At 70.0% G+C, this 40,371-nt stretch carries 39 protein-coding genes and 1 tRNA gene (1 of these 40 only partly in view); 15 read left to right on the top strand and 25 right to left on the bottom strand.

The genetic code is table 11. From position 1 onward, the window contains the following. Positions 1-159 precede the first annotated feature (159 nt). The gene (mfd, locus tag QBE02_RS16195; RefSeq protein ID WP_431844574.1) at positions 160-3,777 is read right to left on the bottom strand and encodes a transcription-repair coupling factor; all 3,618 of its coding nucleotides are present in this window, start codon (positions 3,775-3,777) and stop codon (positions 160-162) included. Positions 3,778-3,828: 51 nt separating this feature from the next. Here mfd and QBE02_RS16190 point away from each other — a divergent pair, with 51 nt between their 5' ends. Both QBE02_RS16190 and QBE02_RS16185 read left to right on the top strand, forming a co-directional pair. Continuing rightward, positions 3,829-4,314, top strand: coding sequence for a hypothetical protein (locus tag QBE02_RS16190; protein WP_279366618.1), 486 nt, complete (start codon positions 3,829-3,831; stop codon positions 4,312-4,314). Between the two features lie 135 nt (positions 4,315-4,449). Beyond that, positions 4,450-4,956, top strand: a complete 507-nt coding sequence (locus QBE02_RS16185) for a hypothetical protein (protein WP_279366617.1) — start codon at positions 4,450-4,452, stop codon at positions 4,954-4,956. 194 nt (positions 4,957-5,150) lie between these two features. Here QBE02_RS16185 and pth read toward each other — a convergent pair whose 3' ends face one another. Together pth and QBE02_RS16175 are read right to left on the bottom strand one after the other, a co-directional pair. Further along, positions 5,151-5,735 carry an aminoacyl-tRNA hydrolase gene (gene pth / locus QBE02_RS16180; protein WP_279366616.1) on the bottom strand — a complete coding sequence of 195 codons (585 nt, stop codon included), beginning with the start codon at positions 5,733-5,735 and terminating at the stop codon, positions 5,151-5,153. Positions 5,736-5,884: 149 nt separating this feature from the next. After that, the gene (locus tag QBE02_RS16175) at positions 5,885-6,523 is read right to left on the bottom strand and encodes a 50S ribosomal protein L25/general stress protein Ctc (RefSeq protein WP_279366615.1); all 639 of its coding nucleotides are present in this window, start codon (positions 6,521-6,523) and stop codon (positions 5,885-5,887) included. 293 nt (positions 6,524-6,816) lie between these two features. Between QBE02_RS16175 and QBE02_RS16170 the strand changes: the two genes are divergently transcribed. Continuing rightward, complete coding sequence (locus QBE02_RS16170; RefSeq protein WP_256335604.1) at positions 6,817-6,942, top strand: hypothetical protein; 126 nt, start codon at positions 6,817-6,819, stop codon at positions 6,940-6,942. 13 nt (positions 6,943-6,955) lie between these two features. On the opposite strand, the gene QBE02_RS16165 is transcribed toward QBE02_RS16170, so the two are convergent. After that, entirely contained in the window at positions 6,956-7,666 is a 711-nt protein-coding gene (locus tag QBE02_RS16165; RefSeq protein ID WP_279366614.1) for a FadR/GntR family transcriptional regulator, read from the bottom strand. 126 nt (positions 7,667-7,792) lie between these two features. Between QBE02_RS16165 and QBE02_RS16160 the strand changes: the two genes are divergently transcribed. The 6 genes from QBE02_RS16160 (at position 7,793) to QBE02_RS16135 (ending at position 14,258) form a co-directional block, all read left to right on the top strand. After that, on the top strand, positions 7,793-9,196 hold the full coding sequence (locus tag QBE02_RS16160; RefSeq protein WP_279366613.1) for a GntP family permease: 1,404 nt from the start codon (positions 7,793-7,795) through the stop codon (positions 9,194-9,196). A 20-nt stretch (positions 9,197-9,216) separates the two neighbouring features. Beyond that, a complete protein-coding gene (locus QBE02_RS16155; protein WP_279366612.1) occupies positions 9,217-9,732 on the top strand; it encodes a gluconokinase in 516 nt (171 codons plus the stop codon). A gap of 87 nt (positions 9,733-9,819) precedes the next feature. Then, on the top strand, positions 9,820-11,415 hold the full coding sequence (gene gndA, locus QBE02_RS16150) for an NADP-dependent phosphogluconate dehydrogenase (protein ID WP_279366611.1): 1,596 nt from the start codon (positions 9,820-9,822) through the stop codon (positions 11,413-11,415). Positions 11,416-11,431: 16 nt separating this feature from the next. Further along, positions 11,432-11,899, top strand: a complete 468-nt coding sequence (locus tag QBE02_RS16145; RefSeq protein WP_279366609.1) for a VanZ family protein — start codon at positions 11,432-11,434, stop codon at positions 11,897-11,899. Positions 11,900-11,904: 5 nt separating this feature from the next. Further along, the gene (locus QBE02_RS16140; protein WP_056228637.1) at positions 11,905-12,639 is read left to right on the top strand and encodes a response regulator transcription factor; all 735 of its coding nucleotides are present in this window, start codon (positions 11,905-11,907) and stop codon (positions 12,637-12,639) included. A gap of 155 nt (positions 12,640-12,794) precedes the next feature. Then, on the top strand, positions 12,795-14,258 hold the full coding sequence (locus QBE02_RS16135; RefSeq protein WP_279366608.1) for a sensor histidine kinase: 1,464 nt from the start codon (positions 12,795-12,797) through the stop codon (positions 14,256-14,258). 19 nt (positions 14,259-14,277) lie between these two features. Here QBE02_RS16135 and QBE02_RS16130 read toward each other — a convergent pair whose 3' ends face one another. From QBE02_RS16130 to QBE02_RS16095, 8 genes are all read right to left on the bottom strand, one after another. Then, a complete protein-coding gene (locus QBE02_RS16130) occupies positions 14,278-14,439 on the bottom strand; it encodes a hypothetical protein (RefSeq protein WP_279366607.1) in 162 nt (53 codons plus the stop codon). Then, a complete protein-coding gene (locus tag QBE02_RS16125; RefSeq protein WP_279366606.1) occupies positions 14,436-14,921 on the bottom strand; it encodes a hypothetical protein in 486 nt (161 codons plus the stop codon). The genes QBE02_RS16130 and QBE02_RS16125 overlap by 4 nt, the downstream gene beginning before the upstream one ends. 54 nt (positions 14,922-14,975) lie before the next feature. Further along, positions 14,976-16,529, bottom strand: a complete 1,554-nt coding sequence (locus tag QBE02_RS16120) for an FAD-dependent oxidoreductase (protein WP_279366605.1) — start codon at positions 16,527-16,529, stop codon at positions 14,976-14,978. Positions 16,530-16,578: 49 nt separating this feature from the next. Next, complete coding sequence (locus QBE02_RS16115; protein WP_279366604.1) at positions 16,579-17,457, bottom strand: FAD:protein FMN transferase; 879 nt, start codon at positions 17,455-17,457, stop codon at positions 16,579-16,581. A gap of 5 nt (positions 17,458-17,462) precedes the next feature. Further along, positions 17,463-17,960 (bottom strand): FMN-binding protein, encoded by a 498-nt coding sequence (locus tag QBE02_RS16110; protein WP_279366603.1) that lies wholly within the window; start codon positions 17,958-17,960, stop codon positions 17,463-17,465. A gap of 207 nt (positions 17,961-18,167) precedes the next feature. After that, entirely contained in the window at positions 18,168-19,202 is a 1,035-nt protein-coding gene (locus tag QBE02_RS16105; RefSeq protein ID WP_056228656.1) for a ribose-phosphate diphosphokinase, read from the bottom strand. Further along, a complete protein-coding gene (glmU, locus tag QBE02_RS16100) occupies positions 19,192-20,640 on the bottom strand; it encodes a bifunctional UDP-N-acetylglucosamine diphosphorylase/glucosamine-1-phosphate N-acetyltransferase GlmU (RefSeq protein ID WP_279366602.1) in 1,449 nt (482 codons plus the stop codon). Before glmU ends, QBE02_RS16105 begins: the two co-directional genes overlap by 11 nt. A 1-nt stretch (position 20,641) precedes the next feature. Then, positions 20,642-20,713, bottom strand: a tRNA-Gln gene (locus tag QBE02_RS16095). A 148-nt stretch (positions 20,714-20,861) separates the two neighbouring features. Between QBE02_RS16095 and QBE02_RS16090 the strand changes: the two genes are divergently transcribed. Beyond that, the gene (locus QBE02_RS16090; RefSeq protein WP_056229771.1) at positions 20,862-21,314 is read left to right on the top strand and encodes a MarR family winged helix-turn-helix transcriptional regulator; all 453 of its coding nucleotides are present in this window, start codon (positions 20,862-20,864) and stop codon (positions 21,312-21,314) included. Continuing rightward, positions 21,311-21,823, top strand: a complete 513-nt coding sequence (locus QBE02_RS16085; protein ID WP_279366601.1) for a hypothetical protein — start codon at positions 21,311-21,313, stop codon at positions 21,821-21,823. Before QBE02_RS16090 ends, QBE02_RS16085 begins: the two co-directional genes overlap by 4 nt. A gap of 47 nt (positions 21,824-21,870) precedes the next feature. Here the strand turns inward: QBE02_RS16085 and QBE02_RS16080 are convergent, their stop codons facing one another. Continuing rightward, positions 21,871-22,608, bottom strand: coding sequence for a hypothetical protein (locus tag QBE02_RS16080; RefSeq protein WP_279366600.1), 738 nt, complete (start codon positions 22,606-22,608; stop codon positions 21,871-21,873). Positions 22,609-22,762: 154 nt separating this feature from the next. Here QBE02_RS16080 and QBE02_RS16075 point away from each other — a divergent pair, with 154 nt between their 5' ends. Beyond that, positions 22,763-24,430 carry a PHP domain-containing protein gene (locus tag QBE02_RS16075; RefSeq protein ID WP_279366599.1) on the top strand — a complete coding sequence of 556 codons (1,668 nt, stop codon included), beginning with the start codon at positions 22,763-22,765 and terminating at the stop codon, positions 24,428-24,430. A 67-nt stretch (positions 24,431-24,497) separates the two neighbouring features. On the opposite strand, the gene QBE02_RS16070 is transcribed toward QBE02_RS16075, so the two are convergent. The 7 genes from QBE02_RS16070 to QBE02_RS16040 form a co-directional block, all read right to left on the bottom strand. Then, entirely contained in the window at positions 24,498-26,291 is a 1,794-nt protein-coding gene (locus QBE02_RS16070) for an ABC-F family ATP-binding cassette domain-containing protein (protein WP_279366598.1), read from the bottom strand. Positions 26,292-26,517: 226 nt separating this feature from the next. Next, the gene (locus QBE02_RS16065; RefSeq protein WP_279366597.1) at positions 26,518-27,435 is read right to left on the bottom strand and encodes an ABC transporter substrate-binding protein; all 918 of its coding nucleotides are present in this window, start codon (positions 27,433-27,435) and stop codon (positions 26,518-26,520) included. A gap of 38 nt (positions 27,436-27,473) precedes the next feature. Beyond that, positions 27,474-28,235 carry an ABC transporter permease gene (locus QBE02_RS16060; RefSeq protein WP_279366596.1) on the bottom strand — a complete coding sequence of 254 codons (762 nt, stop codon included), beginning with the start codon at positions 28,233-28,235 and terminating at the stop codon, positions 27,474-27,476. Next, positions 28,232-28,912, bottom strand: coding sequence for an ABC transporter permease (locus QBE02_RS16055; protein ID WP_144786120.1), 681 nt, complete (start codon positions 28,910-28,912; stop codon positions 28,232-28,234). The genes QBE02_RS16060 and QBE02_RS16055 overlap by 4 nt, the downstream gene beginning before the upstream one ends. Beyond that, positions 28,909-29,733: an ABC transporter ATP-binding protein gene (locus QBE02_RS16050; RefSeq protein WP_279366595.1), complete on the bottom strand. Its 825-nt coding sequence runs from the start codon at positions 29,731-29,733 to the stop codon at positions 28,909-28,911. The genes QBE02_RS16055 and QBE02_RS16050 overlap by 4 nt, the downstream gene beginning before the upstream one ends. Positions 29,734-29,747: 14 nt before the next feature. Next, positions 29,748-30,050 (bottom strand): DUF427 domain-containing protein, encoded by a 303-nt coding sequence (locus tag QBE02_RS16045; RefSeq protein ID WP_056228689.1) that lies wholly within the window; start codon positions 30,048-30,050, stop codon positions 29,748-29,750. Between the two features lie 135 nt (positions 30,051-30,185). After that, positions 30,186-31,118 (bottom strand): 4-(cytidine 5'-diphospho)-2-C-methyl-D-erythritol kinase, encoded by a 933-nt coding sequence (locus QBE02_RS16040; protein ID WP_279366594.1) that lies wholly within the window; start codon positions 31,116-31,118, stop codon positions 30,186-30,188. Between the two features lie 241 nt (positions 31,119-31,359). Here QBE02_RS16040 and QBE02_RS16035 point away from each other — a divergent pair, with 241 nt between their 5' ends. Then, the gene (locus QBE02_RS16035) at positions 31,360-32,940 is read left to right on the top strand and encodes a stealth family protein (protein WP_279366593.1); all 1,581 of its coding nucleotides are present in this window, start codon (positions 31,360-31,362) and stop codon (positions 32,938-32,940) included. Here the strand turns inward: QBE02_RS16035 and QBE02_RS16030 are convergent. Both QBE02_RS16030 and rsmA read right to left on the bottom strand, forming a co-directional pair. After that, a complete protein-coding gene (locus QBE02_RS16030; protein ID WP_279366592.1) occupies positions 32,891-33,826 on the bottom strand; it encodes a phosphodiesterase in 936 nt (311 codons plus the stop codon). The two genes, QBE02_RS16035 and QBE02_RS16030, sit on opposite strands and share 50 nt — an antisense overlap. Positions 33,827-34,115: 289 nt before the next feature. Next, positions 34,116-34,958, bottom strand: coding sequence for a 16S rRNA (adenine(1518)-N(6)/adenine(1519)-N(6))-dimethyltransferase RsmA (gene rsmA / locus QBE02_RS16025; RefSeq protein WP_279366591.1), 843 nt, complete (start codon positions 34,956-34,958; stop codon positions 34,116-34,118). A gap of 67 nt (positions 34,959-35,025) precedes the next feature. Between rsmA and QBE02_RS16020 the strand changes: the two genes are divergently transcribed. Then, positions 35,026-36,486, top strand: coding sequence for a sugar porter family MFS transporter (locus tag QBE02_RS16020; RefSeq protein ID WP_279366590.1), 1,461 nt, complete (start codon positions 35,026-35,028; stop codon positions 36,484-36,486). Between the two features lie 98 nt (positions 36,487-36,584). On the opposite strand, the gene QBE02_RS16015 is transcribed toward QBE02_RS16020, so the two are convergent. From QBE02_RS16015 to rsmI, 3 genes are all read right to left on the bottom strand, one after another. Next, positions 36,585-37,577 (bottom strand): TatD family hydrolase, encoded by a 993-nt coding sequence (locus QBE02_RS16015; RefSeq protein ID WP_431844601.1) that lies wholly within the window; start codon positions 37,575-37,577, stop codon positions 36,585-36,587. Between the two features lie 5 nt (positions 37,578-37,582). Beyond that, positions 37,583-39,157 (bottom strand): methionine--tRNA ligase, encoded by a 1,575-nt coding sequence (metG, locus tag QBE02_RS16010; protein ID WP_279366588.1) that lies wholly within the window; start codon positions 39,155-39,157, stop codon positions 37,583-37,585. Positions 39,158-39,303: 146 nt separating this feature from the next. Next, positions 39,304-40,122: a 16S rRNA (cytidine(1402)-2'-O)-methyltransferase gene (gene rsmI, locus QBE02_RS16005; protein WP_279366587.1), complete on the bottom strand. Its 819-nt coding sequence runs from the start codon at positions 40,120-40,122 to the stop codon at positions 39,304-39,306. A 23-nt stretch (positions 40,123-40,145) separates the two neighbouring features. Between rsmI and QBE02_RS16000 the strand changes: the two genes are divergently transcribed. After that, positions 40,146-40,371, top strand: the start of a protein-coding gene (locus QBE02_RS16000; protein WP_279366586.1) for a dolichyl-phosphate-mannose--protein mannosyltransferase. 1,346 nt of this gene lie beyond the right edge of the window; the window shows 226 of its 1,572 coding nt (coding positions 1-226); its start codon is at positions 40,146-40,148; the stop codon falls past the right edge of the window.

The following is a 40,371-nucleotide window of genomic DNA, read 5'->3' as shown; positions in this document are numbered from 1 at the left end:
GGTAAAACATTACGTCGGGACGCCGGATCGGTCGAATCGTCGCTTCACCCCGGGCGTGTCGTCGACCCTGAAGCGCGTAATCACGCGGATCTACGACGAAGGCCCGACCGAGGGGTGTCGGTCGGGCCTGATCGTCTGCGCTCCGGGAGGGAGCGGTCGTCACGCGTTCGCGGTCTCGGCGTTCTCTGAGACGGGCAACGGCCACAGCGCGTCGAGAAGCTGGCGCACCCATGCAATGAGGTTCGCATCGTCCGCATCCTGAGGGAGCGGGACCACCATGGCGTCCCCGCCGGCGACGAGCTTCGCCTTCGGGTACAGCCGCTGCAGACGCACCCGCATCGAGTCCGGAAGGTTCGCAGGGGCGATGCGCAGGTTGGAACCCATCGCGACGACATCGGCCAGGCCGGCCTGAGCGGCCCGGCGACGCAGGCGCGCCACGGCGATGAGTCCCTCGACTTCGGCCGGCGGCTCTCCGTATCGATCACGAAGCTCCTCGACCACGAGGTCGATCGCATCGCTCTTCGCCGTCGCGGAAGCCGCGGCCGACAGCTTCTGGTACGCCTCGAGACGCAGACGCTCGCTGTCGATGTAGAACTCCGGCAATCGAGCATCGACGGGGAGCTCGAGGCGGAGTTCGGTGGGACCGTCGACGTCTTCGCCACGGAACGTGGAAACGGCTTCGCCGATCATGCGCAGGTACAGGTCGAAACCGACACCCGCGATGTGTCCGGCCTGCTCGGCGCCGAGGAGGTTTCCGGCGCCACGCAGTTCGAGGTCTTTGAGCGCCACCTGCATGCCCGAGCCGAGGTCGTTGTTCACGGCGATCGTCTCGAGCCGGTCGGCCGCGGTCTCGGACAACGGCTTCATCTCGTCGTAGAGGAAATACGCGTACGCGCGGTCGCGCCCACGCCCCACGCGTCCGCGGAGCTGATGCAGCTGCGACAGCCCGTACTTGTCGGCGCGGTCGATGATGATCGTGTTGGCGTTCGAGATGTCGAGCCCGGTCTCGATGATCGTGGTCGAGACCAGCACATCGGCACGACGCTCCCAGAAGTCATCGACGACCTGCTCGAGGGCGTGCTCCCCCATCTGCCCGTGGGCCACGACGATCCGGGCCTCGGGCACCAGTTCAGCGAGGTGCGCGGCGACGCGCTGGATGGACGAGACCCTGTTGTGCACGTAGAAGATCTGGCCCTCGCGGAGCAACTCCCGGCGGATCGCGGCGGCGATCTGCTTGTCGTTGCGGGGGCCCACGTACGACAGGATCGGATGCCGATCCTCCGGCGGGGTCGCGAGGGTCGACATCTCGCGGATCCCCGTGACCGCCATCTCGAGGGTGCGCGGGATCGGGGTGGCGCTCATCGCCAGGATGTCGACGTTGGTCTTGAGCTTCTTCAGCTGGTCTTTGTGCTCGACGCCGAACCGCTGCTCCTCGTCGATGATCATCAGCCCGAGGTCTTTGAAGATGACCTTCTCGGTCAGGATGCGATGGGTTCCGATGACCATGTCGACCGTGCCGTCGGTGAGGCCGGCCAGGGTGGCCTTCACCTCTTTGTCGGTCTGGAATCGCGACAGCGGCCGGACCGTGACGGGAAAGCCCGCGAAACGCTCGGCGAAGGTCTCAAGATGCTGCTTGACCAGCAGCGTGGTGGGAACCAGCATCGCGACCTGCTTGCCGTCCTGGATGGCCTTGAACGCCGCCCGCACCGCGACCTCGGTCTTGCCGAACCCGACGTCGCCCGAGAGCAGTCGATCCATCGGGATCGGCTTCTCCATGTCGGCTTTGATCTCGTCGATCGTCTGCAGTTGATCGAGGGTCTCGGCGAAGGGGAAGGCCTCTTCGAGCTCGCGCTGCCACGGGGTGTCGGGACCGAACGCGTACCCCTTCGACGCCATGCGTGCCGAGTACAGCTTCACCAGCTCGACCGCGATGTCGCGGACGGCCTTGCGGGCTCGACCCTTCGCCGCCGCCCAGTCGCTTCCGCCCATCTTCGACAGGGTCGGCGCTTCGCCGCCCACGTACTTCGACAGCAGGTCGAGCTGATCGGTGGGGACGAACAGCTTGTCGCCCGGGTAACCGCGCTTGGCCGGCGCGTACTCGAGGACGAGGTACTCCTTCGTGGTCTTCACCGCGTTGCGACCGCCGCTGGACACCTCGCGCTGCGTGAGCTCGAGGAACTTGCCGATGCCGTGGGTCGCATGCACGACGACGTCGCCGGGCTTGAGCTGCAGCGGGTCGACCACGTTGCGTCGACGCGAGGCGAGCTTTTTGACGCCGCGGTTGTCGCCGCTGACCGAGCGGCCGTAGAACTCGGTCTCGGTGATGACGGCGAACTTCGCCTCGGTCAGCTGGAAGCCCCGCTCGAGGGGCGCGCAGACGACATGGGCGACTCCGGCCTCGGGCGCCGACCTCACATCGTCGACGCGGCGGGCGGCGATCCCGCGCTCGGAGAGGACGTCTCGGGCGCGATCCACCATGCCGGGGCCGGATGCCGTGACCACGACCGACCACCCGTCGCGCAGAAGCTCGCCGACGTGAGCAGTCGCACCCTCGACGTTCCCCTGGAACGACGGCACCGGATCGGCCTTGATGCGATGAGCGGAGTCATCGCCGACGACGAGCCCCTCGTCTTCGGCATCCGCCGCTCCCGAGTCGAAAGCGCTGAACTGCCACCAGACTCCGCCTCGACCGCTGGCCTTCTCGTGCAGATCGTCAAGGGTGACGAAGTCACCGGATCCCAGATCAACCGGGGTGTCCGCCCCCGCCGTCGCCGCCGACCACGCCGCCTCGAGGAACTCGCGGTTGGTGTCGCCGAGCGTGGTGGCACGAGCAAGCGAACGCTCGGGATCGACGAGCGCCACCGCGCTCGCACCGGGGAGGTAGTCGACCAGGCTGATGAGGTCGTCCACCAGGACGGGGATGAGCGATTCCATGCCCTCGGCGGGAATCCCCTCGGCCATCTTCTCGAGCAACTGACGCAGCCCGGGATAGCCGTCGCGCAGTTCGGCTGCGCGTGCACGTACCTCGGCGGTGAGCAGAAGCTCGCGGCTGGGCACGAGCGTCACCGTGGGCACCTCACCGGGCAGCGAGCGCTGGTCGGCGACGGAGAAGGCGCGGATCTGGTCGACCTCGTCGCCGAAGAACTCGACACGGTACGGGTGATCCGCCACCGGGGGGAAGACGTCGAGGATGCCGCCGCGCACCGCGAACTCCCCGCGGCGCGAGACCATGTCGACGCGGTGGTACGCGAGCTCGACGAGGCGCGTCGTCACGACTTCGAGCTCGAGCCCGCGCCCCCCGATCGAGAGTTCGACCGGTTCGACGTCGCCCAGACCGGGGGCCAGCGGCTGGAGGGCGCTGCGCACCGACGCGGTCACCACGAGCGGCGCGGTGCGGTCCCACGCGGCGATCCGACGCAGGATGTCGAGACGGCGACCGACGGTCTCGGGACTGGGGCTGAGGCGCTCGTGGGGCAGCGTCTCCCAGGCCGGGAAGTGGAGGACCTGCGCGCCGGGCAGAACGGCCTCGAGAGCCGGGCCGAGGGACTCGGCACGTCGACCGGTGGGCGCGATCACCAGCACCGCGCCGGGTTCACCCGCGGCACGGCGACGCTCGACGAGGCCCGCGATGACGGGGGCGTCGAGGCCGTCGACGAGGGAGAGCGACAGGTCGGAGGAGGCCGCCGAAGCGGCTTCACGGTACGACTCAGCCTGCTCGAGGGCGCGAACGATCCCGGGAACTGTCACTCGAAAGAGTCTACGCGGGGGCTCCGACATCGGGCCGGGGTGGACAACGCGCCCGGGTGCCACCTCTCGTAGGCTTGCCGCATGACGACGCCGAGCGCCCCGAACGGTCCGGTCTTCGCCGCCCCTCACGCGGCACCGCCCGTCGGGACGCTCCTCACTCCCCCGCCGCCCACCCGTCGAGGTCGCCCCCTGGGCACCTGGGCGCTCGCGCTCTCCGTGGTCGCGGCCGTCCTGGCCCCGGCCATCGGCGGCTTCGCGGCGTTCCGTTCGGCGCGCGGTGCGGCCCCCGGGCTGACCACGATGTCGTCGAGCAGCTTCAACTGGCGCGTGCTCTCCCCCGTGCGCGAGCTGGTGCTGCTGGGCGAGGTCGCGTTCTGGACGGGGACGGCGATCGGCATCACGGCCCTCGTGCTGGGAATCGTCGCCATCGTCCGGCGGTCGGGGCGCGGTGCCGGGATCGCGGGACTCGTCCTCTCGGTGCTGGGCCCGATCTTCTTCGGTGTGCTGACCGCCGTCGCGATCGTCGCGGGGCTGGCCACCGTGCCCGCAGGCGGTGCGCCCGTCTGACCCCACCCCGGGCCGGCTGCGGGCGCAGATACCGCGCCACGCGGACGGGCGTCCAGCCCCACGCCCCGGCGCGGGACGCTTCTTAGACTCCGGGAACGGGCGGTCCACGCCCACCGACGACCAGAGGAGCATCTCGTGAGCACGACACCCCCGCCCCCCGAGCCGTACCAACAGCCCGTCACGCGCGGCGACTCCTCCGGCACCGCCCCGTCTGCACAGGGCGCTCCCGCCGCACCCGCCTACGTCCCGCCCACCACCAGCAAGCCGAAGGGCCCGAAGAAGCTCGGACTGGTCGCCTTCGTCGTCTCGCTCGTCGCGGTCGTCGGCGGCTCGATCATCGCCTTCATCGCCGGGATGCAGAGCGCGAGCCTCGCCCCGTACGCCGACGGCGGCCAGCAGATGGAACCGAACACGCTTCCCCCGGAGGTCCAGCAGGCGGCCATCGTCTTCGGCATCCTGACCATCGTCGCCTTCGTCGTGTACGCCGTTTTCGGACTCTGGGGGTTCATCCAGGGCATCGTGGCCGCGGTGAAGAACCGCGGTCGCGGATGGGCGATCGGCGCGATCGCCCTGTCGCTTCTCGGGGGCATCGTGGTCGGCAGCACGCTGGCCGCGGGCGCCGCGATCGGCGTCTCCGCGTGACGTGACGATCGGCACGACCATCGGCCCCGGTTCCTCGTTACCGGGGCCGATCGTCGTTTCCGGCGCTCTCTTCCCCGGACGGCGCGGGAGCGCGCGGGACTGCGCCCGGGGACGCGACGGGTGATCCGTTCACCGGCTGGAGGGAAGGCGGGGGTCACGGCACGCAGGCGCTCGGCCAGCTGCCGTACCGCGCGTCAGGCGCGCGGGGCGTGGAAGCGCTGCTGGGCGGCGACCAATCCCTCGTCGACCAGGAGTTCCACGGCGTCCGCGGCATCCGAGACGAGGATCGGGAGCGTCTGACGCTCGGCCGAACTGAACGGATCGAGCACCCAATCGGCGGGATCCTGGCGCCCGACCGGACGACCGATGCCCACGCGAACGCGGGGGAACTCCGGCGTACCGAGGGCCTTCGCGATGTCGCGCACCCCGTTGTGCCCGCCGTGACCGCCCCCGGTCTTGAGCTTGATGGTGTCGTAGGGGATGTCGAGCTCGTCGTGGACGACGACGATGCGCTCGGGCGCGGTGCCGTAGAAGCGCGCGAGCCCGGCCGCCGGCCCCCCGGACACGTTCATGAAGCTGTTCGGCTTCGCCAGGACGAGCTTGTCCGCTCCCGGGCGCAGCCACGTCTCGACCACCCGCGCGTTGGCCTTGTGGGCGCGGAAGGCCTCGCGGCGGCGGGCGGCGAGCTCGTCGACGACCATCTGACCGATGTTGTGCCGAGTCGCCTCGTAGCGGGGGCCCGGGTTGCCGAGACCCACGATGAGCCAGGTGTCTGCCATGGCATCCATCCTTCCGGGTCCGCGTGCGGACCGTGCGCGACGACGCGGTCGTCAGGTGACGGGACCCCGCGCGCCATCCGCGCGGAGAAACGAACGAGGGGACGCGAAAACGCGCCCCCTCGTAGTCGGACCGTGGAACGGCCCTGGAATTACTTGTCGTCGCCCTCTTCGGCCGACTCGGCCTCTTCGGACTGCTCCTCGGCGACCTCCGCATCGGCCTCGGCGATCTCTTCGTCGGCGGCGATGGTGTCGAGCGGCACCGAGACACCCACGACGAGCGTCTCGGGCTCGGTGACGAGGGTGGCGCCCGTGGGCAGGGTCAGGTCGGCAGCGGTGATCTGCGTGCCGTCCTCGGCGCCCTCGACCGAGACCTCGATGTTCTGGGGGATGTGGGTGGCCTCGACCTCGAGCGACACGGAGGTCGCGTCGAGCATGGCGACGGTGCCCGAGAAGGGCTCACCGGTGATGACGACGGGAACGTCGACCTGGACCTTCTCGCCCTTCTTCACGACGATGAGGTCGATGTGCTCGATGATCTGACGCACGGGGTCCTTCTGCACGTCCTTGACGAGGACGAGCTGGCCCTTGCCCGCGATGTCGAGATCGAGCAGCGCGTTGGCACGACGGATGAGCAGCGCGACCTGGTGGCCGGGGAGCGCCACGTGCTGGGGCTCGGTGCCGTGACCGTAGATGACGGCCGGGATCTTGCCCGCGGCGCGGAGGCGACGGGCGAAGCCCTTGCCGAAGTTCTCGCGGAGTTCCGCGACGACCTTGTTGTCTTCCGACATGATGTTCTCCTCGCGGGCTCGTGTCCCGCAGCTTGTGAGCGGACATGGTCCGCACCTGTGTGGTCTGGATTCGACTCGAACGCGAGCGCGTGAGGAAAGCCGGGAGCCTGCATCACTGCGTCGATTACGGACGCCTGCGCACCGTGCGGCACGCGAAGCGGCATCCCTCGCCGAAGTTCCCCGGAAGTCTACCAGCGCGAGAGGGAGAACCACGACCCGACCTCGGACGGCGGCGGGAGCGTGCGCCGAGCGACGGTAGGATCGAACGGCCACAACCCACCCGGAGGATCATCATGGACAGCGGCTTCTTCTCTCACGTCGTGCTCTGGGTCATCGGCGGCATCGCCGCGTTCGGCCTGATCGGCACCGTCGGCGCGCTCTTCACCATGGGCCGCAACGCGAACTACAAGAAGCACTGACGCCGCAGCGTCGTCAGGCGTCTTCGGACGCATCCCTCATGGCGTCGTCGGCTTCGCGGACGATCAGCCGCATGGCCTCGGCCGCATCGTCGGCCCGCCCCGCCGCGATCGCGAAGGCCACGTCCTGGTGCCACCGCACAGCGTGCGGATTGGCGTCGTGGGGCATCAGCTCGTGCAGCGTCCGTCCCACCAGGACGGATTCCACGACCGACCCCAGAGCCGCGAGCATCGAATTCCCGGATGCCGCGAGCAGAGTGCGGTGGAAGGCGATGTCGGCCGCGAGGTAGTCGCCCCCGTCGGCGTCGCGCTCGGTGCGAGCCATCTCGATCACCGCGGCGATCAGCTCCTGACGCTGCGCCGGCGTGGCGTGCGTCGCCGCCGCCCGTGCCGCGAGGGGCTCGATCGCGCCGCGCAGTTCGCTCAGCTCCCGCAGCTGGGCATCGCGACCGGGGCCGGCAAGACGCCACGCGATGATCTCGGGGGCGTACACGTTCCAGTCGGTCGACGGTCGTACCTCGACGCCGGTCTTGCGTCGAACGTGAACGAGACCGAGTGACTGCAGCACGCGGACGGCCTCACGACCCGCTCCACGCGACGACCCCTCGGACAGATCGCCGGTGACCAGGCGAGACCCCGGCTCGAGCTCACCCCGCACGATCGCCGCGCCGAGGCGGTCGACGAGGGCGTCGTGCAGCGACGCCACGGCGGGACGGTCCATCGTCATCCATCGATGATGCCAGACGATATCGATCACCGAATCGAAATTTGTCGTGCAGAAGTCGACATCCTGTGATTTTATGTACGACAAATACTCACGGCACTGCCGCCGACCGCCGGAACAAGGACGCTCATGGCCCTCACCTCCCTCCCCGCACCCCTCGTGCTCGCCGCCGCGGAAGGCGGCCCCGCCGCCCCCGCGGGCCAGCTCATCACCGCCGCGCTCATCGGCGTGGCCCTGATCGTCGTGCTCATCACGTGGGGCAAACTGCACCCCTTCCTCGCGTTGACCATCGGAGCGCTCACCACCGGCGTGGTCGCCGGGATGGCCGTTCCGGTCACCGTCACCAGCTTCACGGGCGGGTTCGGCTCGACCATGGGCGGCGTCGGCATCCTGGTCGCCCTCGGCGCCATCTACGGCAAGCTCCTCGCCGACTCCGGTGGCGCCGACCGCATCGTCGACACCCTCGTCGCCCGGGCGACTCCGCGCAGCCTCCCCTGGGTGATGGGTTTGATCGGCGCCATCATCGGACTGCCGATGTTCTTCGAGGTGGGACTCGTCCTGCTCGTGCCGGTGATCATCCTGGTCGCCCGTCGCTCCGGCGTCGCACTGATGAAGATCGCGATCCCCACCCTCGCCGGGCTCTCGGCGATGCACGGCCTCGTGCCGCCCCACCCCGGCCCGCTGGCGGCGATCGACGCCCTCGGCGCCAACCTCGGCCTGACCCTGGCGTTCGGCGTGATCGTCGCGATCCCCGCCGTGATCATCGCCGGGCCCCTGTTCGCGACGATCGCCGCGCGCTGGGCTCCCGTCCCCGTGCCGGAGCTGTTCCTCTCGGCCGAGGAGAAGGGCGATGAGCCCGCCCGTCGCCCCTCGTTCGCCGCGACGCTCGCGAGCATCCTGCTTCCGGTCGCCCTGATGCTGCTCAAGGCCGTCGCCGACATCGCCGCTCCGGGCTCGACCGACCTGTGGAAGGTCGTCATCGACTTCCTCGGCATGCCGATCATCGCACTGCTGCTCGCCGTGCTCGTCGGCTTCGTGGTGCTCGGGCGCGGCGCCGGCTTCGACCGAGCCCGCCTCACCGGGGTCGTCGGCTCGTCGCTCGGCCCGATCGCCGGCATCCTGCTCATCGTCGGCGCGGGCGGCGGCTTCAAGCAGGTGCTCGTCGACACCGGCATCGGCAAGGTCATCGCCGACATGGTCGCCGGCTCCAGCGTGTCGGTCCTCCTGCTCGCCTGGCTGGTCGCCGTCGTGATCCGCGTCGCCACCGGATCGGCGACCGTCGCCACGATCACCGCCGCCGGCATCCTCCAGCCGCTCACCGAGACCCTCGACGCCCCGATGACCGCGCTGCTGGTACTCGCGATCGGCGCGGGATCGGTCTTCCTCAGTCACGTCAACGACGCCGGGTTCTGGCTCATCAAGGAGTACTTCGGCCTCAACATCCCCCAGACCCTGAAAACATGGAGCGTGCTGGAGTGCGTGATCTCGGTCACGGGCCTGGCCGGCGTCCTCGCGATCAGCGTGTTCGTCTGATGGGAACGGAATAGAGCATCATGGCATCCCACCCCGTCCTGGTCTTCATGGGCCCCGCCGGCACCGGCAAGTCCACCGTCGCCGGCATGCTCGCCGGTCGTCTCGGCTGGGACTTCCAAGAGGGCGACGACCTGCATCCGGCCGAGAACGTCGCGAAGATGGCCTCCGGTCAAGCGCTGAACGATGACGACCGCTGGCCCTGGCTCGACCGGGTCGCGGGATGGATCGACGGGCAGATCGCCGCCGGGCGACCCGGGATCGTCACGTGCTCCGCGCTCAAGCGGAGCTACCGGGACGTGCTGCGGCGCGACGACGTGACCTTCGTCCTGCTGATGGGCGACCCGAAGCTCGTGCTCGAGCGCCTGCTGCGCCGCCAGGGGCACTACATGCCGCCCTCGCTGCTCACCTCGCAGTTCGAGACCCTCGAGATGCCGGATGCCGATGAGCAGGCGATCCGCGTCGACCTCGACCTCACGCCGCAGGAGCAGGTGCAGCGGGTCGTCGACCGCCTTCAGCTCCCCCATACCCCGTCCTGAAACACACGCGGGCCGAGCCGATAAAGTGGCGGAGGCGGCCCGCGTGAGCCCGCCCACCCTTCCTCGCACCTGAACACGGAGCAACGAATGACGTCGACCCCCTCCCCGACCGGACCCTCGAGCGACCAGGATCAGGCCCCGCACACGGCCGCACAGGTGCACGAGGGTGCACCCGGCATCGAAGAGGTGGATCGTCCCACCGCCGAGGCCGACTCCCGCCCCGAAGGCGAGGGCGACGGTCGCGCCAACATCGGCGTCGTGGGCCTCGCGGTCATGGGCTCGAACCTCGCCCGCAACCTCGCGAGCCGCGAGGGCAACACGGTCGCGATCTTCAACCGCAGCAAGGACAAGACCGAGCACGTGCTCGAGCAGCACCCCGAGGCGAACTTCGTCGCCTCGTTCTCGTACGAGGACTTCGCCGCGTCGCTGTCGAAGCCGCGCACCGCGATCATCATGGTCAAGGCCGGTCGCCCCACCGACTTCGTCATCGACGAGCTCGTCAAGGTCTTCGAGCCCGGCGACATCATCGTCGACGGCGGCAACGCCCTGTTCACCGACACCATCCGCCGCGAGAAGGCCGTGCGCGACACCGGCATCAACTTCGTCGGCATGGGCGTCTCGGGCGGCGAAGAGGGCGCGCTGCGCGGCCCCTCGATCATGCCCGGCGGTTCCGACGAAGCCTGGTCCACGCTCGGGCCGATCCTGAAGTCGATCGCCGCGGTCGCCGAGGGCGAGCCCTGCGTCACGCACGTGGGCCACGACGGCGCCGGCCACTTCGTCAAGATGGTGCACAACGGCATCGAGTACGCCGACATGCAGCTCATCGCCGAGGCCTATGACCTCATCCGCCGCGCCACGGGCAAGAGCCCGGCCGAGATCGCCGACGTGTTCGCCGAGTGGAACCGCGGCGAGCTCGAGTCGTACCTCATCGAGATCACCGCCGAGGTGCTGCGCCAGACCGACGCCGACACGGGCAAGCCGCTCGTCGACGTGATCCTCGACCAGGCCGGCGCCAAGGGCACCGGCGCGTGGACCGTGCAGACCGCCCTCGACCTGGGCGTGCCGGTGTCGGGCATCGCCGAGGCCACCTTCGCGCGGTCGCTGTCGAGCCACCCCGAGCAGCGCTCGGTCTCGCGCGAGCTCCCCGGCCCCTCGGGCACCGAGGTGCTGTCGGGAGAGGACGCCGACGCGTTCATCGAGCAGGTGCGCCTGGCGCTGTACGCCTCGAAGATCGTCGCGTACTCGCAGGGCTTCGACGAGATCCGCGCCGGCGCCGCGCAGTACGACTGGAGCATCGACTTGGGCGCCGTGTCGAAGATCTGGCGCGGCGGCTGCATCATCCGCGCGCAGTTCCTCAACCGCATCGCCGAGGCGTACGACGCCGAAGCCGAGCTGCCGGTGCTGCTGACCGCTCCATACTTCGTCGAGGCGCTCGGCCGCGCCCAGGACGCATGGCGCCACATCGTGTCACTGTCGGCGGCCAGTGGCATCCCGGCCCCGGCCTTCAGCTCGTCGCTGGCGTACTACGACGGCCTGCGCGCCGAGCGTCTGCCCGCCGCCCTCATCCAGGGCCAGCGCGACTTCTTCGGTGCGCACACCTACCGTCGCATCGACAAGGAGGGCACCTTCCACACCCTCTGGTCGGGCGACCGCACCGAGATCGAAGCCGAAGACACCCACTGATCCCGAGGGATCGACGGTGACGAAGCGGCGACGGGCATGGCTCGTCGCCGCTTCGTGCGTCTACGCCGTCGCGGTGTGGTGGATGACGCTGCGCCCCTCGATATACGACGCCGAGGTGGGCGGCATCCTGGGTCGTCTGCTCGACGCGCTCCGGCAGTCCCCCGCGACGGCGTGGATCACCTTCGACGTCGTCGAATCCCTGTCGAACGTCGTCATGTTCGTGCCGCTGGGTCTGCTCGTGATCGCGTGGCGGGGGCGCTGGTGGCACGGCATCCTGCTCGGCCTGACCGTGAGTTGCGCGATCGAGATCACCCAACTGCTCTTCTTGCCGACGCGTGTGGCCGACGTCGGCGACGTGGCGGCCAACACTCTCGGAGCGACGATCGGGGTGCTCGTGGCGCGCGTTCTCAGCAGCCGGATCTCGCGTTCCCAGGATTCCCATAAGGCTCGCCATAGAAAGCTCATAGATACGAGAGCACAATGAGTTCTATGACCGCGACCGCCGCCGCCCCCACCTTCACCCGCCCCGACGGAAGTGCCCTCCGCGTCCTCGTCGTGGACGACGAGCAGATGCTCACCGACCTGCTGTCGATGGCGCTGCGCATGGAGGGCTGGGACGTCAAGACCGCCGGATCGGGCTTCGACGCCCTGCAGTCCGCGCGCGATTTCGAGCCGGATGCCATGGTGCTCGACATCATGATGCCCGACCTCGACGGCATGGCCGTCCTCCAGCGCCTGCGCCACTCGGGCAACGACGTGCCCGTGCTCTTCCTCACCGCGAAAGATGCCGTGGCCGATCGCGTCGCGGGTCTGACCGCCGGCGGCGACGACTACGTCACCAAGCCGTTCAGCCTCGAAGAGGTCGTCGCGCGTCTGCGGGGGCTCATGCGTCGCGCCGGCACGGCCTTGACGCGCGACTCGGAGCCGATCCTCCGCGTCGGCGACCTCTCGCTGAACGAGGACAGCCACGAGGTCATCCGCGGCGGCAAGGAGATCGAGCTCACCGCCACCGAGTTCGAACTGCTGCGCTTCCTCATGCGCAACCAGCGCCGCGTGGTGTCGAAGGCGCAGATCCTCGATCGCGTGTGGAACTACGACTTCGGCGGTCGGTCCAGCGTCGTCGAGCTCTACATCTCGTACCTGCGGAAGAAGATCGACGCCGGGAACGACCCGCTCATCCACACCGTGCGCGGCGTGGGCTACATGATCAAAGCCCCTCAGTGAGTACCCCGCCGCGACCAGCTCCCCCTGTTCCCCCCGCGGAGGTCTGGGAGACCGACGCCCCCGACGCCGATTCCGAACAGGAGTCCACCCCCAGACCTAAGAAGGAGCCTCTGTCGCTGAGGCTCCGTCGCCCCTGGACTCTCCAGGCGCGCTTGATGACCGCCGTCATCGGCATGGTCGCCTTCATCCTCGTGATGATCGGGATCTCGACCAGCGCCATCCTCACTCAGGTGCTCTACGTCAACCTCGGCGCCCAGGTCGACGAGGCGGCCGCGTCCATCCAACCGCGTGCCGCCTTCCAGAGTTCGGCGGAACAGGTTCTCGAGTCGGGGTTCTTCGACTCCGGCACCCTGCTCGTCATGAACTCGCGCGGCACGGGCATCACGGGCGCCGTGGTCGGTGACAACGGAGCGCGCGCGCTCACCACCGACGACCTCGGCCGGATCGCCGACAGCCTGCAGGCCGCAGCCGCCGACCCGAACGCCCAGACCGTCGACCTGCCGAACCTCGGCGAGTACCTCGTCCGCCCGTTCCAGACGCCCGGCAGCGACAGCATCTTCTTGGTCGGTCTCCCCCTCTCGAGCGTCACCAGCACCATCGGCGCGATCCTGACCACCGTCGCCCTGGTCACCACGGGCGGCCTGCTGCTCCTCGCCGTCATCATCGCGATCGTCATCCGGCTGGGACTCCGGCCGCTGCGCGCCGTCGCCGAGACGGCCACCCGCGTGGCGTCGCTGCGCATGGATCAGGGCGACGTCTCGATCACCGAGCGCGTGCCCGCCGATCAGGTCGACGACCACACCGAGATCGGTCAGGTCGGCACGGCCCTGAACACCCTTCTCGACCGCGTCGACGCCTCCCTCAGCGCCCGCCAGCGCAACGAAGAGCTGATGCGCCGGTTCGTCGCCGACGCCAGCCACGAACTGCGTACGCCCCTGGCATCCATTCGCGGCTTCTCGGAGCTGTCGCTGCGCGCCATGCGTCAGGCGCAGGACGACGAGAGTCGCCAGCGCATCTCTCTGGCCGTCGAGACCACCGAGCAGTCGCTCGAGCGCATCCAGGCGCAGTCCCTGCGCATGACTACGCTCGTGGAGGATCTGCTTCTGCTCGCGCGCCTCGACGAGGGGCAGGAGCTCGTCTACGGTTCGGTCGACCTCACGCGACTGGCGGTCGAGGCCGTCGGAGATGCGCGCCCCGCCGGCCCCGACCATTCGTGGACGATCGACGTGCCCGACACCCCCGTCGAGCTCGCCGGAGACGCCGCACGCCTGCACCAGGTCGTGGCGAACCTGCTCGCCAACGCCCGCACGCACACGCCCGCGGGCAGCGAGGTCGACGTGTCGGTGGCGCACGAGGGCGCCGAGGCCGTGCTCCGGGTGCACGACAACGGTCCCGGCATCGATCCCTCGGTCGCCTCGCAGCTCTTCGAGCGGTTCGCCCGCGCCGATCGCTCGCGCGACCGCAAGACCGGCGGTACCGGCCTGGGCCTGTCGATCGCGCGGGCGATCGTCGACGCCCACCGCGGAACGATCTCGGTCACGAGCACTCCCGGCGACACGACCTTCGAGGTGCGCCTCCCGGCGAAGCCCGCGGATCCGGTAATCGCGGACACGGTCTGAGACCACGGGATGCCGCAGGTCAGGCGCACCGCGATCTGACCGCCGTCCGCGCCGCCTCGAGGTCGGGACCGGGCGCGACCTCGATGTCGGGCGCGCGGGGGCCGTCGTAGACGGTACCGGTGCGGTCGACGTCGTTCGCCACCGTCGCGAGCACCGCGACGGCCCTCCGAGCGCGCTTCACCCCCAGAGCGGCCGCACGCTCGCTGCGAGAGCGCTCATCGCTCCCCCGTCGAGGATGACCCGCGACTCGGGAACGCCGAACGCGGGCCACTGGACGACGAGTTCGAGCGGACCCTCCGGGGGTAGCGGGTGCAGCCAGAGCTGGCTGCGCATGGTGTAGCGGTGGTCGTCCCCGCTGCCGCTCCCGCCGTTCACCCGCACGGAGGCGCCGCCGTCCACGCCGTCAGCCGGGGCCCCGAAGCGGTCCTCAGCGAAGAGCCGCGTGCCGTCGCCGAGCACGAGGCCCCAGCGCAGCCGCTCGGGCGTCAGCGGCGCCCTTCCCCAGTGCTCGGCGAACATTCCGTGCATCTCGCGCCAGCCGCGTTCGTCGGCCGTCCCGCGCCGCAGGTGCCGCTCGGTAAGAAGTTCGACGCCGTCGGAGAAGATCCGCACGCCCGTCAGCGCGATGACGAGGTTCTCGCCCCGCGCGATGACCTCCGACACGGCGACTCCATGCCCCCACTCTTCCCGCTCGGGCCCCACACCGCCACCGTGGTGTCAGTACCCCGCGAACGCGTCGGTCGTCAGCGACTTCGCCTTGCCCAGGGCGGGCGCGAGCGCCGAGATCAGTCGCGGCGGGCCCGAGACGTACGCGGCACGCTGTGCGATGTCGGGGACGGTCCGCAGGAGCGCCTCGGCATCCACTCGATCCGGTCCGGCCCACACCCAGCGCTGGGGCAGATCGCGCGGCTCGTCGCGCGAGAAGACGATCACGGGGATCCCCGCGGCGGCGATCTCGTCGCGGAAGGCGAGCTCGGACGCCTCGGACACCACGTACACGAGAACGATGTCGCGGTCCTGGTTCGTCGCCACGAGGTGGCGCAGCTGCGAGACGAACGGGGTCACGCCGATGCCGGCGGCGACCAGGAGGACGGGCGAGGTCGGCCGCGAGGGGAGGACGAAGTCGCCCCAGACGCCCGTGACGGCGAGGGTCGAGCCCGGCTCGACGGCCGCCAGCGCGCGCTTGTACGACGACTGCGAGCCGTCCTTGAACGCGATCCGCACCTCGGGCAGGTCCTCCGGGGCCGAGACGATCGAGAATTCGCGGCGCGTGCCCCGGGCGTCGGGGCGACGGTGCGGCACGTCCAGTTCGAGGTACTGCCCGGGGTGGAACGAGAAGGGCCGGGCGGCCCGGAACGAGAGTTCGCGCACCGTCGGGGTGACATCGCGCCGACGTTCCACGCGCAGGCGCACGGCCGCGCGCAGGCAGAACAGGAAGGCGAGCAGATTGCCGACGAGCAGCGCGCGCTCCTGACCGAGGGTGATCTCGCCCACTGGCAGCGGCCACCCGGCCAGGACGCCGACGACGATCGCCACGAGATACTGCTGCACGCGACGGGGCGGAAGGGTCAGGGGCTCGGACAGCATGAACGCGCCCAGGAACAGGAAAGGCGAGGAGAACGCCACCTGCAGCAGCACGCTCGGCACATCGACCGGGAATCCCGCGGCCTGGAACTGCACGCTCGTGCGGAGGAAGGCGACGGCCATCGCGACGACCCAGAAGACGACCACGATCGGCAGTTTGTCGGTGCGGAGCAGAAGCAGCACTCCCAGCAACAGGACGGGTGCCGCGAGCCACGGCGAACCGACCCACCACGCCGAAGACCCCAGGTCGGGCGCCCAGATGCTCACGATCGTCAAGACGGTCGCGCCGGTCGCGGCGGGGTTGAAGATGTGCCGACCGCGCCAGGCGAGCACGTATTTCGAGGCGGATGCCACGACACCGGCGAGAACGAGGCCGGCCAGGCCCATCGGCTCCACCGACGGACGCAGGACGAACAACAGGATCCCGGCCGTGATCAGCGAGGACTCCAGGCGTCGCGGCATCCGGAGCAGACTTTGCGCGACGAGATCCGTGAGGGCGCACGCGGCGGTGAGCACCACGGCGCTCGCGACGATCGCCAGGGGCTGCGGGACCACGAGGCCCGCGAACGACAGGACGAGCGAGAACACGGCGAGAAGACCGAGCGACGCCATGACGAGCCGGTACATCGAGACGCGACCGATGAGGCCGAGGACGCGGGTCGAGCCGGCGGTGAGCGTGGTGCTCATGGGGGAACCCTTCAGGGGAGGCGAAACAGGGGGGATGAGAAGGACGGGCTCAGGAGAAGATCTCGCCGGAGAAGCCGGGAGACCACTCGACGCGGCCGTCGGTGCGCATGCGCACCCATTCGGCGTTCCAGGATGCCGCCAACTCGGGCCCACCGTCGAAGAACAACGCGGTGGCCAGGGCGTCGGCGCGCATCGCCGTCTCGGCGAGGGCCCACGTGGCGGCGTACGCCCGGACGGGCGCACCGGTGCGGGCGTCGAGGACGTGGTGAAGACCGTCCCCCCACGCGCGGCGATTGATGGCCGAGGCGCAGAGCGACTGGTCCGCCACGGTGACCACTCCGATGGCGCGGGTCGGGTCGTAGGGGTGCTCGAGACCGACGCGCACGGGCGCCCCGCGGACGGCGAGGTCTCCCGACGCGTCGACGACGGCGTCGCCGTCCACGTGGGATCTCACCGCGTCGAGCACCAGGTCGACCAGCCGCCCTTTGCCGAGCGCTCCGACGTCGATGGTGGCGGGAGCGGTGACCCGCACGTGGTCGTCGTCCCACGTGAGGATCTCGCTCCAGGTGGGCGCCGGCTGCGGCGCTCCCCACGGAGCGAGGGTCAACCTGGCGTCGTACCCCAGGCGCGCCAACGCGTCGCCGACGAGCGGATTGACGGCACCGGAGGTCGCCGCATCGAGCTCGCGGTAGAGCGAGAACATGGCATCCGCGTCTCGAGGAGCAAGAACCGACGCGGTACGCCCCTCGGCGAGCGAAGACACGAGAGAGTCGTCGCGGAATCGCGACCACTCGCGGTCGAACCGCTCGATGAGCGTCGACACCGCGTCGCGGGCGACCGAGGGCAACGGATGCGCCGTCTCGATCGCCCACGACGTACCGATCGCGTCGAAGGTCCAGATCGACCCCGTGGCGAGCGGCGTGCTCATGGCTGTCAGGCCTTGGCCTCGGACTTGATCGAGTCGACGGCCTTGGTGAAGCCGCCGCTCGTGAGCGAGGAACCGGCCACCTTGCTGACCGAGATCTCGTCGAGCTTCTTGCCCACGACCTCGCTCTGGATGCCGCCGATGAACTCGCCCTGGTAGCGCTTGGACTCCGCGGCCTGCGGGTCGCCGGTCACCTTCACCGCGGTCACGGTGTCGCCGGCGATCGTGAGGGTGACGTCGATGGTCTCGACGCTCTCGGGCGTCGCGTACTGGCCGGTGGCCTCGTACTCGCCGTCCTTGTAGGTGCCCGACGCGGTCGAGCCACCGGCGGCGGCATCCGAGGTCGTGGCGGGGGCCGAGCTCGCGGCGGGGGCCGCGGTGTCGGCGGGGGCGGCGTCGCCGGTGGTCGCGCCGCCCGCGCACCCGGCGAGGGTGGCGATGCCGGCGACACCCAGCAGAGCGGTGCCGATGCGGACGGGACGGGGTACGGCTGTGGTGCGGATCATGAGGGTCCTCCTTCGGTCGTGCCTCGCGGCGCGTACGTGCTCACGGTAGGGACACGACCTTGGACGCCACCGGGTTCATTCTTTTGTGCGAGCTGTGCGAGGACGGACGCCGCCGGAGGGGCCCGCCTCGAGAATCGACCCTCGGACGGAACGCGTTCGGCCGCCTCCCCCGGGGAAGACGGCCGGATGCGAACGGAACGGCGGTGGTTACGCGTCGCCGCCGAACATGCTCGTGACCGAGCCGTCCTCGAAGACCTCGTGGATCGCGCGCGCGAGCAGGGGCGCGATCGGCAGCACCTCGAGACGCTCGAATCGACGCTCGGCCGAGATCGGCACGGTGTCGGTGACGACGACCTGGTCGATCGCGGGGTCCTGCAGACGCTCGGTGGCCGGGTCACTGAAGATCGCGTGGGTCGCAGCGACGATGACCTTGCGGGCGCCCGAGGCCTTGAGGGCCTGAGCGGCCTTCTGGATGGTGCCGCCGGTGTCGATCATGTCGTCGACCAGCAGGCATGTGCGGCCGTTCACGTCACCGACGATCTCGTGCACCGAGACCTGATTGGCGACCTTCGGGTCGCGACGCTTGTGGATGATCGCGAGGGGGGCGCCCAGGCTGTCGGACCAGGTGTCGGCCACGCGCACGCGGCCCATGTCGGGCGACACGACGGTGAGGGTCTCGCGGTCTTCGGCGGAGAGGCCCCGCTCGAAGTGGTCGAGGAGCACCGGCTTGGCGAACAGGTGGTCGACGGGACCGTCGAAGAAGCCCTGGATCTGCGCGGCGTGCAGGTCGACGCTCATGATGCGGTCGGCACCCGCGGTCTTGAGCAGGTCGGCGACCAGGCGGGCGCTGATGGGCTCGCGACCGCGACCCTTCTTGTCCTGACGCGAGTACGGGAAGTACGGCGCGACGACCGTGATGCGCTTGGCCGAGGCCCGCTTGAGGGCGTCGAGCATGATGAGCAGCTCCATGAGCCACTCGTTGACCGGAGGACCGAACGACTGGACGACGAACACGTCGCAGCCGCGGATCGACACCTCGAAGCGGGTGTAGATCTCGCCCGAGGCGAAGGTGCGGTGCTCGGTGGGGGCAAGCTCGGTGCCGAGGTGCTCGGCCACCTGCTTCGCGAGTTCGGGGTGCGAGCGGCCCGAGGCGACGACGAGTCGCTTCTTGGTCTTGGCGACGAGCCCGGGGGCGATGCCGTTGTCGCGGTCGAGGTCTACACGATTCTTCTTACGAGCCATCGGCCGCTTCCTGTTCAGCCCGAGCCTGAGCGGCCACGTCGGCCGCTCTGGTGCCCGGTCGGTTCTTCTCGACCCACCCCTCGACGTTGCGTTGGGGTGCCACGCTGAGCGCCAGCGCACCGGCCGGGACATCCTTGCGGATCACCGCGCCGGCGCCCGTCTTGGCGCCCGCTCCAATCGTAACCGGCGCGACGAAGACGTTGTGCGATCCGCTGTGGACCTCGTCGCCGATGACCGTGCGGTGCTTGGCGATGTCGTCGTAGTTCGCCGTGATCGCACCGGCACCGAGGTTGACGCCGCGTCCGATCTCGGTGTCGCCGATGTACGAGAGGTGCGGGACCTTGCTCCCCTCGCCGATCGAGGAGTTCTTCACCTCGACGAAGGTGCCGACCTTGCCGTTCACGCCGACGCGCGCGTTCGCGCGGAGGTAGGCGAACGGGCCGACCGTGGCGCCGGCCTCGACGACCGCGAGGGTGCCGTCGGTGCGGGTGATCGTCGCGTTCTCGCCGACCTCGCAGTCGACGAGGCTCGTGTCGGGGCCGACGGTGGCGCCCGAGGCGATGACGGTCGCCCCGCGCACGTGCGTGTTGGGGAGGATCGTGACGTCGGGGGCGAGGGTCGCTGTCACGTCGATCCACGTCGTCGCCGGGTCGACGACCGTGACGCCCTCGAGCTGCCAGCGGCGCACCGTGCGCGCGTTGAGCGTGCGCCCGGCCTCGGACAGCTGCACGCGGTCGTTCACGCCGAGCGCGGCGGACGCATCGCCGGTGACGGACGCCGCGACCCCCATCTCCGCGTCGCGCAGGAGCCCGACCACGTCAGTGAGGTACTTCTCGCCCTGGGCGTTCGCGGTCCCGACGAGGGCGAGCTGCGCACGCAACGGACCGGCCCGGAAGACGTAGACCCCCACGTTGATCTCGGTGACCGCGGCCTCGTCGGCCGAGGCGTCCTTCTGTTCGACGATGCGGCGCACGCCGTCGGTCTCGTCGCGCAGGATCCGGCCGTACCCGAAGGGCTGGTCGACCCGCGCACTCAGCAGGGTGACGGCGGTGCCGCCGCTGCGGTGGGTCGCGAGCAGCTCGGTGAGCGTGCCGGTCTCGAGCAACGGCACGTCGGCGCTGAGCACGAGGACATCGCCCTCGAAGCCGTCCAGCGCGTCAAGGGCGACCTCGACCGCGCGACCCGTGCCGGGCACCTCGTCCTGATCGACGATCACGACGCCCGGGGCGAGCTCCGCCACGGTCTCGGCGACCATCTCGCGCTCGTGACGCACGACCACGACGATGCGGGCCGGATCGAGGGATGCCGCGGTGTCGAGCACGTGGCCGACGAGCGGGCGACCGCCGACCGGGTGCAGGACCTTCGGTGTGCGGGAGCGCATGCGCGTTCCCTGACCCGCAGCGAGGACGACGACGGCCAACTCGGTCGGTGATGTCATGCTCCGCCGCCAGGATTCGAACCTGGACCTAACAGCTCCAAAGGCTGTCGTGCTGCCGTTACACCACGGCGGACCGTGCCCGAGGGCACCGGTCAAGTCTGCCAGACCCGGACGCCGGGCGTTCCGTCCGCCCGCGCGCGCCGACCGACCCGCCGAGCACTCGACATAATGAGACCGTGACCCGGGACAGCGACGAAGTCGACCGCATCGTCGATGCATGGATGCGTCAGCGCCCCGATCTGGACTTCTCGCCCCTCGAGGTGCTGTCGCGCGTCGCACGCCTATCGCGACACCTCGACTTCGCCCGGAAAGAGGCGTTCCGCCGCAGCGACATCGAGTCGTGGGAGTGGGACGTACTCTCGGCGTTGCGCCGGGCGGGCGAGCCGTACCAGCTGAGCCCGAAACAGCTGTTGCAGCAGACGCTCGTCTCGAGCGGCACGATGACGAACCGTATCGATCGTCTCGTCGCCCGCCGTTTCGTGCGTCGCGAGGCCGACCCCGGAGACGGACGGAGCATTCTGGTGACGCTGACCGACGACGGACGAGTACGGGTGGATGCCGCGATCACCCGCCTCGTCGACGCCGAGGCCCTCTTGCTCGAGGGACTCTCGCGCGGCGACCGCGAACGACTCGCCACCCTGCTGCGCAAACTGAGCCTGGGGTTCGACGCGTGAGCGCACAGGCGGAGTCGCTGTCGCGCTGGGCGCGCGTCCGGGCGTGGTTCGGCGTCCGCTTCCGCTCCCCCGCGGCGATCTACGGCCTGATCGTGTTCGCGGCGTTCGTCTCGATCGCCGACGACCACACCGAAAACGTGTGGGAGGTGATCGGCAGCGCCTCGCTCTCGCTCGTCGTCTTCTTCATCGCGCACGTGTTCGCGCACACCCTGACCGAGCACGCCACCCACGGGCTCCGCCGCGCGACCCGCGAGGGCATGCGGCACGGGGCGGGGATGCTCTACGCGTCAATCCCCTCGATCCTCGTGCTCGTCTGGGCCGGGATGACCGGCGTCTCGGTGAGCGACGCGTTCGAGTTGTGCATGTGGGCGACCTTCGCCGTGCTCGCCCTGCTCGGCTACGGCGCGTACGCCCGGCGGAAGGCGTCGATCCCCGTCCGACTCCTCGGCGCTTTCGCCACCGCCTGCCTCGGCGTCTTCATCGTGCTGCTGGAGTACACCGTCCACTGACACCGACGGGGCCGCCGCGGCAGCGACGACCCCGAGCGGACGGGCGATCAGTCCTGTGCGGCCGCGCGACGACGAGCGCGCGCACGGAACACGAGACCGGCGGCGACGGCGAGCACGGCGCCGACGCCCGCAACGCCCGCCACCTGTGCACCCGTGACCGCGAGGTCCGAGCCGGAGGCCGCGGCCGCGACCGGGGTGGCCGAGGTCGAGGGGCCGGGGGTGGCCGAGGCGGATGCCGCGGGGTCGGGGGCGGCCGATCCCGAGGCCGACGGGGACGGCGCGGGGCTGGTCGGCGCCATGGTCGGCGAGGGACTCGGCTGACCGGGGACCGCCCAACCCGACGCCGACAGCGTGACCGGCAGGCTGGCGACGGAGAGGATCGACGAGGGCACCCCGGACGACAGCGCGAGGCACTCCAGGCTCAGGGTCGCGCTCGTCGTGCCGGTGGGAACGACGGCCGTGAACGAGGATCCCATCGGGACGCTCACCGGCGCGCCCGCGGTGACCGGCACGGTCGCCGAGACGACGACGGTGCTGCCTCCGGCCGCCACCGACAGGCGCGCCCCATCGCTCGTTCCGGCGGGGCACCCGTCGGCGAAGGTCGCGGTGGCGAAGGAGGGATACGCGGCGGCGTCACCCGAGAAGACGGCCGTGCCCGCGGCATCCCGCAGCACGAGGGGGCTCGCCGCGGACGCGGCCAGGGCACCGAGGGGCACGAGACCCGCGACGAGGACCGCGGCTGCAGCGAGAGGGAGGAGGCGGGTGGGCACGGGGGTGGACGACATGGCTGCTCTCGATCGGGTGGTGAGGACGAACGGACTGTGTCGCACCGTCCGGTCCGCCGGGTGAACGGATGGTGACGTCAACATCACCGCGCGTCCACCCGCGATTCATCCGCGGCCCCTACGTTCCCGGCGACCCCTCTCACGAAAGTCTGCGATGCCCTCTCACACCCCTTCCGGCTTCTCCCGCCGCACCTTCCTCGCCGCAGCCGCCGCCGCGGTCACGACCGCGTCCGCCGCGTCGTCGTTCGGGCCCGCAGCCGCCGCGAGCGCCGTGTCCGCGACCGCGCCCACGGCCGTGACCGATCCGAAGGCCCTGCGCTGGCTCGTCTTCGACCACCACGTGCACTCGGTCTACTCTCACGACGCCAAGTACGCGATGACGACGATCCTCGACCAGGCGCAGCGTTTCGGAGTGGATGCCATCGCCTTCACCGAGCACAGCAACGTCGGCCACGCGAACGTCGGCGGGGTCTTCAACGCGGCGCGCGAGATCGAGGCGGCGCGGACCGCCCGACCCGATCTCCTCGTCTTCCAGGGCCTCGAGTGGTACATCCCGGCCGCCGAGCACGGCACCGTGCTGGTCGCCCCCGGCCCCCGCGTGACCGAGGTACTGCGCCGCTTCGAGCTGACCTACGACGGCAAGCTCAACCAGTGGGAGAAGCCCCGGCCCAACACGAGCGACGCCGCCGACTGGCTGCAGCACGCCGTCGAGGGGATCTCGTGGCTCGGCCAGCAGCGCAAGGCGGGCGTGGTCGACGACGTGCTCGTCCTGGCCAACCACCCCAGCCGTCTCGGCATCGACTCCCCCGGGGAGCTGCGCGCGTGGCAGGATGCCGACCCCGACGTCTTCGTGGGCTTCGAGGGAGCACCGGGGGCGCAGGCCTCGGGTCTCGCGGCGAACACCACCGACCGTTCGCAGCGCGGCGAGTACGAGAACTCCCGCAGCGACTACTCGTTCCCCGGATTCCCCGCGACCGCGTACCGGGCGCACGGCGGATTCGACTGGATGACCGCGGTCGTCGGCGGCATGTGGGACGCCCTGCTGAGCGAGGGTCGGCGCTGGTGGATCACCACGAACAGCGACCTGCACCTGAAGAACTTCGACAATACCCGCGTGGGCGACTTCCCCACCGGCTCGGGGTGGGACAACGGGGCCACGCTGGCCAACTTCAACCGCGCGGGCCGCCGGCCCGACCCCGTGTCGACCGCCTCCCCGCAGGGCGGCAGCGACCTCTGGCCGGGCGAGTTCAGCCGCACGCACGTCGGCGCCGCCGACAAGACGCACACCGCCGTGCTCGACGCCGTGCGCGCGGGACGCATGTGGGTCGACCACGGGCACCTCGTCGCCGGACTCGCGGTCACCCTGCGCGCCGTCGACGACACCGCCAACACCGCCACACTCGGCGGGACCCTGCGGGTACCGACGGGCACGAAGATCGAGATCGTCATCGACGTCGAGCCCACCACGAAGCGCAACTCCGCCGGCATCCTGCCCCGTCTCGCGCACCTCGACGTGATCCGCGGCGAGATCACGGGCGCCGCGAGCGACCGCGACACGATGGTCGCTCCCAAAACCCGCGTCATCGAGCTGCGCGACGTGAGCGACCGCAGCGGTTCGGCGTTCCAGATCGTGATCCCGGTGGGCACCGCCGACGTCGACGGCTACGTGCGCGTGCGCGGAAGCGACGGCAAGGTGCACGGCATCGGCCCGCTCGGGGCGGACGTGGACCCGCGGGCCCCGCAGCCGCACGCGGCCGGTCAGGGGAACCCCTGGCTCGACACGTGGCTCTACACGAACCCGATCTTCGTGTCGGTGCGCTGATCGTCGATCGAGGACGGCCCGTTCCCTCCGGGGGACGGGCCGTTCGCCGTCGCGGCGCCCCGAGGGCTCAGCCGATGGATTCGGTGAGCTCGAACCAGGTCATCTCGAGCTCGTCGCGCTCGCCCTCGAGGGCCGAGATGCGCTGCATCTCTTTGCCGAGTCCCTCGTAGTCCGCCTGGTCGTGGTCGGCCAAGGCCGCCTTCGCCTTGTCGATCTGCTGCTGCAGCTTCTCGATACGGCGTTCGACGGCCGCCGCCTCCTTCTGCGCCGCGCGGAGCTCGGCGCCCTGCAGGCCCGGGGTCGCGGAGGCCTCGGACGAGGTCGCGGAACGCGAGGGCTCGGCATCCTGCAGCGCCCTCAAACGCAGGTACTCGTCGACGCCCCCGGGAAGATGGCGGAGCTTCGCATCGAGGATCGCGTACTGCTGGTCGGTGACGCGCTCGAGGAAGTAGCGATCGTGCGAGACGACGATGAGGGTGCCGGACCACGAGTCGAGCAGGTCTTCCATCGCCGCGAGCATGTCGGTGTCGAGGTCGTTGGTGGGCTCGTCGAGGATCAGCACGTTCGGCTGATCGAGGATGACGAGCAGCAGCTGCAGGCGCCGCTTCTGCCCACCCGAGAGGTCTTTCACCGGCGTCGAGAGCTGCGCGCTCGAGAATCCCAGGCGCTCCAGCAGCTGCCCGGGGGTGAGCTCCTGCGACTTCGAGCCTGCGCCGAACGCGTAGGTGGTGCGCAACCCGGCGATGACCACGCGCACGGGGTCGTTCAGGTGCTGGTCGAGCTCGTCGAGGCGCTGGGTGAGGGTGGCGACCTTGACCGTCTTGCCGCGCTTGACGCGGCCGCTGGTGGGCTCGAGCGATCCGGTGACCAGGCTGAGCAGCGTGGACTTGCCCGCACCGTTCACGCCCAGGATGCCGGTGCGCTCCCCCGGCGCGATCCGCCACTCCACGTCCTTCAGGACCGTCTTGTCGCCGAAGGTCACCCCCGCGTCGAGCAGATCGACGACGTCCTTGCCCAGGCGGGCGACCGCGAGCGACTGGAGGGCGACCTTATCGCGGATCTCGGGCACGTCGGCGATGAGCTCGTTCGCCGCGTCGATGCGGAACTTCGGCTTCGACGTGCGCGCCGGCGCCCCGCGGCGCAGCCACGCGAGCTCCTTGCGGGCGAGGTTCTGACGGCGTTGTTCGATGGATGCCGCCTGGCGGTCGCGCTCCACGCGCTGCAGGATGTACGCCGCATAGCCGCCCTCGAAGGGCTCGACGATCCGATCGTGCACCTCCCACGTCGCGGTGCAGATCTCGTCGAGGAACCACCGGTCGTGCGTGACGACGAGCAGACCGCCGGCCGAGGGCGCCCACCGCTTCTTGAGGTGGCCCGCGAGCCACGTGATCGCCTCGACATCGAGGTGGTTGGTGGGCTCGTCGAGGAACAGAACGTCCCAATCGCCCGACAGGAGCTTCGCCAACGCCACACGACGCCGCTGGCCACCCGAGAGGTCCCCCAGACGGGCATCCCAGGGCAGATCGCCGAGCAGCCCCGCGATCACGTCGCGCGTGCGGGAGTCGCCCGCCCACTCGTGCTCGGGTCGATCGCCGACCACCGCGTGGCCGATGGTGTCGTCGTCGTCGAGGGTGTCCTGCTGGTCGAGCACGCCGACGGTCACCCCGCCGCGCACGGTGACGCGCCCGCCGTCGGGCTCGCGGATGCCGGCGAGCATGCCGAGCAGACTCGACTTGCCGTCACCGTTGCGGCCGACGATCCCGATGCGATCGCCCTCGTTCACGCCGAGCGAGACGGAGTCGAAGACGACCTTGGTCGGGTATTCCAGGTGCAGGGCTTCGCCCCCGAGCAGATGTGCCATATCCGTCCCAGGCTACGCGGTGCCCGAGGCGATCGCGCGCGCCGGGGTGCCGGCATCCACCGCCCCCCGTGCGAGGCGCTCGGGCGGGCTTCCCTGCGCCGAGACGGCATCCCCCTGACGAATCAGGCGCGATCTGACGCCGACAGGTCAGCGGGGTGCCGTCTCGCGGGCGAAGACGACGGCGGGGCCGCCCGGTACCCCGGACGACCCCGCACGACGAAGAGACTCAGAAGCCGTTGGCCGAGAGCCACTCCTTGGCGATGTCGGCGGACGACTTCTGGTCGACCGTGGACTCGACGTTCATCGCGACCAGCGCGTCCTCGGTGAGGGCGGCGCTGACCTTGTTGAGCACGTCCGACACCTCGGACGCGACGTTCGAGTTGACGACCGGCACGACGTTCGACGCCAGGAACAGGCCCTTGGGATCGGTCAGCGTGAGCAGGTTGTCGGTCTTGATGCGAGGATCGGCCGTGTAGACGTTGGCGACCTGGATGGTGCCCGCCACGAGGTCGTCGACCGTGGTCTCGCCCGTGGGCGAGAACTGGACGTTGACCCCGTAGGTCGACTGCAGTCCGGCCGGCCCGTAGGGACGCTCGGCGAGCTCGGCGTTGCCACCGAGCGTCAGGCCCGAGGTCACCTTCGACAGGTCGGCGATCGAGGTGAGGCCGTTGGCGTCGGCGAAGGCCTTCGTGACGGTGTACGAGTCCTGGTCGGTGGCCTCCGACTGGTCGAGGACCTCGAGGCCCTGGGGCAGAGCCGCCGGCAGAGCCGCGTAGACGTCATCGGACGTGCGGGCGGTGGTGTCCTTCTGGAAGAACTGCAGCAGGTTGCCGGTGTACTCGGGGAACACCGAGACGGTGCCGTCTTCGAGCAGCGGGATGTACGCATCGCGCTGACCGATCTGGAACTGACGCTTCACGGTCTTGCCCGCGCCCTCGAGCGCCTGAGCGTAGATCTCGGCGATGATCTCGTTCGAGTAGTAGGCCTGCGAGCCGACGACGATCGTGTCGGACGACGCCGAGGCGTCACCGCCGCCGTTGCTGAGGGGGTCGCTCGATCCGCCGCTGCAACCGGCGAAGGCGAGGGAGGCGACCGCGAGGCCTGCGACGAGGCCGAGGCCCTTCTTGGTTCGTGCTGTGAACATGGGTGCTCTCTTTTCTGGTGATTCGGGAATCGGGTGGGTCAGGGGGTCGCCGGAGGCGCCGTGGGCGCCCCGACGGCGAGCGCTTCCGCGCGACGCTGACGAGCGGAGCGCGGCTGCGGCTGGGCGGACCCCGCGGCACGGATGCCACGGGGGACGACCAGATGCTGGAGAAGGGCGAAGAGTCCGTCGATGACCAGCGCGAGGACGGCGACGAGGATCGCCCCGCCGATCAGGATGTCGAAGCGGCGGAGGGGGATCGCGGCGATGATGTACTGGCCGAGCCCACCGAGACCGATGTAGGCCGCGATCGTCACCGTGGCGAGCACCTGCAGGGTCGCCGCGCGAATGCCTCCGACGAGCAGCGGCAGCCCGAGCGGCACCTCGATACGCCACAGGATCTGCGACTCGGTCATCCCCATCGATCGACCCGCGTCGATCACGCGGCGGTCGATCGCCTCGAAGCCGGTGTAGGCCCCGGCGAGGAGGGAGGGGATAGCGAGGACCACGAACGAGATGATCGCCGCTTCCGGCTTGTGCAGCACACCGAGAAGAAGCGTCAGCAGAATGAGCAGACCGAACGACGGGATGGCGCGAGCGGCGCCCGAGATCGCGACGGCCGTCTCGCGTCCCTTGCCGGTGTGACCGATGAACCACCCCAGCGGGACGGCGATCGCGCCGGCGATGAGCACGGCGACGACCGTGTACAGCAACTGCACGCCGATCGCGAGGGGGATGGCGTCGAAACCTCGACCGGGATCGCCCGAGAAGATCCACCCGATCGCGTCGCCGAGAAGGTTCATGCCTTCACCAACGTCCGGTTGGCCTGCCGTGAGACGGTCTTCGCACCGCGCGTCCACGGCATGAGCAGGCGCCCCGCGATCACCAGCAGCAGGTCGATGACGAGGGCGAGCACGACGACCGCCACGACGCCCGCGAAGACCTCGGGGATGATGCGCCGCTGGAGCCCGTTCGTGAACAGGTAGCCGATGTTCTGGATGCCGACGAGGATGCCGACGGTGGCCAGGGCGATCGTGCTCGCCGAAGCGACGCGCAGCCCCGCCAGCACGACGGGGCCTGCGAGGGGGAATTCGACCGCCCAGAAGCGCCGGAAGGAGCCGTAGCCGATGGCGGTGGAGGCTTGACGCACCCCGGCATCCACCGAGTCGAGTCCGTCGGCGACCGCACGGACGAGGATCGCGACGGCGTAGATGGCCAGGGCGACGATGAGGTTCGTCTCGCTCACGATGCTGTACCAGCCGGTGACGACGGGCACGAGGATCAGCAGGGCCAGCGACGGGATCGTGTACAGCAGCCCGGTGATCGTGATGACGCCGCTGCGCACGAGCCGATAGCGCCACGCGACCCACCCGAGCGGGACGCTCAACACGAAGCCCGCGATCAACGCGACGATGCTCTGACGCAGGTGGATCAGCGTCAGTTCCCCGATGAGGTCGAGATTGTTGCCTACCCAGTTCACGGGTGGGAGTCCTCCACGAGCGCACCCTGCGTGCGACCCTCGGCATCGACGACGACCGTCCCGGTCGGGGTCTGCTTCAGGTGCAACGCGCGCTTTCCCTTCACCGCTCCGATGAAACTCGCGACGAAGTCGCTGGCGGGGTTCTCGACAATCTGGCTCGGCGTGCCGACCTGGGCGATCTTCGCGCCCTTCTCGAGGATGACGACCTGGTCGCCGAGGAGGAATGCTTCGTCGATGTCGTGCGTGACGAAGACGATGGTCTTTCCGATCTCACTCTGCAGCCGGATGAGCTCCTGCTGCAGTTCGTCGCGCACGATCGGGTCGACGGCACCGAAGGGCTCGTCCATGAGCAGGATGTTGGGGTCGGCGGCGAGACCGCGGGCCACGCCCACGCGCTGCTGCTGCCCGCCCGAGAGCTGGCTCGGATAGCGGTCGGCCATGGCGGTGTCGAGACCGACGGTCGCCATGAGTTCGAGCGCACGCGTGCGGGCGGCCTTGCGGCTCTGGCCCTGGAGCACGGGAACGGTCGAGATGTTGTCGGCCACGGTGAAGTGCGGAAGCAGACCCGAGTTCTGCATGACGTAACCGATGCTGCGACGCAGCTGCACCGCGGGCTTGCCGCCGATGTCGGCACCGTCGATGGCGATCGTGCCCGAAGAGGGCTCGACCATGCGGTTGATCATCCGCAGCAGGGTCGTCTTGCCGCAACCGGACGAGCCCACGAAGACCGTGGTCTTGCGCGAAGGGATGACGAGGTGGAAGTCGTCGACGGCGCGGGTGCCGTCGGGGAAGACCTTGGAGACGGCCGAGAACTCGATCATGTGCTCACCCGACCTCAGTCGGAGACCACGACCTTCCGGTCGAACGCGACGAACCCGGCGAAGTCCTTGCCCACTCGTTCCACGGCTCCCGGGTAGAGGTCGGGGTACGACCACGCGCCGTCGGTCAGCTCGGCACCGTCGAGCGAGACGTTCCAGTACTGGGCGGCACCCTTCCAGGGGCAGGTGTACGGGGTGGGGCTCTTGTGCAGCGCGCCCTCGCGGACGGACTGCGGCGGGAAGTACCAGTTCCCCTCGATCGAGGCCAGGTCGTCGCGGTCTGCTTCGGCGATCACGACGCCGTCGAGCACTGCCTTCATGGGAAACCCCCTTCGTGGCACCCCGCGGGCACGGCACCCAGCGGTGGAGGTCCACCTCGACTGAGGCTAACCAGGTGGTCGGCACGAAAAGCGAACATTGCTCCGTGTGTCGACCTCGGCTATGGTGCGGCGCGGTCAGACCACACGAGCACCCGGCACGGGCCCGTGCACGTGCAGGGCGACGAGACCCGCGGCACTGAGGGTGATCTGCAGGTCGATCGCGGATGATTCATCGGCGGCCAGGAACGCGAGGGTCGGGCCGGATCCCGACACGATCCCGGCCAGCGCTCCCGAGCTCTCTCCGCGTTCGAGGACGCGGGCGAGGTCGGGACGCAGGTGCAGGGCCGGCGCCTGGAGGTCGTTGCGAAGGGTCGCGGCGAGCATCCCCGCATCTCCCTGGCGCAGAGCGTGCAGGACGTCGCGATCCACCGCGGGAACGCGGGGCGCGGGCCCGATGTCGACGGCGTGGCGCCGACGGTGCGCGTCGAGCTCGCCGTAGACGACGGGGGTCGACATGCCCGTCTCGTTCGGCACCAGCACCCAGTCGAAGCGTCCGCGCGCGAGCGCCGGACTCAGCTGATCGCCGCGACCGGTTCCGACGGCGGTTCCGCCGAGCAGGGCGAAGGGCACGTCGGCACCGAGGCGAGCGGCCAACCGGACGAGCTCGCTCGTCGGCATCCCGAGTCCCCAGAGGGCATCGCACGCGACGAGTGCGGCGGCCGCGTCGGCGGAACCGCCGCCCATGCCGCCCGCGACCGGAACGGCCTTGCGCACGGCGAGGTGGGCACCGCGGTCGATGCCCGCGGTCTGCGCCAGAAGTCGAGCCGCGCGGACGGCGAGGTTGCGATCGTCGGTGGGGACGCCCTCGATGTCGACCGGACCGCGCGCCGAGACCTCGATCGTGATCTCGTCCGCGGGCGTTGCGACCATCTCTTCGTAGAGCGAGACCGCCTGGAACGCCGTGGCGAGCTCGTGATACCCGTCGTCCTGGACGTCACCCACCTCGAGGAACACGTTGATCTTGCCGGGGGCGCGGACGCGGACGGATGCCGGAGTCTGCGCACTCATCGCGACGACCGCCGTCCTGCGCGCCGGGGGCTCTCACCGTGTGCGAAACTGGAACGTCGGCCTGCTTCCCGCCGGCGCTCGCAAGGCGGTACGGGGAGGTCCGGGCCGGAGCGAGCGATCTGAGTCACTCTTCGACAGTAGTGCTCCGCTCCCCGTCGTTCGGCGCTGAGGCCGAAACGTCTTCGTAACCCCGGAACCATACGGTGACCGGATCCCATGCACCCACCCCTGAGGAGGCAGAATGCGCCCGATGGTCCCCCTGTCGATCGACACCGACCCCTGGCGCGCCCTGCTGTCCCGGTCCGACATCCGCATGCACGACGGCATCCTGCACGTCGTCGACGACTCGTCGACGCCCGCGATGGCCGAGCGCGACGACCTGCTCACCGCGGCGTCCGCGATCGAGGCGGCCGGTGTGAAGGTGCTCCTCGTGCGCGACGCGAACCGTCGCCCGAAGCTCGTCGTCGACACGGCGGATGCCGAGGCGGCGCTCACCGCTCTGCGCGACCCCGAGCTGGGCCCGGTGTACCTGAAGGCCCGCGGCGAGGACCCCGTGCCCGCGCACAGCGTGCACCCCGCGCCCGGATCGGTCCAGGCGTACGCGGTGTTCCGCCCGCGCACCTCGACCGAGGGGTCGTACCGCTACGGAGCCTCTCTCGCTCCGCGACTCGAGCTGTGGCGCTTCGGCGAGAAGACCATCGAAGCCCCGCGCCCGAGCGCCCTCACCCGCCGGAAGTTCGCCGCGGCCGACCTCGACCTCGTCGAGGTGGAGCGGTACGGGCGCCGGTGGATGACCGTCTCGGGGATGTTCGACCCGCACCCGAACGAGTTCACGGCCGACGTCGACATGGTCTTCTCGTGGGTCGACGGCTCGTCGAGCGAGTTCCAACGCCAGCGTGCCGCGCGCATGAAGGGCTACGTCGTCGGCGACGGCGACGACAACGCCGCGCGCTACCGCCAGGTCGACGAGCTGCGTTACGCGCTCCGCAGCGTGCACATGTACGCGCCGTGGGTGCGTCGCATCTTCATCGCGACCGACTCCCCCACCCCCGAGTGGCTCGCCGACCACCCCAAGGTGACGATCGTGCGCAGCGAGGAGTTCTTCGCCGATCCCTCGGTGCTGCCCACGCACAACTCCCACGCCGTCGAGGCGCAGCTGCACCGCATCCCGGGGCTCGCCGAGCACTTCCTCTACAGCAACGACGACATGTTCTTCGGCCGTCCCGTGACCCCCGAGCTGTTCTTCAGCGGTGGTGGGGTCAGCCGGTTCGTCGAGAGCGGCGTGCGCATCGGCAGCGGCCCCGCGCACATCGAGCGCTCGGGCCACGACAACGGCCTGCGCGTGAACCGCGCGCTGCTCAAGGAACGCTTCGGCCGGGTCATCACGCTCGACCTCGAGCACTGCGCCACCCCGTTGCGTCGCTCCGTGGCGTTCGAGCTCGAGAAGGAGTTCGCCGACGACTACGCCCGCACCGCCGCGAGCCGGTTCCGTTCGGCCACCGACATCTCGGTGACGAACAGCCTGTACCACTACTACGCGCTGGCGACCGGGCGCGCGGTCATCACGACCGAGCCCCGCACCCGCTACGTGCAGACCACGCAGCTCGATTCGCTGCGCACCATGGAGCGTCTCGTCTCGCGCCGCGACACCGACATGTTCTGCCTCAACGACGGCAGCGTGCCCGAGATCCCCGAAGAGGTGCGCGTCCCCGCGCTCCGGGCGTGCCTCGAGCGTTACTTCCCGGTCGCCGCCCCGTGGGAGAAGACCTCGGTCAGCGAAGGATCGGCAACGGCGTCGTCGGCGGCGACACCGGTCCGCTGAACGCCCGCGACGTCGGGACGACGATCCCGGCGTCGCGCAGTCGACGCTGGGACTCCTCGGCGTCCACGTACTGCAGCGCCGCGCTGGCGGCCAGGGGCACGACCGAGTGCACCACCGTGTCGTCGTAGACGTGCACGATGTTGAAGCCCTGGGCCGCGTCCTGAGGGCGCGTCCCGCCGACCGGGACCATGAGGTCCTGCGTGTAGCAGGTGGCGGATGCCACGGACACGGGGATTCCGGCGAACGTGGCGAACGTGGAGTAGTGCAGGTGCCCCGCGAGGATCGCGCGCACGTCGGTGCCGCGCAGAACCGCGGCGAGGCTCCGCTGGTCGCGCAGTTCGACGGAGGCCGCGAGGTCGAGGACGCTGGGCACGGGCGGGTGGTGCATCGCGAGGATCGTGCCGAGCGGGGCCGGCGTCGCCAGCACCTCGGCGAGCCACTCGCGCTGCGCGGCGGTGACCTCGCCGTGGTGCGCCCCGGGTACCGAGGTGTCGAGGGTCACGATGCGCAGGCCGTCGAACTCGTCGACGCGATCGACCGGGGCGGTCGCCTCGGCGTCGTCGGCGGGAAGCAGCTGGGACCGGAACGCCGCTCGATCGTCGTGGTTGCCCATCACCCACACCACGCGGGTCCGCAGGCGCTCGGCGAGCGGCTCGACGAGGGCGCGGACGCGGTCGTACGCGTCGGTCTCACCGAAGTCGGCGAGGTCGCCGGTGAAGACGAGGGCGTCGGGGCGGATTCCCGACGTCTCGATCGCCTCCACCGCGCGGGCGAGGTAGGCCTCGGAGTCGACGTCGTCGTAGAGCGGTGCACCGCCGGCTCGCAGATGGGTGTCGCTCAGGTGGAGCAGCACACGTTCGGCTCGGGGGTACTCGGCGTAGCGCATCTCGATCCTCTCGGGCCGTCGGGTACGACCTCGTCACCGGCGTGATGCTCCCGGTTGGCTCGAAATGTTACAGACATGTTTCGGGAACGCGTGATGAACACGGCGGGAATTCACCCCGCGCCGGATCTGGCTCGCCTGCAGCGCAGTGGCATGAGCACAACCGCGGACGTCGTCGTCGACACGCCGCGTACCGGCCGGCCCGCACGGCGAGTCGCCGAACGCCCCGCCGTCGGGCACAGACGGAGCCGCCTGCCGCGCCCCGGCGCGGCGGCCGCGATCAGCCGAACCGTCAGGACGACGCTGCGATGCGGGCGTAGTCCTCGACCGTGAGCTGCTCACCGCGGAGGGTCGGGTCGACCCCGGCCGCCTCGAGGCGCGCCGAGGCTTCGGCCGCGGTGCCGCCGAGAACGCCCGACAACGCCTGACGGAGCATCTTGCGACGCTGCTGAAAGGCGGCATCCACGATCTGGAAGGTGCGCAGCCGGTGCTCCTCGCTGCCCCGGGGCTCGGCATCCCGATCGAAACCGACCAGCACGCTGTCGACGTTCGGCACGGGCCAGAACACCTGACGCGACACCGTGCTGGCCAGACGCCACGAGCCGTACCAGGCGGCCTTGACGCTCGGGGCTCCGTAGACCTTCGACCCGGGAGGGGCGGCGAGGCGCTCCCCCACCTCGGCCTGCACCATCACGACACCGCGCTGCAGATAGGGGAAGGTCTCGAGGAAGTGCAGCAGCACCGGCACCGACACGTTGTACGGCAGGTTCGCGACCAGCACGCTCGGCTCACCGGGGAGCTCGTCGACGCGCAGGGCATCGGCGTCGATGACCGTGAGGCGATCGGCGGGAACGTCGTGCGCGGCCGCCGTGGCCGGAAGACGCTCGGCGAGGCGGTGGTCGATCTCGACGGCGACGACCGAGGCACCCGTCTCGAGGATCGCGAGAGTGAGGGATCCGAGGCCCGGACCGATCTCGACGACACGATCGGATGCCGTCACCCGGGCCGCCTGCACGATCTTGCGGACGGTATTGGCGTCGACGACGAAGTTCTGCCCGAGCTTCTTGGTGGGAGTGACGTCGAGGTCGGCGGCGAGCCGACGGATCTCGGCGGCACCGAGCAGGGAAACGGGCATTGTTCCACTGTAGTCAGCGATCCCGCCAGTACCCGCCGCGCCGGATACGCAGGAGTAGCGTGATGAGGTGAGTCAAACGCAGTCCATCCCCTCGAACGCCTTCACCCTCAGAAGCCCCTACGGGCGACGAGCCATCGGCCTCTCGGTCGCGGCCGCGGTGGGCGGTTTCCTCTTCGGCTTCGACTCCTCCGTCATCAACGGCGCGGTCGACGCGGTCGACGGCAACTTCGAGCTGGGACAGGTGCTCACCGGTTTCGTCGTCGCGGTCGCCCTGCTGGGCTGCGCGGTGGGAGCCATCATCGCCGGCGCCCTCTCGGACCGCTGGGGTCGGTTGAAGGTCATGCTGCTCGGCGCGGTGCTGTTCTTCGTGTCGTCGATCGGTGCGGCCCTCACCTTCAGCGTGCCCGACCTGATCCTCTGGCGCGTGATGAGCGGCCTGGGCATCGGCATCGCCTCGGTGGTCGCTCCCGCGTACATCGCCGAGGTCGCGCCCCGCCAGATCCGCGGCTCGCTCGCGTCACTTCAGCAGTTGGCCATCACCCTCGGTATCTTCGGCGCGCTGCTGTCCGACGCCCTGCTCGCCAACTCGGCCGGCGGTGCGGCGAACCAGCTGTGGCTGGGCCTCGAGGCCTGGCGCTGGATGTTCCTGGTGGGCGTGATCCCCGCCGCCGTCTACGGCATCCTGTCGTTCACCGTCCCCGAGTCGCCGCGCTACCTGCTCGCCAAGGGCAAGCGCGACGAGGCGAAGGCGATCTTCGCGCGCCTCGTGCCCCCGGCCGATCTCGACAAGACGATGAACGAGCTGTCGAACACGATCGAGGCCGATCGCAAGAACAAGAACGTGTCGCTGCGCGGACCCGTGCTGGGCCTGCAGGGCATCGTCTGGACCGGAATCCTGCTGTCGATGTTCCAGCAGTTCGTCGGTATCAACGTGATCTTCTACTACTCCACGACGCTCTGGAAGGCCGTCGGCTTCGACGAGAGCAACTCGCTGCTGATCTCGGTGATCACCTCGATCACCAACGTCGTGGTCACCTTCGTCGCGATCTTCCTGGTCGACCGCGTCGGGCGCAAGCCCATCCTCCTGACCGGCTCGATCCTCATGACCGTGTCGCTCGGCGCGATGGCGCTGTCGTTCGCGTTCGCGACCGGCTCCGGCCAGGACGTCTCGCTGCCCGCCCCGTGGGGAAGCGTCGCGCTCGTCGCCGCGAACGTCTTCGTCGTCGGGTTCGGAGCGTCGTGGGGCCCGCTGGTGTGGGTGCTGCTCGGCGAGATCTTCCCGAGCCGCATCCGCGGCAAGGCGCTCGGTGTCGCCGCTGGTGCGCAGTGGATCGCCAACTTCGCCATCACGGTGTCGTTCCCGGCGATGTCGAGCTGGTCGCTGCCACTCACCTACGGCATGTACGCGCTGTTCGCCGGGCTGTCGTTCGTCTACGTGCTGCTGCGAATTCCCGAGACGAAGGGCATGGAGCTCGAGCAGACCGAGACGCTCTTCGTCCGCAAGCCGAAGGCGAATGCCAAGGCCTGATCCCGGATGCCAGAAGGCCGGCGCCCCGCGGGGTGCCGGCCTTCGTCGTTCTCAGGGTGGTGTCGCAGGCGAAACCCCGACGGAGATCCGTGCGCGCGTCAGTCCTCGAACTCTCCGTAGACCGCGATCGTGTTCGCGGCGACCTGGGCGCCGAGCTCGTCGGCATCCATCGACAATTCGGCCGCGAGGAAGCGCAGCGTCACCGGGATCAGGTACGGCGCGTTGGGGCGGCCGCGGTAGGGCACGGGCGTCAGGAACGGGGCGTCGGTCTCGACGAGGATGCGGTCGAGGGGCGTCACCGCGAGCGCGTCGCGCAGGTTCTGCGCATTCTTGAACGTGACGTTGCCGGCGAACGAGAGGTAGTACCCGCGGTCGGCGGCGATGCGCGCCATCTCGGCGTCTCCCGAGAAGCAGTGGAAGACCGTCTTGCCGGGAGCGCCGACGCGCTCGAGGGTCTCGAGCACGGCGTCGTGGGCGTCGCGGTCGTGGATCTGCATCGCGATCCCGTGCTTCTTCGCCAGCGCGATGTGCGCCTCGAACGAGCGCATCTGAGCCGGGATGCCGTCGGCCTCGGTGCGGAAGAAGTCGAGCCCCGTCTCGCCGATGGCCCGCACCCGCGGCTCGGCGGCGAGCTCGTCGATGACGGCGATCGCGGCATCCAACTCCCCCGCCTGCTCGTACGCGGGCGCCTCGTTCGGATGGATCGCCACGGCCGCGAGCACGCGCGGGTGCGAGCGCGCGGCCCACGCCGACCACCGCGAGGAGTCGATGTCGCCGCCCGCCTGCACGACCCCGTGCACGCCGACCGCGAGAGCTCGCTCGAGCTGCTCGTCCAACGAGAGGCCGGTCTCGCCGTCTTCGATCTCGAGGTGCGTGTGATTGTCATAGACCGGGATGCCGAGAGGCTCGGGCGCCGGCGGATAGCTGACGTCGCGACGCCCGTCGACCGAACGCTCGCGCACATACTGGCTCGGATCGCCGTCGCCGATCGTGTCGCGAGGGCGATCGACCGGCGTCGAGCCGGGGGCGGCGGCCGTTGCGGGGAACCCTTCGACAGGCTCAGGGACCGTCGCCGCCGACTCGGAAGGCATCTGCGTCACGCCTGCTCGACGCGCGGGAAGAGCGGGGTGAGCGACGTGACCGTGGCGCCCGCGGGCAGCAGGCCCCAGGCGCCCGCCTGGCGGATCGGCTGCGCGACGAGAGCTCCGAGGCCGCCGGCCGCGCCCAGCGCGACCCACAGCTTCGACGTCGACTCGGGCATGACCGGCGACAGCAGCACCGCGAGGGCGCGCAGGCCCTCGGCCGCGGTGTACAGCACCGTGCCCAGGCGCTCGCGCGTCGACTCGTCCTTGGCCAGGGCCCACGGCTCGTTCTCGGTGATGTAGCCGTTCAGCGCGTCGACGATCGTCCAGATCGCCGCGATCGCCTCGTCGGTGCGGAATCGCTCGATGGCCGCGTCGGCGGTGGTCGCGGCATCCGCCACGATCTTCTGGATGGTCAGGTCGCTGTCGGTGTACGCGGCCGGCGCCGGCACGACGCCCTCGAAGTACTTCGAGATCATCGCGACCGTGCGCGAGGCCAGGTTGCCGAAGCCGTTGGCGAGCTCGGCCTGGTAGCGGGCCGACAGGTCTTCCCACGAGAACGAGCCGTCCTGGCCGAACGCGATCGCCGAGAGGAAATAGAACCGGTACGCGTCGGAGCCGAAGACGTCGGTGATCTCGGTGGGCGCGATGCCGGTGAGCTTCGACTTCGACATCTTCTCGCCGCCGACGAGCAGCCACCCGTGCGCGAAGACGCCGCGCGGCACGTCGAGGCCCGCGGCCATCAGCATGGCCGGCCAGATCACGGCGTGGAAGCGCAGGATGTCTTTGCCGACCACGTGGAACGCCGGCCAGCGACGCTCGAACTCGGCGGGATCGGTGCCGTAGCCCACGGCGGTGGCGTAATTGAGCAGGGCGTCGACCCACACGTAGATGACGTGCGAGGGATCCCACGGAACCGTGATGCCCCAGTCGAACGCCGAACGCGAGATCGAGAGGTCTTTCAGACCGCTGCGCACGAACGACACGACCTCGTTGCGCGCCGACTCGGGGCGCACGAAGTCGGGCTCGGTCTTGTAGAGCTCGAGCAGGCGATCCTGGAACTCGCTGAGCTTGAAGAAGTAGTTCTTCTCCTGCAGCAGCTCGAGGGGCTTGGAGTGGATCGCGCAGACCTTGAGGCCCTCGAAGGGGCCGGTGCCGTCGACGATCTCGGCCTCGGGCTTGAACTCCTCGCAGCCGACGCAGTACAGCGCCTCGTACTCGCCCGCGTAGATGTAGCCGCGGTCGAACAGCGCCTTCACGAACTGCTGCACCCGCTCTTCGTGGCGGGGCTGCGTGGTGCGGATGAAGTCGTCGTTGGCGACGTCGAGCGTCTCGAGCAGCGGGAACCACGACTCGGTGACGAGCTTGTCCACCCACTCCTGCGGGGTGACGCCGTTGGCGGCGGCGGCGCGGAGCATCTTCTGCCCGTGCTCGTCGGTGCCGGTCAGCATCCAGGTGTCGTCCCCCGCCTGGCGATGCCAGCGGGCGAGCGTGTCGACGGCGACGGTCGTGTACCCGTGCCCGATGTGGGGCAGATCGCTGGGGTAGTAGATCGGCGTCGTGATGTAGAAGGATCGGCCGGAAGTCACCTGGAGATTCTACGGGGAGCCTCCGACACGGCCGACCGTGTGACGGGCCCGCCGGCGGTCCTCGCGCGTGAGGGGTCCGTTGGTGTCGCCGACAAGCGCGCCAGGCGACGCATATCGACCCCTCGCGCGAAGACGCGCGGGGACGCTCAGCGCTTCACGGCGAGCGCGGCCTGGTACAGCTCGCGCGACGAGTGACCCGTCTGCGACGCCACCTCGGCGGCGGCCTCTTTGAGCCGCGTGCCGCCGCGCACGAGCTCGAGCACCTGGGTCACGGCATCCGGGAACGCGACCTCGCGCGCCGAGGCGCCGCCGACGACGATCGCGATCTCCCCACGCACGCCCTCGGCCGCCCACGCGGCGAGCTCGGCCAGGGTGCCGCGCTTGACCTCTTCGTACAGCTTCGTGAGCTCGCGGCAGACGGCCGCGGGACGATCGGCGCCGAACGCGTTCGCGAGATCTTCGAGCGTGGATGCCAGGCGCGAGGGCGACTCGAAGAAGACGAGGGTCCGCTCCTCCGCGGCGAGCTGCGCGAAGGCCTTGCGGCGCTCCCCCGGCTTGCGGCGCGGGAAGCCCTCGAAGGCGAAACGGTCGGTGGGGAGGCCCGCGACCGCGAGCGCGGTGACGACGGCGCTCGGCCCGGGGATGGCCGTGACGGTGACGCCTGCGGCGGCCGCGGCGGCGACGAGGCCGAAGCCCGGGTCGCTGACGGTGGGCATTCCCGCGTCGCTCAGCACGAGCAGGTCGTCTTCGCGGGCGAGTTCGACGAGCTCGGCCGCGCGCTCCTTCTCGTTGTGGTCGTGCAGGGCGATCAGGCGCGGGCGGTTCTCGACCCCGAGACCCGCGAGCAGGCGCTGCGTGGTGCGGGTGTCTTCGGCCGCGACGACCGTGGCGTTCTCGAGCGCCTCGATCAGACGCTTCGAGGCGTCGCCCAGGTTGCCGATGGGGGTCGCCGCGAGGATGATCACCGTTCCACCTTAGGCTGGGGCCCGTGACCACCGCCGTCCCTCCGCTGCTCCCCGTCGTCGAGCAGACGCGCATCGACCGGTGGCGCGACGCCCTGCTCGCGGGCCCCCGCGGATCCCGCCTATGGCGCTGGCTCGCTCCCCTGCTCGTCACCGTCGTCGCGGCGGTGCTGCGCCTGATCGACCTCGGCAACCCGCACCAGCTGGTGTTCGACGAGACCTACTACGTGAAGGACTCGTGGAGCCAGTGGG

The organism is Microbacterium testaceum (genome assembly GCF_029761935.1).
GTDB classification, from domain to species: Bacteria; Actinomycetota; Actinomycetes; order Actinomycetales; family Microbacteriaceae; genus Microbacterium; species Microbacterium testaceum_A.
This window is presented reverse-complemented; position numbering and strand designations above follow the sequence as displayed.

Excerpts from the sequence above, each read along its gene's own strand:
- QBE02_RS16155 (WP_279366612.1), top strand. The coding sequence starts at position 9,217 with ATGGCATCCCACCCCGTCCTGGTCTTCATGGGCCCCGCCGGCACCGGC.
- QBE02_RS16065 (WP_279366597.1), bottom strand. The coding sequence starts at position 27,435 with ATGTTCACAGCACGAACCAAGAAGGGCCTCGGCCTCGTCGCAGGCCTC.
- rsmA (WP_279366591.1), bottom strand. The coding sequence starts at position 34,958 with ATGCCCGTTTCCCTGCTCGGTGCCGCCGAGATCCGTCGGCTCGCCGCC.
- QBE02_RS16105 (WP_056228656.1), bottom strand. The coding sequence starts at position 19,202 with ATGGCTCGTAAGAAGAATCGTGTAGACCTCGACCGCGACAACGGCATC.
- QBE02_RS16090 (WP_056229771.1), top strand. The coding sequence starts at position 20,862 with ATGCGTCAGCGCCCCGATCTGGACTTCTCGCCCCTCGAGGTGCTGTCG.
- glmU (WP_279366602.1), bottom strand. The coding sequence starts at position 20,640 with ATGACATCACCGACCGAGTTGGCCGTCGTCGTCCTCGCTGCGGGTCAG.
- pth (WP_279366616.1), bottom strand. The coding sequence starts at position 5,735 with ATGGCAGACACCTGGCTCATCGTGGGTCTCGGCAACCCGGGCCCCCGC.
- QBE02_RS16140 (WP_056228637.1), top strand. The coding sequence starts at position 11,905 with ATGACCGCGACCGCCGCCGCCCCCACCTTCACCCGCCCCGACGGAAGT.
- QBE02_RS16075 (WP_279366599.1), top strand. The coding sequence starts at position 22,763 with ATGCCCTCTCACACCCCTTCCGGCTTCTCCCGCCGCACCTTCCTCGCC.
- QBE02_RS16120 (WP_279366605.1), bottom strand. The coding sequence starts at position 16,529 with ATGAGCACCACGCTCACCGCCGGCTCGACCCGCGTCCTCGGCCTCATC.
- QBE02_RS16030 (WP_279366592.1), bottom strand. The coding sequence starts at position 33,826 with ATGCGCTACGCCGAGTACCCCCGAGCCGAACGTGTGCTGCTCCACCTG.
- QBE02_RS16070 (WP_279366598.1), bottom strand. The coding sequence starts at position 26,291 with ATGGCACATCTGCTCGGGGGCGAAGCCCTGCACCTGGAATACCCGACC.
- QBE02_RS16045 (WP_056228689.1), bottom strand. The coding sequence starts at position 30,050 with ATGAAGGCAGTGCTCGACGGCGTCGTGATCGCCGAAGCAGACCGCGAC.
- QBE02_RS16015 (WP_431844601.1), bottom strand. The coding sequence starts at position 37,577 with ATGCCTTCCGAGTCGGCGGCGACGGTCCCTGAGCCTGTCGAAGGGTTC.
- QBE02_RS16050 (WP_279366595.1), bottom strand. The coding sequence starts at position 29,733 with ATGATCGAGTTCTCGGCCGTCTCCAAGGTCTTCCCCGACGGCACCCGC.
- QBE02_RS16110 (WP_279366603.1), bottom strand. The coding sequence starts at position 17,960 with ATGATCCGCACCACAGCCGTACCCCGTCCCGTCCGCATCGGCACCGCT.
- QBE02_RS16115 (WP_279366604.1), bottom strand. The coding sequence starts at position 17,457 with ATGAGCACGCCGCTCGCCACGGGGTCGATCTGGACCTTCGACGCGATC.
- QBE02_RS16040 (WP_279366594.1), bottom strand. The coding sequence starts at position 31,118 with ATGAGTGCGCAGACTCCGGCATCCGTCCGCGTCCGCGCCCCCGGCAAG.
- gndA (WP_279366611.1), top strand. The coding sequence starts at position 9,820 with ATGACGTCGACCCCCTCCCCGACCGGACCCTCGAGCGACCAGGATCAG.
- QBE02_RS16135 (WP_279366608.1), top strand. The coding sequence starts at position 12,795 with ATGACCGCCGTCATCGGCATGGTCGCCTTCATCCTCGTGATGATCGGG.
- QBE02_RS16165 (WP_279366614.1), bottom strand. The coding sequence starts at position 7,666 with ATGACGATGGACCGTCCCGCCGTGGCGTCGCTGCACGACGCCCTCGTC.
- QBE02_RS16035 (WP_279366593.1), top strand. The coding sequence starts at position 31,360 with ATGCGCCCGATGGTCCCCCTGTCGATCGACACCGACCCCTGGCGCGCC.
- QBE02_RS16080 (WP_279366600.1), bottom strand. The coding sequence starts at position 22,608 with ATGTCGTCCACCCCCGTGCCCACCCGCCTCCTCCCTCTCGCTGCAGCC.
- mfd (WP_431844574.1), bottom strand. The coding sequence starts at position 3,777 with ATGTCGGAGCCCCCGCGTAGACTCTTTCGAGTGACAGTTCCCGGGATC.
- QBE02_RS16170 (WP_256335604.1), top strand. The coding sequence starts at position 6,817 with ATGGACAGCGGCTTCTTCTCTCACGTCGTGCTCTGGGTCATCGGCGGC.
- QBE02_RS16160 (WP_279366613.1), top strand. The coding sequence starts at position 7,793 with ATGGCCCTCACCTCCCTCCCCGCACCCCTCGTGCTCGCCGCCGCGGAA.
- QBE02_RS16175 (WP_279366615.1), bottom strand. The coding sequence starts at position 6,523 with ATGTCGGAAGACAACAAGGTCGTCGCGGAACTCCGCGAGAACTTCGGC.
- QBE02_RS16060 (WP_279366596.1), bottom strand. The coding sequence starts at position 28,235 with ATGAACCTTCTCGGCGACGCGATCGGGTGGATCTTCTCGGGCGATCCC.
- QBE02_RS16190 (WP_279366618.1), top strand. The coding sequence starts at position 3,829 with ATGACGACGCCGAGCGCCCCGAACGGTCCGGTCTTCGCCGCCCCTCAC.